The 57,671-nt window shown below is 38.4% G+C and carries 50 protein-coding genes and 2 tRNA genes (1 of these 52 running past the window's edge); 27 read left to right on the top strand and 25 right to left on the bottom strand.

Features of this window, described 5'->3' with window-relative positions; genetic code table 11:
* The 8 genes in view from ACT6XC_RS04415 to trpS are tightly spaced (at most 56 nt apart) and all read right to left on the bottom strand, a layout consistent with a single transcriptional unit that may run on beyond the window.
* Nucleotides 1–1,390: the 5' portion of a tetratricopeptide repeat protein gene (locus ACT6XC_RS04415; RefSeq protein WP_443740925.1), read on the bottom strand. It extends 707 nt beyond the left edge of the window; 1,390 of the gene's 2,097 nt are visible here — the first part of the coding sequence; its start codon is at nucleotides 1,388–1,390; the stop codon falls past the left edge of the window.
* A 38-nt stretch (nucleotides 1,391–1,428) separates the two neighbouring features.
* Nucleotides 1,429–2,253 carry a hemolysin family protein gene (locus ACT6XC_RS04410; protein ID WP_443740924.1) on the bottom strand — a complete coding sequence of 275 codons (825 nt, stop codon included), beginning with the start codon at nucleotides 2,251–2,253 and terminating at the stop codon, nucleotides 1,429–1,431.
* A gap of 56 nt (nucleotides 2,254–2,309) precedes the next feature.
* Nucleotides 2,310–2,786 (bottom strand): rRNA maturation RNase YbeY, encoded by a 477-nt coding sequence (ybeY, locus tag ACT6XC_RS04405; protein ID WP_443737323.1) that lies wholly within the window; start codon nucleotides 2,784–2,786, stop codon nucleotides 2,310–2,312.
* Entirely contained in the window at nucleotides 2,779–4,485 is a 1,707-nt protein-coding gene (locus ACT6XC_RS04400; RefSeq protein ID WP_443737324.1) for an HDIG domain-containing metalloprotein, read from the bottom strand. The genes ybeY and ACT6XC_RS04400 overlap by 8 nt, the downstream gene beginning before the upstream one ends.
* A complete protein-coding gene (locus tag ACT6XC_RS04395) occupies nucleotides 4,469–5,425 on the bottom strand; it encodes a PhoH family protein (protein WP_443740923.1) in 957 nt (318 codons plus the stop codon). Before ACT6XC_RS04395 ends, ACT6XC_RS04400 begins: the two co-directional genes overlap by 17 nt.
* 49 nt (nucleotides 5,426–5,474) lie before the next feature.
* A complete protein-coding gene (locus ACT6XC_RS04390) occupies nucleotides 5,475–8,705 on the bottom strand; it encodes a hypothetical protein (RefSeq protein WP_443740922.1) in 3,231 nt (1,076 codons plus the stop codon).
* Nucleotides 8,706–8,757: 52 nt separating this feature from the next.
* Nucleotides 8,758–11,640 (bottom strand): excinuclease ABC subunit UvrA, encoded by a 2,883-nt coding sequence (uvrA, locus tag ACT6XC_RS04385; RefSeq protein ID WP_443740946.1) that lies wholly within the window; start codon nucleotides 11,638–11,640, stop codon nucleotides 8,758–8,760.
* Between the two features lie 23 nt (nucleotides 11,641–11,663).
* Entirely contained in the window at nucleotides 11,664–12,686 is a 1,023-nt protein-coding gene (gene trpS / locus ACT6XC_RS04380; RefSeq protein WP_443737365.1) for a tryptophan--tRNA ligase, read from the bottom strand.
* A gap of 369 nt (nucleotides 12,687–13,055) precedes the next feature.
* Between trpS and ACT6XC_RS04375 the strand changes: the two genes are divergently transcribed.
* Nucleotides 13,056–14,465 carry a bifunctional folylpolyglutamate synthase/dihydrofolate synthase gene (locus tag ACT6XC_RS04375; protein ID WP_443740921.1) on the top strand — a complete coding sequence of 470 codons (1,410 nt, stop codon included), beginning with the start codon at nucleotides 13,056–13,058 and terminating at the stop codon, nucleotides 14,463–14,465.
* On the opposite strand, the gene alr is transcribed toward ACT6XC_RS04375, so the two are convergent.
* Nucleotides 14,399–15,568, bottom strand: coding sequence for an alanine racemase (gene alr, locus ACT6XC_RS04370; protein ID WP_443740920.1), 1,170 nt, complete (start codon nucleotides 15,566–15,568; stop codon nucleotides 14,399–14,401). The genes ACT6XC_RS04375 and alr overlap by 67 nt on opposite strands.
* A gap of 234 nt (nucleotides 15,569–15,802) precedes the next feature.
* Here alr and ACT6XC_RS04365 point away from each other — a divergent pair, with 234 nt between their 5' ends.
* Both ACT6XC_RS04365 and thrC read left to right on the top strand, forming a co-directional pair.
* A complete protein-coding gene (locus tag ACT6XC_RS04365; RefSeq protein WP_443737329.1) occupies nucleotides 15,803–16,822 on the top strand; it encodes a hypothetical protein in 1,020 nt (339 codons plus the stop codon).
* 23 nt (nucleotides 16,823–16,845) lie between these two features.
* Entirely contained in the window at nucleotides 16,846–18,264 is a 1,419-nt protein-coding gene (gene thrC, locus ACT6XC_RS04360; protein ID WP_443740919.1) for a threonine synthase, read from the top strand.
* A 45-nt stretch (nucleotides 18,265–18,309) separates the two neighbouring features.
* On the opposite strand, the gene ACT6XC_RS04355 is transcribed toward thrC, so the two are convergent.
* From ACT6XC_RS04355 to coaD, 7 genes are all read right to left on the bottom strand, one after another.
* Nucleotides 18,310–18,813: a deoxycytidylate deaminase gene (locus tag ACT6XC_RS04355; protein WP_443737331.1), complete on the bottom strand. Its 504-nt coding sequence runs from the start codon at nucleotides 18,811–18,813 to the stop codon at nucleotides 18,310–18,312.
* Nucleotides 18,814–18,822: 9 nt separating this feature from the next.
* Nucleotides 18,823–20,127, bottom strand: a complete 1,305-nt coding sequence (locus ACT6XC_RS04350; protein ID WP_443740918.1) for an NCS2 family permease — start codon at nucleotides 20,125–20,127, stop codon at nucleotides 18,823–18,825.
* A 353-nt stretch (nucleotides 20,128–20,480) separates the two neighbouring features.
* Nucleotides 20,481–20,553 (bottom strand) — tRNA-Gly (locus ACT6XC_RS04345).
* An 83-nt stretch (nucleotides 20,554–20,636) separates the two neighbouring features.
* Nucleotides 20,637–21,374 carry a ribonuclease III gene (gene rnc, locus ACT6XC_RS04340; protein WP_443737333.1) on the bottom strand — a complete coding sequence of 246 codons (738 nt, stop codon included), beginning with the start codon at nucleotides 21,372–21,374 and terminating at the stop codon, nucleotides 20,637–20,639.
* A gap of 83 nt (nucleotides 21,375–21,457) precedes the next feature.
* Entirely contained in the window at nucleotides 21,458–21,700 is a 243-nt protein-coding gene (acpP, locus tag ACT6XC_RS04335; protein ID WP_296023683.1) for an acyl carrier protein, read from the bottom strand.
* Between the two features lie 73 nt (nucleotides 21,701–21,773).
* Complete coding sequence (rpmF, locus tag ACT6XC_RS04330; RefSeq protein WP_078930023.1) at nucleotides 21,774–21,959, bottom strand: 50S ribosomal protein L32; 186 nt, start codon at nucleotides 21,957–21,959, stop codon at nucleotides 21,774–21,776.
* A gap of 160 nt (nucleotides 21,960–22,119) precedes the next feature.
* A complete protein-coding gene (gene coaD / locus ACT6XC_RS04325) occupies nucleotides 22,120–22,599 on the bottom strand; it encodes a pantetheine-phosphate adenylyltransferase (protein ID WP_078930022.1) in 480 nt (159 codons plus the stop codon).
* A 91-nt stretch (nucleotides 22,600–22,690) separates the two neighbouring features.
* On the opposite strand from coaD, the gene ACT6XC_RS04320 reads away from it, so the two are divergent.
* Together ACT6XC_RS04320 and ACT6XC_RS04315 are read left to right on the top strand one after the other, a co-directional pair.
* Nucleotides 22,691–23,242, top strand: a complete 552-nt coding sequence (locus ACT6XC_RS04320) for a hypothetical protein (RefSeq protein ID WP_443740917.1) — start codon at nucleotides 22,691–22,693, stop codon at nucleotides 23,240–23,242.
* A gap of 121 nt (nucleotides 23,243–23,363) precedes the next feature.
* A complete protein-coding gene (locus tag ACT6XC_RS04315) occupies nucleotides 23,364–24,086 on the top strand; it encodes a HEAT repeat domain-containing protein (RefSeq protein WP_443740916.1) in 723 nt (240 codons plus the stop codon).
* A 78-nt stretch (nucleotides 24,087–24,164) separates the two neighbouring features.
* Here ACT6XC_RS04315 and ACT6XC_RS04310 read toward each other — a convergent pair.
* Nucleotides 24,165–24,238 (bottom strand) — tRNA-Arg (locus ACT6XC_RS04310).
* Nucleotides 24,239–24,336: 98 nt separating this feature from the next.
* Between ACT6XC_RS04310 and ACT6XC_RS04305 the strand changes: the two genes are divergently transcribed.
* The 9 genes from ACT6XC_RS04305 to ACT6XC_RS04265 all read left to right on the top strand — a co-directional run bounded on the left by ACT6XC_RS04305 (nucleotide 24,337) and on the right by ACT6XC_RS04265 (nucleotide 33,296).
* Nucleotides 24,337–24,927, top strand: coding sequence for a Maf family protein (locus tag ACT6XC_RS04305; RefSeq protein ID WP_443737335.1), 591 nt, complete (start codon nucleotides 24,337–24,339; stop codon nucleotides 24,925–24,927).
* 149 nt (nucleotides 24,928–25,076) lie between these two features.
* Nucleotides 25,077–25,943: a 30S ribosomal protein S2 gene (rpsB, locus tag ACT6XC_RS04300; protein ID WP_078930018.1), complete on the top strand. Its 867-nt coding sequence runs from the start codon at nucleotides 25,077–25,079 to the stop codon at nucleotides 25,941–25,943.
* A 14-nt stretch (nucleotides 25,944–25,957) separates the two neighbouring features.
* Nucleotides 25,958–26,794: a translation elongation factor Ts gene (gene tsf, locus ACT6XC_RS04295; RefSeq protein ID WP_443737336.1), complete on the top strand. Its 837-nt coding sequence runs from the start codon at nucleotides 25,958–25,960 to the stop codon at nucleotides 26,792–26,794.
* Nucleotides 26,795–26,911: 117 nt separating this feature from the next.
* Nucleotides 26,912–27,454, top strand: coding sequence for a ribosome recycling factor (gene frr, locus ACT6XC_RS04290; protein ID WP_443737337.1), 543 nt, complete (start codon nucleotides 26,912–26,914; stop codon nucleotides 27,452–27,454).
* A gap of 21 nt (nucleotides 27,455–27,475) precedes the next feature.
* Complete coding sequence (locus tag ACT6XC_RS04285) at nucleotides 27,476–28,198, top strand: isoprenyl transferase (RefSeq protein ID WP_443737338.1); 723 nt, start codon at nucleotides 27,476–27,478, stop codon at nucleotides 28,196–28,198.
* A gap of 12 nt (nucleotides 28,199–28,210) precedes the next feature.
* Nucleotides 28,211–29,062 (top strand): phosphatidate cytidylyltransferase, encoded by an 852-nt coding sequence (locus tag ACT6XC_RS04280; protein ID WP_443740915.1) that lies wholly within the window; start codon nucleotides 28,211–28,213, stop codon nucleotides 29,060–29,062.
* 45 nt (nucleotides 29,063–29,107) lie between these two features.
* Nucleotides 29,108–30,217: a 1-deoxy-D-xylulose-5-phosphate reductoisomerase gene (dxr, locus tag ACT6XC_RS04275; RefSeq protein ID WP_443737340.1), complete on the top strand. Its 1,110-nt coding sequence runs from the start codon at nucleotides 29,108–29,110 to the stop codon at nucleotides 30,215–30,217.
* Nucleotides 30,218–30,220: 3 nt separating this feature from the next.
* Nucleotides 30,221–31,342 (top strand): M50 family metallopeptidase, encoded by a 1,122-nt coding sequence (locus ACT6XC_RS04270; RefSeq protein WP_443740914.1) that lies wholly within the window; start codon nucleotides 30,221–30,223, stop codon nucleotides 31,340–31,342.
* Nucleotides 31,343–31,358: 16 nt separating this feature from the next.
* Complete coding sequence (locus ACT6XC_RS04265) at nucleotides 31,359–33,296, top strand: hypothetical protein (protein ID WP_443737342.1); 1,938 nt, start codon at nucleotides 31,359–31,361, stop codon at nucleotides 33,294–33,296.
* 174 nt (nucleotides 33,297–33,470) lie between these two features.
* On the opposite strand, the gene glgA is transcribed toward ACT6XC_RS04265, so the two are convergent.
* Together glgA and ACT6XC_RS04255 are read right to left on the bottom strand one after the other, a co-directional pair.
* Nucleotides 33,471–34,955 carry a glycogen synthase GlgA gene (gene glgA / locus ACT6XC_RS04260; RefSeq protein WP_443740913.1) on the bottom strand — a complete coding sequence of 495 codons (1,485 nt, stop codon included), beginning with the start codon at nucleotides 34,953–34,955 and terminating at the stop codon, nucleotides 33,471–33,473.
* A gap of 11 nt (nucleotides 34,956–34,966) precedes the next feature.
* Entirely contained in the window at nucleotides 34,967–36,151 is a 1,185-nt protein-coding gene (locus ACT6XC_RS04255; RefSeq protein WP_443740912.1) for a pyridoxal phosphate-dependent aminotransferase, read from the bottom strand.
* A 120-nt stretch (nucleotides 36,152–36,271) separates the two neighbouring features.
* On the opposite strand from ACT6XC_RS04255, the gene ACT6XC_RS04250 reads away from it, so the two are divergent.
* From ACT6XC_RS04250 to ACT6XC_RS04190, 13 genes are all read left to right on the top strand, one after another.
* On the top strand, nucleotides 36,272–36,991 hold the full coding sequence (locus tag ACT6XC_RS04250) for a DUF6675 family protein (RefSeq protein ID WP_443740911.1): 720 nt from the start codon (nucleotides 36,272–36,274) through the stop codon (nucleotides 36,989–36,991).
* Between the two features lie 13 nt (nucleotides 36,992–37,004).
* Nucleotides 37,005–38,246: a class I SAM-dependent RNA methyltransferase gene (locus ACT6XC_RS04245; RefSeq protein WP_443737346.1), complete on the top strand. Its 1,242-nt coding sequence runs from the start codon at nucleotides 37,005–37,007 to the stop codon at nucleotides 38,244–38,246.
* A gap of 19 nt (nucleotides 38,247–38,265) precedes the next feature.
* On the top strand, nucleotides 38,266–40,026 hold the full coding sequence (locus tag ACT6XC_RS04240) for a hypothetical protein (protein WP_443740910.1): 1,761 nt from the start codon (nucleotides 38,266–38,268) through the stop codon (nucleotides 40,024–40,026).
* An 86-nt stretch (nucleotides 40,027–40,112) separates the two neighbouring features.
* A complete protein-coding gene (locus tag ACT6XC_RS04235; RefSeq protein WP_443740909.1) occupies nucleotides 40,113–41,711 on the top strand; it encodes a P83/100 family protein in 1,599 nt (532 codons plus the stop codon).
* Nucleotides 41,712–41,717: 6 nt separating this feature from the next.
* On the top strand, nucleotides 41,718–43,220 hold the full coding sequence (locus tag ACT6XC_RS04230) for an ankyrin repeat domain-containing protein (RefSeq protein ID WP_443740908.1): 1,503 nt from the start codon (nucleotides 41,718–41,720) through the stop codon (nucleotides 43,218–43,220).
* Between the two features lie 30 nt (nucleotides 43,221–43,250).
* The gene (rsmD, locus tag ACT6XC_RS04225; protein WP_443740907.1) at nucleotides 43,251–43,817 is read left to right on the top strand and encodes a 16S rRNA (guanine(966)-N(2))-methyltransferase RsmD; all 567 of its coding nucleotides are present in this window, start codon (nucleotides 43,251–43,253) and stop codon (nucleotides 43,815–43,817) included.
* A gap of 74 nt (nucleotides 43,818–43,891) precedes the next feature.
* On the top strand, nucleotides 43,892–44,242 hold the full coding sequence (locus ACT6XC_RS04220; protein WP_443737351.1) for a hypothetical protein: 351 nt from the start codon (nucleotides 43,892–43,894) through the stop codon (nucleotides 44,240–44,242).
* Nucleotides 44,243–44,295: 53 nt separating this feature from the next.
* Entirely contained in the window at nucleotides 44,296–45,435 is a 1,140-nt protein-coding gene (locus ACT6XC_RS04215; protein WP_443740906.1) for a tetratricopeptide repeat protein, read from the top strand.
* Between the two features lie 29 nt (nucleotides 45,436–45,464).
* On the top strand, nucleotides 45,465–46,544 hold the full coding sequence (gene rlmN, locus ACT6XC_RS04210; protein ID WP_443737353.1) for a 23S rRNA (adenine(2503)-C(2))-methyltransferase RlmN: 1,080 nt from the start codon (nucleotides 45,465–45,467) through the stop codon (nucleotides 46,542–46,544).
* Nucleotides 46,545–46,694: 150 nt separating this feature from the next.
* Nucleotides 46,695–46,895 carry a cation transporter gene (locus ACT6XC_RS04205; protein ID WP_443737354.1) on the top strand — a complete coding sequence of 67 codons (201 nt, stop codon included), beginning with the start codon at nucleotides 46,695–46,697 and terminating at the stop codon, nucleotides 46,893–46,895.
* A gap of 22 nt (nucleotides 46,896–46,917) precedes the next feature.
* Nucleotides 46,918–47,871, top strand: coding sequence for a D-2-hydroxyacid dehydrogenase (locus ACT6XC_RS04200; RefSeq protein ID WP_443740905.1), 954 nt, complete (start codon nucleotides 46,918–46,920; stop codon nucleotides 47,869–47,871).
* 75 nt (nucleotides 47,872–47,946) lie between these two features.
* A complete protein-coding gene (locus ACT6XC_RS04195) occupies nucleotides 47,947–49,233 on the top strand; it encodes a 3-isopropylmalate dehydratase large subunit (RefSeq protein ID WP_078929996.1) in 1,287 nt (428 codons plus the stop codon).
* Between the two features lie 50 nt (nucleotides 49,234–49,283).
* Nucleotides 49,284–49,817 carry a 3-isopropylmalate dehydratase small subunit gene (locus ACT6XC_RS04190; RefSeq protein WP_078929994.1) on the top strand — a complete coding sequence of 178 codons (534 nt, stop codon included), beginning with the start codon at nucleotides 49,284–49,286 and terminating at the stop codon, nucleotides 49,815–49,817.
* Between the two features lie 89 nt (nucleotides 49,818–49,906).
* Here the strand turns inward: ACT6XC_RS04190 and cmk are convergent, their stop codons facing one another.
* The 6 genes from cmk to ACT6XC_RS04160 all read right to left on the bottom strand — a co-directional run bounded on the left by cmk (nucleotide 49,907) and on the right by ACT6XC_RS04160 (nucleotide 57,602).
* A complete protein-coding gene (gene cmk / locus ACT6XC_RS04185; protein ID WP_443740904.1) occupies nucleotides 49,907–50,452 on the bottom strand; it encodes a (d)CMP kinase in 546 nt (181 codons plus the stop codon).
* A 43-nt stretch (nucleotides 50,453–50,495) separates the two neighbouring features.
* Nucleotides 50,496–51,365, bottom strand: a complete 870-nt coding sequence (locus tag ACT6XC_RS04180; protein ID WP_443740903.1) for a YicC/YloC family endoribonuclease — start codon at nucleotides 51,363–51,365, stop codon at nucleotides 50,496–50,498.
* 61 nt (nucleotides 51,366–51,426) lie between these two features.
* A complete protein-coding gene (murC, locus tag ACT6XC_RS04175) occupies nucleotides 51,427–52,929 on the bottom strand; it encodes a UDP-N-acetylmuramate--L-alanine ligase (RefSeq protein ID WP_443740902.1) in 1,503 nt (500 codons plus the stop codon).
* 123 nt (nucleotides 52,930–53,052) lie between these two features.
* A complete protein-coding gene (locus ACT6XC_RS04170; protein ID WP_443737360.1) occupies nucleotides 53,053–53,946 on the bottom strand; it encodes an SPFH domain-containing protein in 894 nt (297 codons plus the stop codon).
* Between the two features lie 13 nt (nucleotides 53,947–53,959).
* Nucleotides 53,960–54,406 (bottom strand): NfeD family protein, encoded by a 447-nt coding sequence (locus ACT6XC_RS04165; protein WP_443740901.1) that lies wholly within the window; start codon nucleotides 54,404–54,406, stop codon nucleotides 53,960–53,962.
* 64 nt (nucleotides 54,407–54,470) lie between these two features.
* Nucleotides 54,471–57,602 carry a type I restriction endonuclease subunit R gene (locus tag ACT6XC_RS04160; protein WP_443740900.1) on the bottom strand — a complete coding sequence of 1,044 codons (3,132 nt, stop codon included), beginning with the start codon at nucleotides 57,600–57,602 and terminating at the stop codon, nucleotides 54,471–54,473.
* Between the last annotated feature and the right edge of the window lie 69 nt (nucleotides 57,603–57,671).

The raw sequence follows: 57,671 nt of genomic DNA, 5'->3' as shown, positions 1-57,671 counted from the left end.
CACTTGCCATTTCAGCGGCAATTTCCTGAGAATCTGGATGCAAGAGAGCTGCATTTTGTTTTGTATAATAAAGTCCGATATTCCATCTGGTTTTATCAAGATAGAACGGCTCAACATTCCATTTTGCGCTCAGAGAATATTTCATAAGCGAAGAAAGAGCTTCGATTGTGTCATTTGTTTTTGTATAAGTATATTTTTCTTCGTCCGAAAGAGTTTTTTCGTCAATTTTTTCATTATTTTTTATAAATGAAAGCTGCTCCAGATAAAGTTCATTTTGACCGAGTTTGTAAATTTCTGCGGCAAATTCGCTTCTAGCAATTATGTTGTTCGGATCAATTTTTAAGGCACGCTGATATTCGTACCTTGCCTGCTCACCTTTGAAGAATTTTGCATATTCCCTTGCCTTTAAAATATGAAACTGCGCCCAGACTGAACGCCTTGAATCTTCAAGCGGCAAATTTTTATCAACAAGAAGTTCAAGCGCACTTCGCAGAATTTCATCTTCAGCCTCAATCGCAAGTGCCGTCGACAAGATTTCAAGCGCAGAATCAAAATTTTGCTGACGAGAAAACGAAAGTCCTTTTAAATACCAGGCTGTAATTGTATTCCGGTCTTTGTCGATAAGATAATCGCAAATGTCTATAACTTCATCATATTTTTTTTGTTCATAAAGAATCGAAGATAGAAGTATATAAGCTTGGTAAAAATCAGTCTTTAACTGAAGAGCAGAACGCGCTTTTTTTTCTGCTTCAGCAAAGTCGCCTTTTTTTGCCTTTAAGTACGCTGCAAAATAATAAACTTCACTTTCTGAAGGATGGCTTTTTAGAGCCTGTTGAATGTAATTTTCAGAAAGTTCATCTTTTCCCGTTTCCGCGGCAAGGAGCGCAAGTGAAAGAAGAGCTTTTCTGTTCGTTTTTTGACGTTTTAGCGCATCAAGATAAAATTTTCTAGCAGAATCAAAACTTCCGTTGTAAAGCTCAATTTCTGCAAGTCCAAAACGTGATTCGACATCGTTCGGATACTTATGCAAAATTTCCTTAAAAATTTTTTGCGCCTCGTCCAAACGGTGCAACGAGATAAGACACATTCCGCGCAAATTCAAAACATCGGTGCGGTCTTTTATGAATTTTTGAGCGCTGTCCAGATAATTAAGACAAAGTTCAAAATCATTAAGTTCGTAAGTCGCCTTCGCAAGCAAAAACCAAGCTTCTCCAAAAGAAGGGTTTTCCTGAAGCGCAAGCTGAAACTCTTCACTGGCCGAATACCAGTTTTCTTCCGCCTCAAATTCTTGACCGCGCTCATAATGTTTTAAGGCAGAAAGATTTTCAGCCTGCACAAAAAATGCGCAGTGAATAAAAAAAACTAAAATCAGTACAGTAATTTTTTTCATTTTCTCCCACCCAAAACAAAATCGAACAGTTTTTGACGTTATTCTTTTTTCGGCTCTTCTGATTCTGTTTTTTTTATAACTTTAATAAGGTTTACGCGATGACCTTCCATATCTTGAACGATGAATTCAAAACCACCCCAGTTAATTTTTTCGTATTTAACAGGAATTCTTCCAAAAAGATCGAGGACAAAACCTCCGAGAGTATCAAAATCTTCCGTCGGAAAGTTTGACTTTATGTTTTCGTTCAAATCTTCGAGATTGACTCTTGCATCACAAAGCCAGATTTGATTTCCGATTGCAAGAATATCTTCCCTTTCGTTGTCAAATTCGTCCTGGATGTCGCCAACAATTTCCTCAATAATGTCTTCCATGCAAACAACGCCACTCACACCGCCGTATTCGTCAACGGCAATTGCAATATGAATATGACGTCTTTTAAACTCACGCAAAAGTCCGTCGATTTTTTTTGATTCTGGAACAAAATATGCCTTTCTAAGCAACTTTTCAAGGTCAATTTCCTGATTTTTAGAAATTACGGCAAGCAAATCCTTTACATAGAGAATTCCTAGCACATTGTCGATTGATTCCGAATAAACAGGAAAACGCGAATGTCCGCTTTCCGCAATTTTTGCAAGAAGTTCTTCCTGAGGAGTATCAATCGAAAGAAAGTCGACATCAATCCGAGGAATCATAACTTCCTTTACAGACGTTTCTGACAAATCCTCGATTCCTTTAATCATATCTTTTTTTTCTTCGATTAAACTTAAATTATCCTGACTTTCGGACGCTTCATTGCCATTTTTTCCAGAAAAACTTGATTTTAAACCGTCGTCTTTTTTCTTTCCTAAACCAAAAATACTCATAAAATCCCTTTTTATTTTTTAGTGCGTCCTGAAATTTTTAGACGCGCTGTAAACGCTTAAATAAGTTCGACATCAGAAAAAGTTTTTAAAACTTCTTCCTGTTTTTTCAGCATCGGACTTTTTATTTCAAGGCCCTCGCCTACATGCTCGTCTCCGTGATCCATTCCATTTAAATGCAAGGTTCCGTGAATCAAAAGCCTTTTCAATTCTTCATTCTGAGTAACCTTAAAATATTCTGCATTTTTTGGCAATGTATCAAGCGAAATTATAATGTCGCCCGCACTAAACCACTTGATTCCGTCTTCGTCAGTGTATTCTTCACCATTTTCAAAGGAAAGAATGTCGGTTGGAGCATCGATTTCGCGGTAATTTTTATTCAATTCTTGAATAAATTCATCGTTGCAAAACAAAATTGAAAGTTCCTGACCGTCAAAACCAAGTCTTTTTAAAACTTCCTGTTCGTATTCTTCAATTTTGCAAAACCAGGCAGGCTCGCTAAGTCCGTCCTGCATAGAAACAAGAACTCTATTCATTTTTTTCCCCATCAGAATTAGTTTTTTCAGAAACAGTTTTTTCGGAAGCAGAAGAATCCGTTGAATCCTGATTTTGATACTTTATGCGTCCGTGATAATATGCCGCAAGAATCGAAACGAAAGTATTTTTTATTTTTGTCATTTCGCCATAAGTAAGAGCGCAGTCGTCCAACTGTTTTGCAGCAATTTTTGATTCAATCAACTGCTGAATAAATTTTTCAAGGCGCTGGGCCGTTGGTTTTTCCAAAGATTTGCAGGCTGCCTCAACAACATCGGCAAGCATGACTACAGCGCTTTCTTTCGTAGAAGGAAGTCTTCCGTCATAACGGAAATCAGCCTCGTTTGCGTTCGGATCCTTTTCTTTTGCTTTGTTGAAAAAATACGAAATTACAGAATTTCCATGATGTTCTGCAATAATATTTACAATCTGGGCAGGCAGATGCATTTGATGAGCCTTTTCAACGCTCTGGCGAAGATGGCTTTTTATAATCGAAACCGAAAGCGACGGGTTTAAATCCGTATGTTTGTTTTCGGAATCAATGTTATTTTCCGTAAAATATTCAGGATGCTCCATTTTTCCAATGTCGTGGTAAAGGGCCGCAACTCTCGCCAAAAGCGAATTTGCTCCGATTTCCTTGCAGGCGCTTTCCGCAAGCTGGCTTACCATTATGCTGTGCTGATAAGTTCCGCTGGCTGTAAGCAAAAGTTTTCTCAAAACTGGAGAATTCTGATCGCTCAAATCCATGAGCCTGAAAACCGAAGCCGTATTCATCACAACTTCAAGAGGTGTAAGAAGACCAAGCGCAAGAATACCAGAAATAAAACCGTTAAATGCAACTCCTGCAAGCGGAAATACGCAGTCAGAAAAATTATCATTAAAGATAACTTTTAATACGCAGATATAAATTACGTTCAGAAGCGCCACACCAATCGAAGAAAAAATCATGTCAATTCTGTTTTCGATCGTACGGAGAATTTTTACGATTGTAAGAGAAGATGCAAGTGTATACAAAAATGGAATCAATTCAAAACTGCAGGCACAGAGCACTCCAAAAGAAATCAATATCGAAAAATAAAGTCCAAAAATCTGTCCAAAAAGAATCGTAATCAAAGCAACGCACAATCCAGAAGGAATAATTACAGGAAGATTATAAATTCCCTGAAAAAGCGGAGCCTTGTCGCCAAAACAGGCAACGCCAAAAACAACTACAAAAAGCAGAGAGCCAAGAATAATTTCTTTAAGCTCAACTTTGCGTCCAAGGCAGACAGGAGAAAAAAGCAAAAAAGCCATTGCAGAAACTAGCATAAGAAACAGAATATTGTCCGCAAAAACCCTGTAATCGATATAAGACGGAGATGCCGCCATCTTTCGCAGTTTTAAATAATCCTCTTCCGCAATTGGAAAACCTTTTCTTATTACTTTTTCGCCTTCTTCGACCGCAATCGGAAACTGCTCATCGGCTGCAAGATTTGTTGTAGCAATGATTGTCTTGTCCGCAACCATTCCCGGTTCATACTCGTCAATCGAAAAAGAAGCAATAGTCTGCCGCGTGCTTGCATCAAAATAAACAATTACAGCAGAAGCCAAAAATGTAATTGAAAAAACAAGCAGAATCGCCCAATTTTTCTTTACATAGTTAAGTGCAGAATGAAATAAATCATAAAAAAAAGAATTTTTTCCGTTATTCGCTTTTGTCATTTTCATAAGCCTGTACAATTTTTTTAACAAGCGGTGAACGAACGACATCTCCGCCGTTAAGTTCAACCATGCTTATTTCTTCTATATTTTTTAGAATTTCAAGTGCCTGAACCAGACCAGATGGAATTCTTTTCGGAAGATCTATTTGAGTAATATCTCCCGTTATAAACACTTTTGAATTCTCTCCGGTTCGGGTAAGGAACATTTTCATCTGTTCACACGTCGTATTCTGCGCTTCGTCAAGAATTACGGCCGCATTGTTCAAGGTACGTCCGCGCATATAAGCCAAAGGCGCAACTTCAATTATACCATTTTCCTGAAATTTTTTCACCATTTCTGAAGGAATACAGGCACTCATAGAATCATAAAGAGGCCTTAAATAAGGATTTATTTTGTCCTGCATATCGCCCGGCAAAAAACCAAGACTTTCTCCAGCCTCGACAATCGGACGCACAAGAATAATTGAACTTATTTTATGGCTTAAAAGAAGACGCAGGCTTTCTGCAACGGCAAGAAAAGTTTTTCCACTTCCTGCAGGACCTGTCGCAAAAACCATATCATTTTTTCGGAACGAATGTATGAGTTTTGCCTGATTTTTTGTTTTAGGATAAATTTTTCTCGTGCTTCCAGGAATTGAAATTGAAAATTTCTGGGCATCAAAATTTTCAACTCCAGTATTCAGTACAGATTCGATCAGTTCGGAACCAGAAATACTGTTTTCAAGTCCATTTTCAGAAATTTCATCGCTAAGACGGTCGATTATGAACTTGAATTTCTGCTGAATTTCGGCAGAAGCCTCAGCAATTGAAAGTTCGTTTCCTTTTGTAAAAATGCTGACTCCAAGATGCTGTTCGATGAGCTTTAAATTGCTGTCATTTGTTCCACAAACCTGAGAAAGAATCTCTGGATCTGAAAGAACTATAGTAAATTCGTTTTCCAATTTGTTTATTCTATCACCTTTCTTAAAAAAAATCATCAAAAACTTGAATTTATTTTAAACTCCATTCTCCATACTCATCAAGAATTTCGGTCTTCATTCCTGACATTGGTCGCCAGCTTACGCTCAAAGAAAAATACGGACTAAAGTCGTAATGCGCCTGCTGACTAGAAGTTGCAGAAATATAGCGTGGTGAAATTTTAAATGAACAGTTCAAATCCCAATCATCAAGGTCGTGAGTTATCGACATAACAAGAGATTTTAGCTTAAAGGCGGAATTTTTTCGTTTTTCGTCGCTATCAAACCTGAACGAATCCACTAAATCATTCAAAACATTTCTTTCACCGTTATTTCCGTAATAATAGGCATAATCGGAATCAGAACAGAAATATCTGTAAATTACGTTGTTGCGGCTTTCAGAACTGAATGAAAAATCAAGAAACTCATTTATCTTGAAAGTAATCTTCGGTATAAAAACAAAATAACTGCTTGTCGGACGCACAAAATCATAGACAAAACTTGTAGAAAGTGACGGTGTCCAAGAAATTTTGTCAGTCCAATGCTTGAACGTTTTTGAAGGACTTGTATACGCAAAACTCAACGAATAAGGCTGGAATTTTTTGTCTGAAGTTGATTTCCAACCTTTTCGGCTTGTTATGTCTCCATTTGAATCATATTCAACGTCAAATTCATAAACGTTTGAATAACTCATTGTATATGCAAGTTGCGCGCCATAACCGCTCAACGAAAATTTAAAGGAATCGTGCTCCTCTTCTTCCCAATCGTAAACATAAGACTGAGAAAGATTCAATTTGCTATTAAAAAACTTAAATGAGAGCGACTGCGAAATATCGTTTTTTACCCAGGTGTCGTCAGTCGAACTTTTTTGCTTAATTCCTGTTCCGACAGAAAAAGTCGTGTACGGAAAATTAAGCGAAAAAATGCCTGTATAAGAATCAACTTGAGGCGGAAGAGTTGTCGTAAGCGAAAGCTGCTGTCCAAAATCTTCTTCTTTTGCCGCAAGGACAAGATTCAGATTATGAGTTGTTACACATTCTTCGTCGGTCAAATCCATCGTAAGATATTCCCATTCAGGATTGTTTACATCGTCGCTTATATATTTTGTCTGAATCATTTTTACAGTCGTGTTCCAGGTTAGGGCCGTATTTGAAAAATAATTCGTGTAATAAAAAGGCTTAAAAGTAAGCGCGTTTGTGTCCGTCAAATCAAGTTTTCTTGCATTGTAGTCGGCTTTTTTAATCGAAGCAATTGAAGATTCAGAATATCCTCCGTCCGAAGTGTCGTCGTTCAGATAAGGATGCTTTTGAAAAACTGGATTGAACGTAAAAGTATCCGCAAGCGAAAGAAAGCTATCTTTATAACCGAGATTGCTCGTCAAAGTCGCAGGAGCTTTTGCCTGAATATAAGTTGCCTGAACAGTCTGCCAATCAAAATCTTCAGGAGTCTTTAAATTTGAAGATGAATATGAAATTTGTGAAGTAAAATCTGGCGAAATACTGTAAGCGAGTTTGTAGGTAATTCCATTTAAACTGCGTACAGAGGCGTTCGATGTGACAATTGACGGAAGAACGGATTCATCAAAAAGAATATTTTCTTCAGGAACCTCATTTTCTTCAGGAACCTCATTTTCTTCAGGAACCTCATTTTCTTCAGAATCGAAACTTTCTTCTTTTTTGTCATCGAATTCAAGAGGTGGCAATAAAGAAAGCGAAACCGACTGTTTTTTTGAAGATGACGAAGCCTTCGGATACTGAAAAATCGTTCCAGAAATTCTTGCACCGATTTTAAAAGGCGTAATCTGACTCGGATAGTAAAAATAGCGTTCTGGAGTATAACTTGCCCAGGCCGAATCATCCTTGTATTCATCCCGGTCAATCAAGACCGCAGATTGGGAAGAAAAAACTATCGAAGAAGAAAAACTAGAAATTGAAAGAGTAGAAACAAAGGGCTTTATGAATTCTGGCAATTTAAAAGTATAAGAGCCGTTTAAATTCCAAGTAAAGGAAGAAACCGTAGTAACACTGTCTTCTTCCGAATCGTCAGTTGCAACACCAGACATAAGAAAGTCAATCCAGTCCATTGTTTCCGCACGATTATTAAAGTCGTAGTCAAAATACGGATCCGAATAAAGCGGCATTGAAAGAGTAAGGTTGAATGGAGAAGAAACCGAAAGCTTTAGGTTAAACTGATAACGGAACGGCAACGTATAGCCCATAAAATTTGAAGAATCCAGAACCTTATCTCCAAACTGGTTGTACGGAAGATAAACCGAATTGTTTTTAAAAATAGTATTGCTAAAACCAAGTTCTGTATTGAATTGAAGGTCCGAAAGTATCTTTGAAGGTTTTAACACAACGTCAGCGCCGACCATTGCGCCCAAATTTGCATAATAGTCCGCCATAATTTTTACGTGATTTGTAGTATCGCCTTTAAAATCCGCTTCAAGATTATGAAGCACAATTCCTTCGCGCACCTGCTCTTTCATTGAGTCGGTTTTCATAAAACTGAAAGGATTTATTTTATCATCATCGTCAGAATCCGAACTGTCATTTGTAGATTTTGCGTCCGCAGGTTTTCGGCCATAAAGATAAGTCGTTGTATTTATAAAATAACCTTCGCGGAATTTATAGCCCATCGCAGGATTAAAAATCAATTCGTCTTTCGGATAATAAAACGCAGGAAGATAGATCAAAGGCACACGACCAACATAAAGAAGCGCGCTAAAAAAGGCAAATTCTCCGCCTGGCAAAAGCCAAATTCTCCGCGCGCGGATTTTCCAGTGAGGATTTTCATCGTCGCAAAAAGTAAGTTCGCCGCCTTTAAAAGCAATTGTTCCTCCAGAATCCCTACCGAAAATTTCACTTGCAACAATCAAAGTAGAACCAGAAGGAAGATTTATAGCATCTGACGAAGTTTGAACTGCACGACCATTGTCAAAAATTCCTTCAAAAGTCGAAGTATTAAAAAGAAGACTGTTTGCAGTGATTTTTTCTCCACCAGCAGAAGACGAGCCACTCTGTTCAAGACCGACGTTTCCTTCCGCATAAAGCATTTCCGAAGAACGATTGTAATTTATTCTGTCAGCAGAAATTGTCGTTTTGTCATTTCCGCGGGAAACAGAAATTACGACATTTCCAGAAAGAATAATGCAATCGCCACCAGAAAGCTGATCTTTTTTGTACTCAGATTTTTCGGCAGATTCAATATTTATGACAGAAACCTGCTCTTCGGCCGAAACTTCTTTACAAAAAGCAAAAGACACAAGAGAAAAAATTAAAAATATTAAAAGCGTTTTTTTTCTCATTGCAAAACCGTCAGTTTTTGTGAGCCGTATTTAACGTTTCTTCGAGATATTTTCCTGTCCAGCTGCCAGTTTTTTTCCAGTTTGCAACAATGTGTTCAGGAGTTCCAAAGTCAACAATCTGACCACCGCCAGTTCCACCCTCAGGACCAAGATCAATAATCCAATCCGCCTGAGCAATTACGTCGAGATTGTGTTCAATCATAACGACAGAATTTCCCTTGTCCACAAGTTTTTGAATAACTTCCATCAAAACCTTTACATCTGCAAAATGAAGCCCTGTTGTAGGTTCGTCAAGAATGTAGAGAGTTTTTCCTGTTGAAGGACGGGCAAGTTCCGTTGCAAGCTTTACACGCTGAGCCTCTCCTCCAGAAAGAGTAAGCGCGCTCTGTCCAAGCTGAATGTAACCAAGTCCGACATTTTTAAGAGTTTCCAGTTTTCTTGAAATATGCGGAATCGCAGCAAAAAAATCAGCCGCTTCTTCAATCGTCATATTCAAAACATCAGAGATATTTTTTCCGTGATAGCGAACGTCCAAAGTCTCGCTATTAAAGCGCTGTCCATGACACACATCGCACTGAATAAAAACATCTGGCAAAAAGTTCATTTCGATAGTAAGAGTTCCTGCGCCTTGGCATTTTTCGCACCGCCCGCCTTTTACGTTAAAACTAAACCTGCCTGGAGTATAGCCCTTAGCCTTTGAATCAGGAAGTGTGCTAAAAAGTTCTCGAATCGCATCAAAAACTCCGACATAGGTTACAGGATTTGAACGCGGCGTTCTTCCAATCGGGCTTTGGTCGATATTTATGACCTTATCGATATTTTCAATTCCAAGAATTTCATCATGAAGCCCAGGCTTGTAACTTGTCTTCATCAATTTATTTGAAACAACAGGATAAAAAATGTCGCTCAAAAGCGTCGATTTTCCAGAACCGCTAACTCCTGTTATACAGGTAAAGGTTCCAAGAGGAATATCGACCGAAATATTTTTAAGATTGTGTTCGCGTGCACCTTTTATCGAAATAAAACTTCCGTTTCCTTCCCGTCTCTTTTCCGGCAACTGCATATAAAGTTTTCCGCTCAAATAACGTCCAGTAACGCTTTGTTCAACCTGCATCACCTGCTGCGGAGTTCCGCTTGCAATCACTTTTCCGCCATGAACTCCAGCTCCAGGACCTATATCAACAATCCAGTCGGCGGTACGCAAAGTCTGTTCATCGTGTTCAACGACAATTACCGTATTTTTTAAATCCCTAAGGTAATTAAGAGTATCGATAAGCCTCTGGTTGTCGCGCTGATGAAGTCCAATGCTCGGTTCGTCCAAAATATACATAACACCTGTAAGACCAGAGCCAATCTGAGTTGCAAGACGGATTCTCTGGGCTTCTCCGCCAGATAAAGTTCCTGCAGAACGGTCAAGTGTAAGATATTCAAGTCCGACGTTTTTCAAGAAATTTAAACGGGCATTTATTTCTTTTAAAAGCTGAACCGCAATTTTTTTCTCCGTTTCAGAAAGTTCAAGCTGCTTAAAAAACTCAATGCTATCCGCAACGCTCAGACTGCAAAGTTCGATTATATTCTTTCCGCCGACAGTAACGCCAAGAGCTTCTTTTCTAAGACGCATTCCATGGCAGGATGAACACTCGGAAACAGACATATAGTTTTCTTCAATCCGCACACGCTGGGATTCTCCCCAGGCTTCATTGTGCCGTCTTTTCATTTCCGAAAGAATTCCTATCCACGGACGGTTGTATTCTGAAAAGCCTTCTCCGCTCTGTTTTTTGTAAATCCAGCGAATATTTTTAGTCAAATCGCCATTCCACAAGCTGTCAAACTGTTCGCGGGTCAAATCTTTTATTGGAGTATCAAGACTCCAGCCGTTTTCTTTTGCAATCGCATAAAACATTGACTGATTCCATTCGCTCGACGGATTAAAAAACGGAAAAGCCCCCTGATTAAAGCTTAGAGAAGTATCTGGAAGTATTTTTTTTGAATCCCATTCCATTTTTTCACCAAGTCCAGTACATTCTGGACAGGCTCCAAAAGGATTGTTAAACGAAAAAAGCCTCGGCTGCAATTCTGGAATAGAAATACCACAGTCTGGGCAAGCATTTTTTTGAGAAAAAAACACTTCCTCTTCGTGCCAGCCTTTTTCGCTATTGTCATTTACGCGCCTTAAAACAACAAGAACTCCGTCGGAACTTTTTAGGGCAGTTTCAACAGATTCTGCAAGTCGCTTTCTCGATTCATTTTTCAATGCAATTCTGTCAACGACAATCTCAATCGTATGCTTTTTCTGTTTATCGAGTTTTATAGAATCGTCCAGTTCAACCATAAGCCCATCGATTCTTGCACGAACAAAACCTGATTTTTTTGCATCGTCAATGATTTTTTGATGTTCGCCTTTTTTTCCATGAATTACCGGAGCCAAAAGCGTAATTTTTGTTCCTTCGCCCCAGCCCATTATTGAATCGATAATCTGATCGTCCGACTGTTCCTTAATTTCTCTTCCGCAGACAGGACAATGAGCATGCCCGGTTCTTGCAAACAAAAGACGGTAATAGTCGTAAATTTCAGTAACTGTTCCAACTGTAGAGCGAGGATTATTGTGAGTCGTTTTCTGCTCGATAGAAATTGCAGGCGAAAGACCTTCAATCTGATCGACATCGGGTTTATCCATGCTCCCCAAAAACTGCCGGGCGTAAGAAGAAAGAGATTCCATGTATCGCCTCTGTCCTTCGGCAAAAAGCGTATCAAAAGCAAGCGACGATTTTCCAGAACCAGAAAGTCCCGAAATTACCACAAGTTTATTTCTCGGAATTTCTACACTTATATTTTTTAAATTATGAACACGGGCGCCGTGAATTACAATTTTTTCACCATCAACCCTATTTATGTTTTGCAATTAAATTTCCCTTATTAAATTTCCATATTCATTACGGAACGAACTTCTTCCAGAGTCTTTACCGCAATTTCGCGGGCCTGAACAACACCTTCCTTAAGAACGCTCCTAATATAGTCCATATTATTTTCGAGTTCGGCGCGTTTTGTGCGCAAAGGACGCAATTCTTCGTTCAAGGCTTCTGTCAGCACAGATTTCAGCATGCCGCCGCCACCGTCGCCAATTCTTTCGGCTATAGCCTCAGGGTCCTCACCAGTACAAAGAGAAATTATCTGCAAGAGGTTGGCAACTTCCGGACGGTTTACAGGATCGTAAGAAATATGGCGCTCCTGATCTGTTTTTGCTTTTTTTATGAGTTTTGCAGTTTCATCTTCGCTTGCACAAAGCATAATCGTATTTCCAAGCGATTTCGACATTTTTGCAGAACCATCAAGACCTTTTATCATTGGAGTTTTAGAAAGCAAGGCGTAAGGTTCCGGAAAAATCGGATTCTCCGGGCAAAATTTATTATTAAAACGTCTGGCGATAAGACGCGCAACTTCAAGATGAGGAAGCTGGTCTTTTCCTACAGGAACAACATTTCCCTTGCAAAAAAGAATATCAACCGCCTGATGCACAGGATACGTAAGCATTCCGGCATTCACCGACTTCATTCCGGATTTTTCAATCTCGTCCTTTACAGTTGGATTGCGGTCAAGTTCAGAACTAGAAACAAGTGTCAAAAAAGGAACCATAAGCTGATTTGCCTCAGGAACGTGGCTATGCGGATAAATACAGACATCTTTTCCAGGTTCAATTCCTGCAGCAAGATAATCAATTACAAGTTGCTTTGTATTCTGACTAATCTTGTCAAATGCATCATGATCCGTCAAAACCTGATAATCGGCAATCAAAATCATAGTCGGAACACCAAGCCTAGAAAGACGGACTCGATTTTTAAGCGAGCCAAAATAATGTCCGATATGAAGATTTCCAGTCGGACGGTCGCCTGTCAAAACACGGTATTTTTTCGGATTAACGGCAATATCTTTTTCAATCATTTCGGATTTTCTAACCGCTTCGGCAAGAATTTTATCTGCATTATTTTCAAGTTTTTCTTCAGTCTGCGACATTTTATTTTCCTGTAAAAATAAAAAAATTAAAGCAACATAAAAAGTTGCAACAAAATTATATAAAACTTCACTTTTTTCTTCAATTAAGAACCAAAAAATCAAGAATGAAGCACAGTTTACTTTCAAACCGGCTCTTACTATAAGTCCTCCTCGCTTCGCTCGTCCGGTCTTTCCGTGGCGATCCGGGCTAAGTTTTTCGCTCTAACAAAAAAAAACTACGCACGGACGTTACCCTAAACGGACTTATTTTCTTTCAAACACTTTTCTTAAACATTTGTTTTAATTAAAATCATTTCTATGACAAAAAACATTGCACCTTCTTCACCTTATCTTACCGATTTTGAAAACTGGCTCGATTCATTTTTGAATTTTGAAAAACTTCCGCAAAAAAATATGTTCTGGCTCGACACAATGGAATATTTTGCAAAACTCGCAGGCAACCCAGAACTCTCATATCCAACCTTTCACGTCGCAGGCTCAAAAGGAAAAGGCTCAACTTCAGCATTCATAGCTTCAATTCTCGAAGAAGCAGGCTTAAAAACAGGTCTTTACAGCTCTCCGCACATTATAAATTTTCTGGAAAGAATCACCCAAAATCAAAGTTTTCTAAGTCAAAAAAACTACGAAGACGCAGCAGAAGAGTTAAAATGTCTAATAAACTGCACAGATTCAAAAACATTCTTAAAAGACCGTCCGATCACCTGGTTTGAACTTGTCACACTCTATTCATTTCTATGCTTCAGAAAAGCAAAACTCGATGCGGCCGTTTTTGAAGTCGGACTCGGAGGAAGACTCGACGCAACAAACATCATAAAACCAAAAGTTTGCTGCATAGGACCAATCGAACTTGAGCACACCGAATATCTAGGCGATACGCTGGAAAAAATCGCAGCAGAAAAAGGCGGAATCATAAAAGAAAAAACTCCTGTCTTTATAGCACCACAAATTTCATCCGTAAAAGAAGTTTTTAAATCAATCGCAGCTCAAAAAGACGCAAAAATATTTTTTATCGACGAAATTTGCAAAATTAGTACACAAATTTATACATCGTCAGAAAAAATAAAGACAAAAGCTGTCATTTCATCTTCGTTTTTTTCCCGCCCATTAACCGCAGAACTAAAACTTGCAGGAGAATTTCAGGCTCAAAACGCAGCGCTGGCAGCCCTGGCGGTAAAAACAGCATTCCCGGAAATTTCAGAAGATATTATTGAAAAAGGCCTTTCAAAAACTTCACTTCCAGCCCGATTTGAACTTATAAAAAATCCTCAGAATTTCAGAGAAATTCCTTATCTTGTTCTGGACGGAGCGCACACTCCAAAAAGCATAAAATTAACTTTGGAAACTATAAAAAATGCAAATATAAAAATCGACGCCCTGCTTTTTGCCTGCGCGCAGGACAAGCACAGCAGGGAAATTGCAGAACTATTTTCGCAGAGCAAAGTTACGGATTCTAAAAATTTTCAAAAAATATTTTTAACGGTTCCAGGCAATGTAAAAAAATCAGACCTGTCAGAAGTCGAAAATTCGTTTGCTTCTGCAGGTCTTGCGTTTGATTCAGATTCAAATTACAAAAAACAAATCGAAAAAGTCCTTGATTTTTGCAAATCAAACAAGAAAACTTTGCTCATAACAGGCTCGTTTTATCTGGTTGCGGAGGTTACAAAAATTCTAGGCACACGTTTTGAAACTCCACAGGTAATCTCATAGCTGATTGTTCCAGTCATATCGGCAATTTCCTGGGCGCTCTGCAAAGCTCCGCTTTCTTCTGGTCCAAAAATTACGGCTTCGCAATAGCGCTCAACCTGGCTATCTTCACCAAGTTCAATCATACACTGATCCATGCAGATTCTTCCACAGACAGGATAATTTTTTCCACCAATTGCAACATAAAGCCTTTTATCATCTTCATTAAATCTACGGAAAAGTCCGTCCGCATAACCAATCGGAAGAACTCCAATCTTTGTCTTTTTAGAAGAAGTCCATCTTCTGCCGTACGAAACAGACCTGTCTTTTTCAAATTCACGGATTGCAACAACCTTCGTTACAAGTTCCATAACAGGTTTTAGGAATTTTTTTTCACCGAGTTTTTCAAAATATTTTTTATCAACCTGACCAGGATAATAGCCGTATGCAATAATTCCAGGACGGCACATATCAAGATGCATTTCTGGATGAGTCAGTGTAAGAGCCGAATTTGAACAGTGGCGGATTCCAGGATCAATTCCCTCTTTTTTTACGTTTTCGACCGCTTCCAAAAACAATTTGAACTGTTTTTCCGTATATTCAAAATTTTCAGCCTGGGTGCTGTCTGCGACAGAAAAGTGAGTGCATATTCCGCCCATTTTTAAAACGCCTGTTTCCGCGATTTTTTTAGCAATTTTTCCAGCATCTTTTGCAAGACAGCCGATTCTTCCCATTCCGGTATCAACCGCCAGATGAACGCAAAAGCTGTTTTTTTTGTATTTTTTCGCAGCTTCAGCAATAAAGCCAATGTATTCCTCATCAAAAACAAGAGGCGTAAGCTCATTTTTTACAACATCTTCCATTTCTTCTTTCTGGCACAAACTCAAAACAAGAATTCCGATTTTTATTCCTGCAAGCCGAAGCTCAACCCCCTCATCAACAGTTGCAACGGCAAGAAAATCCACTCCGCATTCAACGGCAGTTTTTGCGCATTCTACAGCGCCATGACCGTAGGCATCTGCCTTTACAGCAACGCACATTTTTGCATTTTTATTTATTTTTGAGCGGATGTATTCAAGGTTATATTTTAAATTTTCAAGGTAAATTCTAGCGAAAGTCGGTCTCATTCTTTATGCCCCATTTTTTATTTTACATTGTTAAAAGTGAATTCTCAGCATCACTGATTAAATGATAGGTTTTTGAAACTTTTTAAGCAATATTTTAAACTGATAAAACTTCTATAAATTTAAATTTTTTACAGCCTGTTTTTTATTGAGAAAAACTTAGTTTTAAGATAAAATTAAAAGTACGTTATTTTTCTATAAAAGAAATCTAACGGCAAAAAATTATCTGGAGAAATCATGAAAAAATCACTTTCTGTAACTTTAAGTATTGCGACATCAGTTGCTTTTTTTATAACATCCTGTGCATCAGCTCCAAAAGACCAGCCACAGCCGAAAATCGAGCAGGCTGAAGAAATTGAACGCCCAAAAACACCTCAAGTTCCTAGAAAACTCAATGTTGTAAACAGTTCAATTTCGGCACAAAAAGAAGAAACCGAAGAGTCAATATATGCAAAAAAAATTGAAGGACTCAGACTTTCAGTTGTTTCGAGTCCAAAAGAAACAACAAAGGGAAAGGCTTTTTCTTCGCCATTTGTTTTTAAGGCGGAAAAGGCGGATGGAACTCCAGTAGCCGGCCTTGAACTTTCAATAAGTTTTCCTGAAACAAAAATTAACGGTCAGCCGACATTTTCTCTGGCAAACCTTACGACAAACTCTTCAGGAACTGTAATTTTCGTACCTGCAACTCCGGCTTTTTCTTTTAACAGCAAAATAAGCGTTTATCCTTCCGGAGATGTTACAAACCCAGAAATTGCAAAACTTGCAGAAAAAGTTTCTGTAAGCGCGCCTTACAAAGTTAAGACAAATCTTTATGCAAGTGGCGGAACTGTCGCAATCGTAGACTTCAATGCTTCTGGAAAACCAATTTTAAGCAATTCAGTTTCTTCGTCAAATCTTCTTATGGCGCTTATGCGTTCAGGTTTTGTAAGAATCGGAAACGCTGATTTCTCAAATGCAATTTTGACCGACGACATTCCGACAATCTATAAAACTGCGGCAAATCTCATAGGTTCCAATTCTGCATATCTTATTTTTGGCAAAGTAAAATATCTTACGCCAATTGAAAAAAATGCTGACCAAAAATACACGCTCACGCTCGAAGGAAACCTTACCTGTCTTAATATGAAAACTGGCTCGATTTTATGCGAACTGCGTAGCACAGCTACGGTAACAGAAGACAAAGATTGGAACTGTCTTAATTCTGCAAGAAAACTTTTGGCAGAAAATCTGGCGCACGAAATAATTTACGGACTTTAATTTATAAAAGTGAGGATAAACAGATGATTTACACAGACACAAGAGACAAATCGATAAAAACAGATTTTAAAACCGCTGTAGTCGGTGGTATGAATGAAAAAACCGGAGGACTTTATATTCCGGTGGAATTTCCAAAACTTGATAAATCATTTTTAAATAAAAATCCGGAGCCAAACCTTCGCGATATTGCTTTTGAAATGGCAAAACCTTACGTTGAAGGAGAAATCCCAGAAAACGATCTCAAAAAACTCATAAACGATGCCTATCCTTTTCCAGCAAAGGTTTCAGGTCTCGACCCAAACTCATATGTCCTCGAACTTTTTCACGGCCCAACCTGCGCATTCAAAGACTTCGGAGCCCGTTTTATGGCACGTGTAATGTCATATTTCAACCGCAACGAAGACAAGCCTCTTCACATTCTCGTTGCAACATCTGGAGATACAGGTTCTGCTGTAGGAAGCGCCTTCCACAACGTTCCAGGGCTTGACGTTACAATTTTATATCCAGAAGGAAAAATTTCACCGCTTCAGGAAAAGCAACTTTCAACTTTTGACGGAAATGTCCGCGCTCTCAGAATAAAAGGCACTTTCGACGACTGCCAGAAACTTGTAAAAACAGCATTTACAGATAACGAGCTTCGCTCTTCACTTCGCCTCTCATCTGCAAATTCAATAAATATCAGCCGTCTTCTTCCTCAGAGTTTTTATTATATGTACGCTTCTCTCTACGTAAAAAACAGAGCATGGCAGTACAACAGAATTGAAGATCCTTCTATAATTATGGTTGTTCCGAGCGGAAACTTCGGAAACCTGACATCTGGACTTATCGCAAAAAAAATGGGTGCTCCAATCACAGGTTTTGTTGCAGCGACAAATACAAACCGTACAATTCCAGATTGGATTGCAACTGGAAACTACAATGCCCGTCCTTCGGTAGCAACATACGCAAATGCAATGGACGTCGGTGCTCCTAGCAACTACGAACGGATTTCAACAATGTACTCTCTTGACGATGTACGCCATTTATTTGCTTCTTATTGGCTTGATGACAGCGGAATCATAAACTCGATCAAAGACTGCTATGCAAAAACAGGCTACACCATCGATCCCCACGGAGCTGTCGGCTGGAAAGCATGGAGCGATATTAAAAACGGAGCCATGGCAGAACTTGCACAGGGCAAAAAACATGATTACACAAAACCTGGTCTTACACCAAATCTCCCAGATTGGGCAGATGATGTAATTTCTAAGAAAAACGCAATCGGTGTAGTTTTGGAAACAGCCCATCCTGCAAAATTCGGCTCAATCGTCGAAAAGGCAATCGGCTCAAAGCCAATAATTCCAGACAGACTTGAAAAAGTTATGCGCCTGGAAGACAAATCAATTCCAATGGAAAACAACTACAACCAATTCAAATCTTGGTTGCTTGAAAACTTAAAATAAAACAAAAAAGGCTAGTCTGAAAAACTTTCAAGCTAGCCTTTTTTATTACATATTTTCGTAAGTCTGAACATTATCTTCCAAATGTTCAATCGCTATTCCAGCTTCCTCAAGCATTTTAAGACTGTCGGCTTCATCATGGTAGTGTTTTTCACACACAACTCTTTTTATACCGCAGTTAATTAAAAGCATTGCACAGGTTCTACACGGAGTCATTTTACAGTAAACAGTACCGCCATCGATAGAAATTCCACGTTTAGCAGCCTGGCAGATTGCATTCTGCTCCGCATGAACGGTTCTTACACAATGCTGGCTGACAGTTCCATCACTGTGCAGCATTTTTTTTAGAAGATGACCTGCTTCATCGCAATGAGGAAGTCCCGCAGGACTTCCAACATATCCAGTAACAAGAATCTGATTATCTCTTGCAATCACGCAACCAGAACGTCCTCTGTCGCATGTCGCACGTTTTGCAATAGTTCTTGCAACTTCCATAAAATATTCGTCCCAGGTCGGGCGCAAATATTTTTCTTTATTTGATGATTCGTTCATACTAAAAAATTAGATAGCTTTTATTGCAAGAGCAAAAACAAATACGGCAGCAAGAATCCACGTAACAGGAGAAATTTCCTTTGCTTTTCTACCAGCAACTTTCGAAATTACATAAGCGATCATACCAAAGGCAATACCTTTAGAAATCGAATATCCGAAAGGCATTACAAGAATTGTTATAAAAGCAGGAATTCCGTCAGTTATTTCACTAAACTTGATTGAGGTTACAGACTGCATCATCAAAAATCCGACAAAAATCAAGGCAGGAGCCGTAGCACAAGAAGGAACAAGTGCAAAAAGCGGAGTGAACAACAAAGCCAAAACAAAGAAACCTGCAGTCACAACAGAAGAAAGACCTGTGCGAGCACCAGCAGCAACACCAGCAGAAGATTCAACATAAGAAGTTACAGTTGAAGTTCCAAGACAAGCACCAGCAACAGTACCAATCGCATCGGCAAGAAGAGCATTTTTTACATTAGGAATATTTCCGTTTTCGTCAATAAGTTTAGCCTGCTCAGCAACGCCCATCAAAGTTCCAATAGTATCAAAAATATCAGTAAAAAGGAAAGTAAAGAAAACTCCGAAGAATTTCAGCGTAAGGACATTTGAAAATTCAAATCTAAAAAGGAACGGAGCCTGAGGAACAGAAACAGGTTTAAAGTTTTCAGGAATAGTCGTAACACCAAAAGGAATTCCAACAACAGTTGTAGCAGCAATACCGATAAGAATTGCTCCAGGAACTTTTAGAATATAAAGCACAATCGTAATTACAAGACCGATAATCGCAACAATTGCAGAAATATGATCTTTGTCAAATGCGTTAAAACCGATAATTGTTCCGTTTGAAGAAGTTACGATTCCAGCGTTGTTAAGACCAATTAAAGCAATAAAAAGACCAATACCAACAGCAACAGCCTTCTTCATAGTAGAAGGAATAGAATTGATAATCGCCTCACGAACACCAAAGAACGAAAGAACGATAAACAAAACACCTTCAAGCAAAACAGCTGTAAGAGCAAACCATGGAGAACACCCCATCTGTCCGCAAACAGTATACGTAAAGAACGCATTAAGTCCCATGCCAGAAGCAAGAGCAACAGGCATATTAGCAAAAAAAGCCATAATCAGAGTTGCAATCGCAGCAGAAATCGCAGTTGCCGTAAAAACGCCTTCAAAACTCATTCCAGGGATAGAACCAAGCATTCCAGGATTAACTGCAAGAATGTAGGACATTGCAAGGAAAGTTGTAATACCACCGATAATTTCGCGGCTTACAGTTGAACCTTTCTCCTTGATTTTAAACAAAGTTTCCATAAAAAAACCTCCATGGAAAAAAAACATATCAAGAATTATATCATAGAATAAAAAACAGAAAAATAAAAAACGCAGGCTTTTAATAAAAAATTTATAAAAAAAAGAACGTCATCAGTCGTAAAAAAAACAATTTTCGTTCATGCAAGCATTTTTCCCAAAGACTGGCTGCTACGGATTCGCTTACGCTCATTGTCGCAAAGTGCGCCAACTAAAGTCCTTCGCATCCAGCGTAAGAAAAACTTTATGCAAAAAAAGCTTCTCAAGAATTTTTGTTTTCTTTCCAAAAGACTAGGTTAAAATAAAAAAAAAGGCTAAATCGTTGTAACACAAAGATTTAGCCTTAATAAATTTAGAGCGGTAGAAGGGAGTCGAACCCTCGTCATCAGCTTGGAAGGCTGAGATAATGAGCCGTTATATGACTACCGCACAACTTATGTATTTATAATACCAAGCATTGAAGTTTATGTCAATACTGTTTTTTAAAAATTTTTAAAAATTTTTAATTTTTTTTAATTTTTTTTGATTTTCTCCCACGCAAGCTTTGCGGCATTTTGCTCCGCAGCCTTTTTGCTTTTTCCACTGCACGGACCAAATTCTTCGTCTTTTAAACTTACCTTTACCCAAAAAGTCCTGTCATGGTCTGGACCTGTTTTTTTGACAAGTTCATAAACTGGGCATAACTTTGATTTTTTCTGGTAAAATTCCTGCAAAAGAGTTTTGTAATCTTTTTCACCCTTATTCTGTTGGACTTTTCGAATTTCCGGAACAATAAGATCAAGCACAAGTTCTTCCGCAACTTCAAAACCGCTGTCAAGATAATAAGCTCCGATTATTGCTTCAACACAATCCGCAAGAATAGCGTCCTTGTCGCGCCCTCCGCTCATCTCCTCGCCTTTTCCAAGAATAAGCATTTTGTTTATACCTATTCTTCTCGCAATCGGAGCAAGAGTTTTTTCAGAGACAACAACGCTCTTTATTTTAGAAAGATCTCCTTCTGGATTTTCAAACATATCTTCATATAAAAAAGTTGCGGTTGCCATACCAAGGACAGAATCTCCAAGAAATTCAAGTCTTTCATTATTTACGTGCCTGCTTGAAATGTTTTCGTTGGAAAAAGAACGGTGATGGAAGGCTAGATTTAAAAGTTCCAGATTATTGAATTTTATATTCAGGTTTTTACAAAACTCAGAAAGGGCTTTTTTTCTTTCTTCTGAAATATTTGAATTACGAATTTTTCTTTTAAACACAACAACCCCCATAAAAAAAATAAACACAGGCCGCTTAAGCAAACCTGTGTTCATTCGTTTTATAAAAAACTATAACTGAAAAATTATTTAGATTCTTTTTCAGCTTTGATGAAGTTGTATGCATCACGAACTGTTTCAAATTCGTTTGCTTTTTCATCAGGGATGCTAACGCCAAGTTCCTCTTCGATTGCATAAACCAATTCGTAAGTATCAAGGCTGTCTGCACCGAGATCACCACGGAATGAAGAATCCAAAGTGATTTTGCTTTCATCGATTTCCAGTTTTTCAGCGATAAGCTTCTGGATTTTGCTGAACAATTCGTCCATTTTTAATCTCCTGTGATTAATTAAGTTAAATTTTCAGAAACTGAAAATTTTCCGTATTGTTAATTCATCCAGACTACTTAACTTCTGGTTTAATTACCTGACGTCCACGGTAGAAACCGCACTTTGGACATACATGATGCTGCAAAACAAGGTTGCCACAGTTTGCACATTCAACCATCTGTGGTGCAACAAGATGCATATTAACACCACGGCGTCTGCGTGTTCGTGCTTTCGAAGTTTTCGCTCTAGGTACTGCCATTTATATAACCTCACTATATGTTTTGTTACTTGTATAACAGATTTAATGTTATATCAGTTCCTGTCTGAATGTCAATTGGATTATACCGGTATTTTTCCATTTGTCAATATTTTTTATGACAATATCACATTTTTTGTCATTTTAACATTCAAATTCTCTGTTATTTCCGGTATTTTTTCAAAACAGCCTCACAAACCACAGGAGGAACCATTCCGCTTATATCTCCGCCAAACTGGGCAAGTTCTTTTATCGAACTGGACTTTACGATTACGTACCTTGTCTCCGTCGGCATAAAAAGAGTTTCAATTTCAGGATTTAAATTGTGGTTTACAAGAGAAAGGTCAAACTCGTACGAAAAATCGTTTACATTTCTTATTCCACGAATAAGAACTTTTGCATCGATTTTTCTTGCATATTCAACGACAAGTCTGTCCCATTTATGAACTTCTACATTATGATAAGGCTCTGTCAAAGTTTTTAGCATCAAAACTCGCTCATCAGCAGTAAAAAGGCTATTTTTGCCAGGATTTTCAGAAACAAGAACATCGATTTTTTCAAAAAGTTTGCTTGCCCTTTCAATTACATTCAAATGTCCATAAGTCGGAGGATCAAAGCTCCCCGGAAAAACTGCAATATTCATGCTTTTCTTTTTATCACGTTTGACGCGAACAGACAAGTGATGTATATTCTTCTTTATGAGAACAAAAAAATATTTATCCAAGATAGCAATTTTGGCATTTCCTTTCATACTGGCAGGTTGCGGTTCAACTTCGGTACAACAGCAACAAGCAAAAGAAGAAAACAAGAATGTTATTGACGAAAAAAAAGAAATTCCAGTCGAAAAAGATGAATATCACAAGTCTGTTGGAAACCTTACTGTTTCAAAAGACACATTTGAATCAGATAAAGCAGAAATTCTCCGCACCATTGAGAGTTTAAAAACGATTATGTCAGATTTCGACTATCAGTCTTGGCTTTTGTATATAGACAACGAGTCAAAAGTTTATTGGTCAAAACCTGCAAATTTAAAAAAAGCCCAAGGCAAACTGCCTATAAAGGGGCTTCAGCTCAGAACCTTGCAGGATTATTTTAAATACGTATTCGTACCTTCAAGAGCTGGACGAAACATCTCAACAATACGCTATGAATCTGAAAATTACGTAAAGGCCGTTCAGATTACAAGCCTGGATTCTTCCGAAACTGAAGAAAAATACACAGTTTACTATTATTTCAATAAAATCGATGGTCATTGGCAGTTACACCTGCCAGAAATTGACGGATAACAGTTTCTGTCTTTTTTCAAAGAAAGAATAACTTTTATTGATTTTTGTAAATCATTCAACTATAATTTTAAAAGTTTTTATAAAAAGTGCCGATTACTAGAATAAGTCCAAGGGGGATCTAATGAAATCTATAAAATATGCAGCAGCTGCAATTCTTACTGCATTCGCTTTTACAGTTAGCGCACAGACAAGCGCAGACAACGAGTCAAACGTTGAAAGCGAATACCTCAGCAGCATCGAAGACGTTGTAATCACAGAACTTGCAACATCAGAAGAAAGAGACAACAAGCTTGTAGCCCTTCAATATCTTGAAAATGCAGTAAACGAAGGACGCACAACTCCTGATATGATGAAAGCTCTCGATGGTCTTGCAGGGGAAGGAATCGCAAGTCAGTCAAGAACAAACGGACGCCTTATGAACAACTTTCCAGACATCCGCGCAAAAGCCTGCGATATTCTTGCAAATGTTAAAACAGAAGAATCAAAAAATGCTCTTGTAAAAGTCGCTCTTGCAGACAACGAGCCTATGGTAATAACAGCCGCAATCCGTGCCCTTGGAGACATCGGAATCAACGACAACGATGAAGTTTCTGAAACAATCGCCTGGGCTCAGAAAAAAAATGCGGTTTTAAACCCGACTTCTTCATTGGCTCTCGAAGTTTTAATTGCCTATGAAAAAATTGCAGATTCAGTTCAGAACAAAGGTCCTATGATTCAGGCTGTAGGCCAGATTGCTACAAACTACCGCTATGTAACTCCAGTCCGCACCCGTGCCCATGAACTACTAAAGACTTTACAGGGTGTTCCTTCGTCATCAGACAAGAAAAATAACAACGCAAAATAACCAAGCAAAAAAAAAGAGAGGCCATCAAAGAAATTTGAAAAGCCTCTCTTTTTTTTTATTTAATTTTACCAATTTTTTTGAGGAATACGTGATTTGAACACGCAACCTTCGGCTCCGGAGGCCGACGCTCTATCCAGTTGAGCTAATCCCTCAGTCTTTTTTTGAAATACAAGAACAAAAGATATTGATTTCATTCAAAATTGTCAACAGAATAACTTGCACAACTCATTTATAAACCGGGAGGTATCTTATGCAGCCTATAATTTTAGCATCTTCTTCACCAAGACGACAGGAAATTTTAAAACTTATGAACATTCCTTATCAGGTCATAATTCCAAACTGCAAGGAAGAATATCCTGATGATATTGAAATTGAAAAAATTCCCGAATTTCTCGCCACAAGAAAAGTTGACGCAGTCATAAGGGCTGCCCCGGCAGGAATTGAATATCCATGGATTTTAGGAGCAGACACCGTAATTGTAAAAAACAAAAAAATTCTAGGAAAGCCGGAAAATCAAGAACAAGCCTTTGAATACTTAAAAAGTCTCCAAGGTTCTACACACAAAGTAATTACGGGAATTGCACTTTTTAACAGCGAACTGCACTACATGAGCAATCGCACTTCAATCACAAAAGTAACTTTTTCAAAGATGACCGACGAAGAAATTAAATGGTATATAAGCACAGGAGAATGGCACGGAGCAGCTGGAGGTTATAGAATTCAAGGGCTTGCAAGCTGTTTTATCTCTAAAATTGACGGTACAAACAGCGGTGTTATGGGATTGCCTGTCTTTGAACTTTATGATACACTAAAAGAACAGAATTATTCGATTTTCGAGTAATCTGCCGGGACTTGCGAACGGACCGTAGGTATTTATTCGCAGGCTCGTAAATCTTCCGGACGCATTATTATGCGCCTCGAGAAAAAGAGTTCGGTGGAAAAAAATCATCTAAAGCATGAATGATTTCTTTCCGGTGAAGGAGACACTTTATGGCAGTTGTAACCATGAAGAGTTTGCTTGAATCAGGTGTACATTTCGGTCACCAGGTTAAGCGTTGGGATCCACGCATGAAGAAATATATCTTCGCACAGCGCAATGGTATCCATATCATCGATTTGCAGAAAACAATCGGTGCAATCAAAGACAGCTACGAAGCTGTCCGCAAAGTTGTAACTTCAGGAAAGTCAGTTCTTTTCGTTGGTACAAAAAAACAGGCACAGCAGGCAGTTCAGAAAGAAGCAGAACGCTGTGGCATGTACTATGTAAACAACCGCTGGCTTGGTGGTATGCTTACAAACTTCTCTACAATCAAAAAGTCACTTCAGCGCCTCAAGAAAATCGAAAAGATGGAAGTAGACGGCACTTTTGACAATCTTACAAAAAAAGAAGTTGCAAATCTTCTCAAAGAAAAAGAAAAGCTTTCTAAAAACCTTGGTGGTATCAAAGAAATGAAAGAACTCCCAGGAATTCTTTTCATCATCGATACACACAAAGAACAGATTGCTGTTGCAGAAGCTCACCGTATGGGTATTCCTATCGTTGCAGTTGTTGATACAAACTGTAACCCAGAAGGAATCGACTACCCTATTCCAGGAAACGATGATGCAATCCGTGCAATTTCTCTCTTCACTTCTATCATTGCAAACGCAGTTGTAGAAGCAAACAACGAAGAAGGTCTTAAAATTATTGAAACTCTTAACGACGATGAAGAAATCGTTACAGACGCTTCAACAAAAAAAGACGATGAAGAAATCGCAGACTACAGCAACTACACTCCTACTGAACCAAAAGAAGAAGATGTTGCTGCTGACGATGATAGCGATGATGAAGATCTCGCTGAAAAATTTGACAAATAATCAGGGGAATACAAATGGCATCATTTACAGCTGCTGATGTAAAAGCTCTCCGCGAAGCAACAGGCGCAGGTATGTTGGACTGCAAAAAAGCTCTCCAGGATGCAAATGGAAGTGTTGCAGAAGCTGAGAAAATCTTGAAAGAAAAAGGTCTTGCTGCTATGGCAAAACGTTCTGACCGTGCAACTGGCGAAGGACGCATTGTCATCAAACAGGAAGGCAATAAAATTGCTATGGTTGAAGTTACTTGTGAAACTGACTTCGTAGCAAATAATGCTGATTTTGGCGCAACTGCTGACAAAGCTGCAGAAATCACACTTGCAGCAGGAACCGATGAAATCACAGCAGAACACAAAGCAATCATCGACACAATTGCTATCAAATTCCGCGAAAACATGGCTGTACGCCGTTCTGCTTTCGTTGAAGTTGGAGCAAATGCTGTTGTTGGAACTTATGTTCACTCAGACAAAAAAACAGGTGCAATTGTAGTTGTTGAAGGATCAACATCTGACGAAGTAAAAGCATTCGCAAAAGACTGCTGTCTTCACCTCGCAGCATTTACACCTACTTACATTACAAAAGATGAAGTTCCACAGAGTTATATCGACGAGCAGAAAGAAATTTTTGCTGCACAGATGGACGCTGATGAAAAAATGGCTTCAAAACCACAGAATGTAAAAGACGGCATTCTTAACGGAAAAATCAACAAGCTCCTTGCAGAAAGCTGTTTTGTTGACCAGCCTTTCGTAAAGGACGACAAAGTTACAGTTGCTAAGAAACTTGAAGAAGTTGGAAAGGCTGCTGGTGCAAAACTTTCATTTGGAAAGATTGTTCTTTTCGTTCTCGGTAAATAATTTTTACTGATTAAAAGCGGTTGGATTTTTTTCTAACCGCTTTTAGTTTTATCAACTAAAATATGGATTCGTGCCTGTTTGGCATGCCGCAACTGCGGTTTTATGGGAGAAATCACTATGGCATTTGACGCTAAAGCAAAAATGGAAAAAACGCTTGAAGGAATTAAAAACGAAATGAACACAATCCGCACGGGTCGTGCTTCTGCTACTATGTTTGACAAAGTTCGTGTAGATTATTACGGACAAAAATCACCGCTCAATCAGGTTGCTCAGATTTCAATTCCAGAAGCCCGCACTGTTGTAATTTCTCCATTTGATAAAAGTCTTATTACTGATATTGAAAAAGCAATTTTGGTTGCAGACCTTGGATTAAATCCTTCAAACGATGGAAAAGTAATCCGTATTTCAATTCCTGCATTGACTGCCGACCGCAGAAAAGAGCTGGTAAAACAGGCAAAATCAATGGCAGAAAACTACAAAACGACAATCCGCAATGTTCGTCGCGACGGAAACGATGATTTGAAAAAACAGCAGAAATCAGGAGAAATCACAGAAGATCAGCTAAAAAAAGAAACAGACGATCTTCAGAAACTCACTGACAAATATATTGCTGAAATTCAGACAGTCTGCGATGCAAAAGAAAAGGAAATTCTTGCTTAATTTTAGCAGATTACAATTCTGATGAATATTGAAGAAATAAAAGCCAGCGGACTTCCAGAACATGTTGCAATAATCATGGATGGAAACGGTCGCTGGGCAAAACAAAGAGGTTTAGCGCGCTCTCAAGGCCATAAAGAAGGCTTAAATTCTGCAAAGAGAATAGTAGCTCAAGCAGCCTCTTTGGGAATAAAATACATAACTTTATATACTTTCTCAACAGAAAACTGGAAGAGGACTCAGGAAGAAGTCGGTTATCTTATGACTCTCATAAAAGGGCATCTTCGTGCAGAATTCCAGTTTTATAAAGACAATGGTATTAAAATTGAACACATTGGCGATTTAAGCGGACTTCCAAAAGATGTTCAAAAAGAAATTCAAAACGCAAAAAAAGATACAGAACATTTTACAGGAACAACCTGTGTTCTAGCCATAAATTATGGCAGCCGAGATGAAATTGTCCGTGGAATAAAAAAACTTGTAGAAAATAACGTAAAACCGGAAGACATTACAGAAAAACTTGTTTCAGATTCGTTGGATATAAAAGGTCTGCCAGACGTTGATTTAATGATTAGAACTGGTGGTGAAAAAAGGCTCAGCAATTTTCTGCTTTGGCAATGTGCTTATGCAGAATTTATTTTTACAGACACGCTTTGGCCTGATTATACAGAAAATGAATTTATAGAAGATATAATCAAATTTCAAAAACGTAATAGAAGGTTTGGCGCAGTTCCAGACCAAAAGTAAACAGGGGAATTTATGAATCGTAAAGTCGTTTCTAGACTTGGAATTTTTTTTATAGGAGTGCCTCTTATAATCATGCTGATTCTTCTGAATCAGATGAACCACCTTGCAATCCACATTGTCGTGACAGCAGTTTCGGTTGTTGCCGCCTGCGAATTTTATCATATTCTTGACCATAATTTTAAATTACAGAACAAGTTGTTTGTAATAATTCTTGCAGGAGTTATAAATCTTGCAATGCTTTTGCGTGCAGTTTTTGAATTTGACGTTTCTTATGTTGATTTTGTGTTTGTGCTCGCAATTTTAATAAGTCTTGCAGTCGAAGTTATTTTGAACAAAACTTTTGAAAATTCAAACAGCCATATAATTACATCAATTTCGATTATTACGTACGCTGGATATTTGCTGACTTTTTTAACACGCATGACTTTTCTTAAAAATTCGCGCCCAGTTTTAATCATGTTTTTGACAATGGTATTTTTTTGCGACTCTTTGGCATGGTTTTTCGGTGTGCTTTTTGGAAAAAATAACAAAGGCTTTATAAAAGCAAGTCCAAATAAAAGCATTGCTGGCTTCTGCGGTGGAATTTTTGGTTCAATTTTGAGTGGAATTTTGAGCTGGGTCTTTTGGAAAGACATTTTTACAGGTTCTGTCGCAAGATTGATTCTTTTGGGCGCTTTAATTTCAATTACTTCGATTCTCGGAGATTTAGTTGAATCCGTTCTTAAACGTTCTGCCTCCTGCAAGGATTCAGGTTCAATAATTCCTGGTCGTGGAGGAATTCTCGATTCAATCGACAGCATCGTTTTTTCAGCTCCTGTATTCTACTTTACAATTACGCATATTTACCCTGCCCTTTTGCAATAAAAAGGACTTTTGTCTGCTTTTTCAGATAATTTTGAAGGAAGGAATATGAAAAAAATTCTCGTCTTAGGTTGCACAGGCTCAATCGGCACAAGCACTGTCGATATTTTAAAAAATCATAAAGATCGTTTTGCCTGTTGCGGTCTTACAGCAAACAAAAACAAAGAAAAGCTCGAAAAACTTGCAAGTTTTTTTGAATGTCCATATTCGCTAACAAGTGAAGAAGGAACAGAAGGAATAAAAAAACTAATAGAAAAAACAAAACCTGATATTGTCGTAAACGGAATTGCAGGAAGCGCTGGACTTGTTCCAAGTATTTTGGTTTTAGAAACTGGAATTGACCTTGCTCTTGCCAATAAAGAATCTGTTGTCATGGCAGGTCCTGTTATCTTTGAAATGGCAAAAAAAAGTGGCAGCAGAATTCTTCCAGTAGACAGCGAACACTCGGCGATTTTTACACTGCTTAACAATTGCGGCGGTTCTAAAAATGTAGAACAACTTATAATTACTGCAAGCGGTGGTCCTTTTAGAACCTGGCCCTCTGAAAAAATTGCAAATGCAACTCTAAAAGATGCGCTAAAACATCCGACTTGGAACATGGGAACAAAAATCACTGTTGATTCTGCAACGTTGGGAAACAAAGGGCTTGAAGTTATTGAAGCAAAACGGCTTTTTGGATTTGACACAATGAAAATAGAAGTAGTTGTTCATCCAGAAAGCATAATTCACTCTCTTGTAAGAACAAACGACGGAATTGTGTATGCCCAGTTAAGCGAACCAGATATGAAGCATCCTATTATCCAGGCCCTCGACTGGCCGGAAGTAAAGCATAATTTTATGAAACCTTTTGACCTTACAGACACAGCAACAGGTTCAAGAACCTTGACATTCGAAAAACCGAGAATGGACGATTTTCCTCTTTTAAAACTTGCATTTAAGGCGGCAGAAAAAGACAACTGTCATCCGATTGCTTTTAATGCGGCAAATGAAATAGCAGCCTGGGCATTTATTGACGAAAAAATCCGTTTTGAAAAAATTGCGCATATTGTCGAAAAAGTTATGGAAAATGAAGATGAATGGAACAGCCCTGTCCGCGACACAAAGGATATTTTTGAAGCGGACAGCCTGGCCCGTTCGATCGCAAAGAAACTGGTATAAAAAATGTTGTTAAAAATAGTTTATGGTCTGATAATTCTTGGAGTTATAGTTTTTCTGCATGAAAGCGGTCATTTTTTGGCTGCAATCTTGTGCGGAGTTAAGGTCGAAGCGTTTTCGATCGGAATGGGTCCTGTACTTTTACACAAAAAAATTAAAAACATAGACTGGAGAATCTCCCTTTTGCCTCTCGGTGGATATTGCTCGATGAAAGGCGAAAATGATTTTTCGAACGAGAATTCTTCTTGTGATTTTGTTGAATATGACAAAAATTCGCTTTACGGAGTTTCGCCCTTAAAACGTGCGGCAATCGCTTTTGCAGGGCCTTTGGCAAATCTTTTTCTGACTTTTTTTTCTTTTTTTATAGTTGCCCTTGTAGGTTTTACGTATTGGTCTGCTTCCAACAAAATTACCCTGGCAAATGAAGTTTATCCAGAAATTGTTTCTCCGGCAGCAGAAGCAGGGCTTTGCAGCGGAGATGAAATAATTCAAATTAATTCTGAAAAAATAAACGATTTTTCTGAACTTTACGAGTTTGTTGCAATTCATCCTGATGAGGATTTAAAAGTTAAAGTCTTGAGAAACGGAATTCAAATGGATTTTTTGGTTCATTCACAACTTGACAGACAAACAGGAGCAGGAAAAATCGGCGTAATAAGCGCACCTGAAACAAGTACAAAACGTGAAGCAAAACGCTATGGATTTTTTGGAGCGATTGTTCAAGGCGGAAAAGAAACCTGGAAAATTTTCAGGGCATCTTTGACAGGGATTGCAAGTCTTTTTAAAGGCGTAAAAATTACGCAGGCAGTGAGCGGACCTGCCTCAATTACTACTATGCTTGGAGAAACCGTAAAAGAAAGCTTTTCTGCAGGTTTTAGGACAGGCCTTTCTTCAGTTTTGAATTTCGTAGCCTTAATCAGCATTTCGCTTTTTATAATGAACCTTTTGCCAATTCCGGTTTTGGACGGAGGATTGATTTTTTTCTCGCTTATAGAAGCAATTTTCCGTATCCGTATTTCACCAAAAGTTCGTTATCGTGTACAATATATTGGACTTGCCTTTATTGCTTTTTTGTTCGTAATAGCAGTTATAGGCGATTTCAATTTTTTTATGAGAACTGCAAGATAAATCTAAGAGGATTTCGATGAAAATCAAAATAATTTGCGTTTCAATTTTATTCACTTTTTTTGCCGGAGCTTTGTTTTTTGCGCAAAGCCATGTTTCGACACAGGCACATGATTCTGCGGTTACAGGGCTTGCTGTCCTTGAAAATTCCGATAGTGAGCAAAATACTGTCTTTAGCGTCGGACAAGACGGTTTTATAATTAAATGGACAGAAGATTCTTTGGGTGAACACTATCAGGTTACAGACCTCGCAATAAAAATGGTTGCAAGAAGTCCGAACGGAAACGATATTGCAATTTACGAAACGGATGGCGCCGCAACAAATATGGTAAGCGTATGGAATTTTAAAACCCTTACAAGAAAATGCGCATTTACCTTCGGAACGCCAATCACTTCTCTTTCCTATTCTGCGAAAGGAACTTACGTTTTGTGCGGAACTGCAAGCGCAAAAGGAACTTACTTTTTAAATACGCAGAATAACACAATCACTTCAAAAAAATTAAAGGAAAGCACAGGGCCTGTAAGCATGGTTATAACCAGCAGTTCTGAAAATTCGGCAGTTGCATATTCTCCGACAGGTTCTTTAAGTTATTACAATATACGCAATGGCGAAAAAAAGGCGAAATTTTCTACAGAACCAGGTTTGAGCCAGGTCTGTATGTTCAACAACAATGTTTTTCTTGCAGGATACAAAGACGGAAGCATCTATGTAATTCAGGCAGTAACAGGAAAAACGCTTGCAAAATTTTCAGTTGCCGGAAAAGAGCCGGTTATTTTCAGTTCTAATAGCTATGAAAATCTTTATTACATTATAAATGAAAAAAGACAATTTAAAATGTACCTGATAAAAAATGACAGAAATAAAGATGTAATTGCTCCACAGCTTATCCGAACATTTACTGGCTTAAAAAACGATGAGTCTCTCGTCTGCGCAGATATTGCGGCTTCTGGAACGATATTTGCCGGAACAAACCAGGGAAACCTGTATAAATTCGACAACTCGATTGCAGAACGCGTGGATGTTCTTCAGTCTATGAGCGACAACATGTACAATGATATATACGATGTTGCCTCTGCTGGAGAAAATTTTTATTTTCTGACGCCTTCATCAATCGTCCTTTCTTCTTACGACAACGGCGCTGTAGACTTAAAGGGAACAAATCCAGGACATACGAATATAATTTCTTACAACGAAGCTGGAGTAATTCTTTGGACGAAAGATTCCAGAAAAACAGTACAGTTTTTTGACTTTACAACTGGGACGGCATCTGCAATCTTTACTCCGGAAAATAATCTAAAATCCTTAAAACTCTACGGAAATTATCTTTTGTCAATTGAAGGAAGTTCTACTGTAAACCGCTATTCAATAGAATCAAAGACAAAGGAAAACCTTTACAACGGGGCAGGAATTCAAGATGCGCTTCTTTATAACGAAACTGACCTTTACGTAGCAAAAACTTCTGCAACCACTCCGACAGTTCCTCTTTTATACGTAAACACAAAGACTAAAGAAACCGTTCCCCTTAATTTGAAAGGAAACGTAGCATACGCACTTTCTTTTGATCCTTCTGTTGCAAAACCTGAAATTTACGGAATTATAATCGGAACTGACTCGCAGAACAAACCTCTTACGTCTGTTTTTTCTTATAATCCGGAAACAAAATATTCAAAACATCTGCTTGAAGAACATTCTGAAGACCCGAATGCAATCTGTTACCTGTCTTATCCTGTTTTATACACAAACATGGGAAAATCAAGAATTCGCTCTTATAATTTAATGGCTAAGCGAAATTTCGAATACAAGCGTTCTGCTTCCCTGCCTGTAAAAATCGCAAAGAACAAAACAAGGCTTGTAGTTTTGAACAAAGACGGTTCTGTAAGCTGGTACAATCCTGATATGAATGCGGTTATTGCCGACTGGTATCTAACAATAAACGGCGAATGGTTTGAATTTTAATAAAAAAAGCCTCTCTGAATTAACTTCAGAAAGGCGCGAAAAACAAACTTTTATTGGAAGAAAAACCTAGCCTGGATCGTCGCGGAAAGACCACAGGAACCGGCAAAATACCGGTTCCGAGGACTTGCAGCAAGAGCCAGTCGCGGGAAGGAAACGCGCTCCCCCCAAAAACTTTTAAAGTTTTATTCCACAACCACGCAAAAGAGCTTCTTTGTAGACTTTTTCGTACTGACGACAACTTTTTGTCCACGTAAAGTCCTGTTCCATTGCGCGTTTTTGCATCTGTTTGATGTGGTCTTTTTTATTGTAATAAGCGTAAACAGCCCAGCCTACAGTGTCGTAAACTGCCTGCGGTGTAAGATTATCGAACATAAAGCCAGTTCCTTCAGCAGTCTGCTCGTTGTAATTCTGGACTGTATCTGCAAGACCGCCCGTACGACGAACAATTGGAAGAGTTCCGTAAAGTTCTGAGTAAAGCTGGTTGAGTCCGCAAGGCTCGTACTGACTTGGCATGAGGAAAAAGTCTGCCCCTGCTTCGATTAAATGACTGAGCTTTTCGTTATAACCAATTTTTGCACGGAAGTTTGGAAGTTTTTCCTGAAGTGAATTGATTTCGTCTTCTGCCCAGCGATCACCGCTTCCCAAAAGAACGACCTGAACGTCTACGGATTTACAAATTCCCCACAGACATCCGTAATTTGGCGCAAGAACTTCTGCGATTCCCTTCTGGCTTACAAGGCGACCAATCATAGCGATTACAGGAACATCTTCCCTTTCTGGAAGTCCAAAATACTGCTGCAGGGCTTTTTTACATTCGGCTTTTCCAGACATATCCTTTGAAGAAAAATTTGCAGGAAGAGCGGGATCTTTTTCAGGATTCCAGATTTCTGTATCTACTCCGTTTACAATTCCCTTTACAACATCGCTTCTGACACGCAACAAGCCGTCAAGCCCAAATCCGCCTTCTGGCGTCTGGATTTCGCGCGAATATGTCGGACTTACCGTCGTTACCATGTCGGCAGAAGAAATTCCAGCCTGCAAAAAGTTTATTGCGCCGTTTCGTTCAAATCCTGCTCCATAGTAAAGGTTCCAATCGATTCCTAAATCATTGAATTTGTCTTTTCCGTAAACACCCTGATAGCCCATATTATGAATCGTAAAGACAGAGGCTGTTTTTTTAAAGGCTTCTTGTGTACGGCAAACATGCTTTACAAGAACTGGAGCGAGAGCTGCTGACCAGTCGTGAGCATGAACAATATCTGGAAACCAGCCCAATTTGTTGCAAACCTGAAGAGCACCGTGACACAAAAGACTGAATCGATACGGGTTGTCAAAAAAATCAGGCTCGGACTTTGTTCCGTAAACCCCATCGCGTCCAAAACAGTTTTCGTGGTCTAGAAAATACACGCTTACTTTTTCAAAACCAGGAAGAGTTGTCGTATAGACGGCTGTCCATTCCTGACCTGTTCCGACTGGGACTCCGAGAGGTCCTTCGAGTTTTTGAAGTTTTTTTCGGTCGATTTTATAGTAGCGCGGCATTACGATTTTTACATCGTGGCCGAGTTTACTCAAACTGCCTGCAAGGGCCGAAACTGCGTCTGCAAGTCCGCCTGTCTTTGCAAAAGGAACAGCTTCTGCACTTACCATTAAGATTTTCATTTTCACATCTCCTATTTAGCTGCTGCGATAAAGGCTTTTTCTGAATTGACAATAGTTTTTTCGCTTACGCAATATGCAAGACGGAAATAGCCTTTTTTTCCAAAACCGTTTCCCGGAGCACTCAAAATAAAGAATTTTTTTAAATAATCGCAGAATGCACAATCGTCATCATTCCATCGGGAAGGAACTTTTACAAAAAGATAGAACGCTCCCTGAGGACGACAATATTCAAATCCAGCCTTGTCCAAAATTGCCATTAAAAGGTCGCGACGACGAGCATACGAAGAATAATCGACTTTTGCATTCCAGGATTTTGCAACAACTTTCTGAAAAAACGCAGGTGCATTTACACAACCTAAAGTGCGCAGGCAGAAAGTGCAGGCAGAAATAAACTCGTCAGAATCTTCACATTGTGGATTTACAGCAATATATCCGACTCTCTCGCCTGGAATCGAAAGGTCTTTCGCAAAACTTGAAACTACTACAGAATTTTCGTACTTTGGAAATACAGGAGGAACTTTTACGCCATCATAAACAATCGCACGATAAGGTTCATCGCAGATAAGATAAGGCATTCTTCCACAAGAATTTCCATGTTTTTTAAGCACAACCGAAAGTTCTTCAATATCGCTTTCTGAATAGATTTTTCCAGTCGGATTGTTCGGTGTATTGATTAAAACTGCCGCAGTTTTTGGAGAAAGCATTTTTTCTATTGCCTTAACATCAAGCGAAAAATCGGATTTTGTAGAAACTTCAACCAGTTTTCCGCCGAAATTTGCAACATAGTGCCTGTATTCCGCAAAAAAAGGAGCAGGAACAATCACTTCATCGCCAGAACTTAAAAGCGACTTAAAAACACAGTTGAGAGCGCTCGCCGCTCCTACCGTCATTACGATATTTTTTTCTTCGAGTTTTACTGTCTGTTCGCCACTTACTTTTTCTGCCATTGCAAGCCTTGCTTCAGGATAGCCAGAATTTGGCATATAACCGTGGCAACCGTGGGTTGTGTCTTTTGCAACTTCTAAAATTGCATCAACAACTTCTTTTGGAGGATCCAAATCAGGATTTCCGAGCGAAAAATCAAAAACGTTGTCATCTCCATACTCTTTTTTGAGAAGAATTCCTTCCTCAAACATTTTTCTGATTACAGAGGCGCCTTTTGAATTTATTATTTCTTTTATTTTTGGAGCTATCATAGTAAAGGCATTATAGCACAAAATACGAGATTTTTGTAACTTATTGAGAAAAATGAAGTTTTTTGTTATATTCGCAGATAGAACTATACACCGTAACTGCGATGATTTTATGGGAGCCTTATGAAAAAATCTTTTCTTTTTAGCACAATTTTTGCCTTAGCAGCCTTATTTTCTGTCCAGGCAGAAATTTTCAATTCAAAACTTTCTTCTGACGAAAAGCAAAAACTCGAAAACGGAGACGTTTTAATCCGAAATATAAAATCAATGAAAGACGTTTGCGTAAAAGAAAACGATTCTTCTTCAAGAATTTTGGCAACAATGAAAAAACTTGATCCGGCCTTTGTTGCAGAAGTAATTCAAATCCGTCCAGTCGAAGGAAACGAAAATTTAATTGAAGAAATAGATTCGACTTTGTGCAACATAGGTGATTACGTAGGAATTCCTTATTTTTCTGACAGGCAGCAAAAATGGTACGAACTGTATTCTTCTGCCGAAATAAAAAAAATAACCGAAGAAGAAAACGACAAACAAATTGACTGTATTTTAGAAATGTCGCTCTTCGGAAAATTCAACTCACAGATAAACGTAACAAAAGACGAAAATTTTTATTTTTATGAACTCAAGAACATGGAAAACCTTATTTACCACGAAAAATTTACCGCGGTAAAATCAAAAAAAATGGTTTCATGCATTACGGTTTTCCGCGACGGCGACAATTGGGTTCTTTATGCAATCGGCGGAGTTGACGTTCCAAAACTTTGGTTCTTAAAAGACAGAATCGAAACTTCGTTTATGAACAGAATTAAAACTTTCTGTAACTTTATTTTCTCAAAAATCTAATTGAGCTTAAACGATGGAAAAAATAACTGTAATTCCAGAAAAAATAGTCTTTGGCGGAAGTTGCCTTGCAAAAATAAACGGAAAAAACGTATTCATTCCGTATGCAATTCCCGGAGAAAAAATTGAAATTTCGATAAAAAAAAGTTTCCGTGATTATGACATTGCGGAAATTGAAAAAGTTGTGGAACCTTCAGTCCACCGTCAGCTGCCTTTTTGCCCGCTTTACGGAAAATGCGGTGGCTGCAACATGCAGCATATTGATATTGATTTTCAGCGCGAGCTGCGGAAACAAATGCTTGCAGACTGTTTTGAACGCGAGGGAATAAAGGTTCCAGAAATCGAAACAATCTCTGGAGAACCAGCAAATTACCGTTCAAGAATCCAGCTTACCGACGGCGGGCTCAACGAAAAGCAGTCAAACAATATTCTTAAGCTTGACTTCTGCCCGATTGCAACCGACGAAATAAATTCTTACCTTAAAAATGTAAGTCAAGAACAAAGACCTTTGGGCCGTGTTCATTTTTTTGGAGACAAAAGAATTGTTTCTTCTGCACAAAGTGAATACGATCATCTTGTAATTGCAGATGAAACAAAAAAAGAGCTCTGGGCTTCAAAACAAGTCGGAAAATCAAAGAAAACGGCAAAAAACAAAGTAAGGCAGCGTTTTGCAGGCACGCTGGCCGACACAAGAAACAATTGCACTGTCTGTATTTCAGGAAAACAAATTGAATTCGATGTACAGGGATTTTTTCAGTCGAATATGGACGTTCTCGAAAAAACAATAAAGGCTGTAACATTCAATATGGGCGGAGAGAATGTACTTGACATGTACTGCGGAGCTGGAACTTTTTCGGTTTTTCTTGCAGACATTTTTAAAAAGACAACCTTGGTCGAACACAACAGGGATGCGCTTGTCCACGCAGAAGTTAACATGGCGGGAAAAGAGCACGAAACTTACGGTTTGAGCGGAAGTCGCTGGGTCAAAGAAAACGCGCCAATGATTCTTGAAAAAAACGGACCTTTTGACGCAGTTGTAATCGATCCTCCGCGCTCAGGGATGGAAAAAGAAGTATGTTCTTGGCTTTGCAAAAACAAGACAGCCCAAATAAGAAGCATTTCCTGCGATCCGGCAACACAGGCACGCGACGCATCTTATTTGATAAAATCTGGCTATAAACTGACAAAACTCTATCTTCTTGACTTTTATCCGCAGACTTCCCACATAGAAAGCCTTGCCTATTTTGAGTTTGTTTAATCTTACTGATAAAATAAATATGAATAAAAAAAAGTTGTCAAAAAAAATAAGCGTTTTTCTTTTTCTGATGATATTTTTATCAGAAAAGTTTTTTTCGCAGGACGCGCTTTATCAGCCAGATTTGTCAACCTTGTCTCCGTCCTGGCAAACTGTTATTGGAGGCGAAATTGTTGCTCCTCCAGTCAAAACTTCTTACGGATTTGCCGCAATAACGGACGGCAGAATGATAAGCGCCTTTACCCAAAAAGGCGTAATTCTCTGGCAAAAAAGCATAAAAGGCAAAAGCGAAAGATTTTTTTCTTCATGGAACGATTTTTTAATTGCAGTTACGGATAAATCTGTCTTGAATTTTATAAATCCAGGCGGAACTATTCTTTGGAGCGTAGACTGCGGTTTTGAAATAACACAGGATCCCTTTGTTGGACGCGACGGAAGAATTTTTGTCCAGGGCAAAAAAAATATTGCCTGTTATGGATTAAAAGGAAGCCAGAAATGGAAACTTGAACTGAAGGAAAATGCTGTTTTTTCGACAAGCGAGCTTCCAGACGGAAGTCTTGTTTTCTTTTTTGAACAGACAGACGACGGAAAAACACACGGTTTTAGGCTCAGTCCGTTTGGAGAGGTTTTGGAAGAAATCACTTTTGCAGGCAAAATCACAGCAAAATCCTCCTGCTCCGACGGAATTTTAATGGCTTTTGAAGACGGCTCCGCAGGACTTTTTGCAGAAAATCAAAACAATTCTGTTTCAAAATGGGTTTTAAAAAGCGAAATTCAAAATTCACCAATAACAAAAATAATCTGCGGTCAAAAAACTTCCGCGCTTCTTTATAACAAAGGCACAGAATTAAAAATTAAAACCGTAGAAAATTCAACCGGCCGCCTTATTTCTGAATTTTCCGGCGGAATTATGAGCCTTTTTGATACAGTTTTTTTGTGCCCGACAGACAGAGGATTTTTTATAAGCAGCAGTTTTAAGGCAATCGAATTTGACGAAAACGGAAACATTTTTTTGGAAGCAAAACTGCCTTCTAAAGCAACCTGGAATTTCATCACCTATACAAGTTCAAACCAACTTTTTTTATGCATGAAAAACTGGGTTTTAAAAGCTTTTGTCATGTCCCAGAGCGTCGGAAACAAAAAAATCGTGAGCCAGACAAAAAAAACATACACAGTCCCTTCAAAAAATATTCAGAGTTTTGACGGAATAGTTTATTCTCCGGTTCCACTTTCGCGAATTGAAGAAATTCAGTCCGCATTCCAAAAAAAAGATTTTTTTCAAAAAGAAAAAACAATGACCGAAGAACTTCAGGAACTTTCACAATCCTATATTTCTGAGCTTTTTGAAAAAAACAGAAATCCACACGAAGACAAGTCGTTTTATTCAAACAATCCGATTTATACGCAGAAATTTCTAGAGGCAATGAGCTATAGCGAATCAGACACTTTTGTTTCTGATTTTGCAAATTTTCTTGAACTTGAGGAAGATCCTTTTTTGCTGGACATTTTGGTTCAAACTTCTGCAAATTCTGGTTACGACGAAAGAGGCCAGATTTTAAAAGCCTATGAAATCGTTATAGAAAAAAAACTTCAAAAAAAAGATGTAAAACTTGCAAAACTTCTGTGCGATTCAACTTATAAAATCGTCGCCTTTATGGGCAGGCCGGCTCTCTACCGCCAGGGAAAGCAGATTCTTTCAAATTTTATGACGGATCGTTTTGACAGACAGGTGCGAAGTTATGCAGGCGAAACTTTTACAAAAATTCTCAAACTTGAACTTTAACGCGTGAAAAATCATAATCTTTGTGATAAAATATTCAAAAATCTTTGGTCACTTTTTGAGATTTTTTTTATTTTTGGAGGAATTTTATGAAATTATCCAGGGGAATTTTTACAGCCGCTTTGGCTTTTGTATTTTGCGCAAACTCTTTTTCATTAGAAGTTGATGAAAAAGAACTTGAAACAGTTTCGACACAACCAGTTGTTTTTGAAAACTACAACGGTCCTCATTCTGTTATAAACTCTGCGGCAGAAATTGCAGGAATAGGAACTGACCTTGGAAAAATTATTGCAGACAATCCAGAAACTCCAAAAAATGCAGGCTCTTCGTTGCGTTACCAGATTATTCATGCTGTCAATCCAGAAGAAAAAGGAAAATTTGATGCAGATATTTTTGTAATCGGAAGCTCTTCTTCAATCGACCACATAAAAAATATAAGAAGAATAATCGCAGCCTATCTTTCAAAAGCCTATGGATATTCTTCCGATGACGCGCAGACAGTTGCAACCTTTGTAACGGTTTACAACGCAGTTTATCGCGGAAACACCGATTATTTTAATTTAAAATACAAAAAAATCGTGACAGACAATCTGACGGCAGAAAAAGCAGGTATTGCCCTCAACTACCGCGACTGGCCGGGAAAAACCCAGATTGTAATTCCTCTTGCCGACGTAAATGGCGGCTTAAGCACAGTTGACACTTCCGTAATTTCGGACAAGAAAGTCGTACAGTCTATGCAGGAAGACGAAGACAAGGGAGTCGATTCCAGAAAACAGATGGTAAACATCAAGGAACGAGAAGCCGACAAAGCACAGGAAAAAGCAAACGACGCCCAGAAAAAGGCGGTTGAAGAATCTTCAAAATTAAAAGAAGAGCAGAAAAAAGCAGAAACTGTAAAAACTGAAGCCCAGAATGCGCAAAAAGAAGCTGAACAGGCTCAGAAAAAGGCAGAAGAAAATCCAGAAGACAAACAGGCTCAGAAAGAAGCCGAAGAAAAGCGTCAGGAAGCAGAACAAAAACAGGAAGAAGCAGTTCAGCAGGAACAGAAAGTTCAGGAACAGTCAGAAAAAGCTCAGGAAGCAAAAAATGAAGCGGCCCAGGCTCAGGCCGCAGCAGACACAAAGCGCACAGAAGCACAGACAGAACGCACTTCAATTGCACAAGACCAGCAGACTATTGTCCGTGAACAGACAAAAAATCAAAATGCGACTGGCGTTTACGGCCTAAAATCAGTTGACGATCTTGGAATTCTTTCAACTCTCGTAAAAGTGAATGCAGAAACAGGAACCGTAATAAAAGAATCTCCGGTAACAGTTATCAGAAGCCGGACGATTTTTGAAACACAGTCTGGATACATTGCAATTGCAGGAACTTCAATCAGAAACGGAGCCGTAAAACTTGTTGTCCTTGACAAGGAAAATATGGAAATCGTAAAAGAAAGCAATGAAACTATCGCCGAAAATTCAGTTCTTGTGAGCGACGGCTCAAATTACTATTGTATAATTCAAGATGGAAAAAACTTTGTCACAGGAAAATTCAACGAAAATGCGGAAAATCTTTTAAAATCGCAGGTGAACGTAAAGCCTGCTACTCCGCTCACAATAACACAGAACGGAATTCTTGCAACATCAAGTTCAAATATTCCAGTTTTGCTTAATACAAAAGATCTTTCACAGATTAAAAATTAGGAAAAAATGAATTTTACTTTTAAGAAAAATTTTATCTTCTTCATTTTATTGACTTTTTCAGTTCTATCTGTTCAGGCAAGTGGAAAAAGAGACAAACTTTTTGAAACTGTCGAGACAGGAACTGAAAAAGAAATAAAATCTGCGCTCAAAAAAAATCCAGATTACGCAAATATAAAACGCGGAAAAGAAAAAGAAAGCCTTTTGATGAGCGCATTAAAAAAAGACCGCGAACTTTCTGTCATCAATATTCTGCTAAAATACGGAGCAGATCCAATGCAAAAAGATGCAGAAAAACGAAATTCGATAATGTATGCGGCAAAATATTCATCTTCTCCAGAAGTTTTAGAAAGACTTATTAAGGACAATTCGTTTTTTAATTTTTCCAGACGAAAAAAAATTCTAAAAACCGACAAACACGGGAAAAACGCTTTCGACTATGTGCAAGAAAATTCTTCGCCGAACGAAATGATTGAAGTTTTGAGAAAATTTATAAAAGAAAAAACTGAAAAACAAGAAAAAAGCGAACAGATTTTAGAAGAAGAGCAAAAAGAACAGGAAGAAGCTCAAATTCCCGAAAATATAAAAGCAGAAGAAAATGTCGTGGAAGATGAAAAAGCAGAAATAGAAAAAAAGACAGAAAATCCAAAACTGCCAGAAGAAAACGGCAGTACAGAAGACGTAAATCTGAATTCTATTTTGCAGAACGAAAACGAAGATGAATACGAAAATTTGACTTTTGCGTTGCAAAATGAAGATAAACCAATTTCTACAGAAAAATGGCCAGAATTTGAAAGAAAAATTGAAATTTCCCCATACGAAAAAACAAACCTTTTCGATTATGCGCTGGAAAATGACAGCAATGAAGTTCCGCAAAAAAGCACCCCTTCTATTTTAAGAAAGTTTATAGAAAACGCAGACGAAAGGGACAGCGAAGGCCGGACAAAACTTATGAACGCCTCAAAAAAAGGAGATTTGGGTCTTACCGAGGATTTAATTTTTTCAAAAGCGGATGTAAATGCAAAGGACAATGACGGCTGGACTGCGCTTATGTTTGCCTCAAGATTTTCTGAAAATGACAAGATTGTAGAAAAACTAATTGAAAATGGAGCCGAAATAAAGGCAAAAAATAATTACGGCGTAAGTTCACTAAAACTTGCATCAAGTTTTTCAAAAAATTCAAAAATCGTTTCGCAATTGCTTTCGGGATATGAGATTTCTGACAGCGAAGTTCGTTCATCTTTTATAAACGCAATAACCGAAGAATCACCATCTCAAATACTGGATGCTTTTTTTGAATATGGACTTCCGGTAAATTCTTTTTATGACGGAAAAACTCCTCTTATGTACGCGGCAGAATCCTGCAAAGATACAAAAATAATTCAATGGCTCTTGTCAAACGGGGCAAAAATAAATTACAAGACCGATTCGGGGCTTACAGCCCTTGATTTTGCAAAGAAAAATAAAAAATTAAAACGCGACTCCGTTTTCTGGAGTTTAGGAAATTTCTAAAAAAATATTTAAAACGATTTGGAGCAAACAATGAGAATTACCGGTGGTAAATTAAAAGGAAGAATAATAAAGTGTCCAGACGGAATAATCCGCCCGGCAATGGACAGAATGAGAGAATCTGTTTTTGCCGTTATTGGCGATTTAACAGGAAAAAGCTGGCTGGATTTGTTCAGCGGTTCTGGAACAATTGCAATTGAAGCCGTAAGCCGAGGAGCAACAGAAGTTCAACTTTGCGAAAAAGACAAAATCAAAATTAAGACGGTTTTGGACAATGTTTCCGTAACAGAAAAAGAATGCGGAGTAAAAATCGGCTGCCACTTTATGGCAGTAGAACTTTTTTTAAAGCGCTGCCACGATAAATTCGACTTTATATTTTTTGATCCGCCTTTTCCATACAAATTCCGAAAAGATTTAATAAAATCAGTAGATAAATATTCACTTTTAAATCCAAACGGAACTGTTTTAATCCACTACCCTGAAGAAGATCCTCTCCCAGAAAAAATCGGAAACCTAGTCCTTACAGACCAGCGCGTTTACGGACGCTCGCTCGTCAATTTTTACAAAAAGGCAGACACCAATCAAGAAGTTCAGCAATAACAGAAAAATAATTTCCTTGACTTTGATTTTTTTCGTGCTAGAATTTATTTAAGTTAAAATATAAAGGTAAAAAAGTGAACGCCACTTCAAAAAATGCTTTTCTCACGGCAGTTGAGTCAAATCGACTTTCTGATGGTTTTATAAAAGTTACAGATTCTCCATTAACTTCACTGTCTTCCGAACAGAAAGTCATATTGAACCGCAAGGGCAATGAGCTTTTTAACAATGGTAAAATTCAGGAAGCCGCAAGAATATTTATTACAACCGGCTATTCCGACGGACTTACCAGAGTTGGAGATTTATTGAGCAAAAAAAATCAATCGCTTAAAGCCTTGAAATTTTATATTTTAGCAAAAAACAAAAAAAAATGCGAAGCCCTTTACGCAAAAATCGCAAAGGTGATTTCGGTTCTTGAAAAAGAATAAAAAACGCGAAACCGCTGAATTTTAAAAATAGAATTGTACCAGGAGAGCGAAAAATGTCCGATGTAAAAAACGAAACTGTAATTGCAAATCAGTCAGAACAAAAAGAAGCAGAAAAAATTGCAGAAATTTCAAAAAAAGGTTACCAGCTTTTAAAGGAAGACAGGATTGAAGACGCAATTTCCGCATTCAATTCAATTTTGCAGATTGAAGATAACAATAATTACGCTCTTGTCGGACTTGGCGATTGTGAAAGAAAGCAAAATCACTTTAAAAATGCAGTCGATTTTTATTCAAAATGTCTTTCTGTCCACCCTGGAAACAACTACGCTCTTTTTGGACTTGCAGACTGTTATAAGGCTTTAAACAAGTATCATAAGGCAATTGAAATCTGGGAGCAATATCTCGTACACGATGACAGAAACATTACCGTCCTTACAAGGGTTGCCGACGCCTATAGAAAAATCCGCGACTTTAAAAAATCAAAAGAAATGTATCTTAAAGTTCTGGATATGGAAGACAAAAACGCCTATGCCCTTATTGGAATCGGACATCTTTATTACGATTTTAAGGAATATAAAGACGCGCTTTACTACTGGACAAAAATGCTTGAAATAAATGCAGACGCAGTTGATATTCGCGTCCTTACTTCAATCGGAAACTGCCACAGAAAGCTAAAGACATTCGACAAAGGAATTAAATACTTTGAGCGCGCATTGGAAATGGATCCGGACAATTTCTATGTTCTTTTTGGGCTTGCAGACTGTTACCGCGGAATGAACCAGCAGTACCGCTCAGTTGAATATTGGAACCGAATTCTAAAAAATGATCCTGACAATAAGGTAATTCTTACTCGAGCAGGAGATGCTTACAGAAATACAGGCGATTATAAAACGGCGGAAGAATACTATAACCGCGCAATGGAAATCGACTTTGACATTTACGCAGCCCTCGGACTTGCCCTAATCTGCAAAGGTGAAGGAAATTTCGACGAAGCAATTGAAAGGCTGAACAATTTAATCAAAAACGATCCAAAAAATTACCGTCTTTACATAGATCTCGCTGACTGTTATTTAAAAATAAATGACAAAAATAAGGCTGTTGAGGTTTTAAAGACTTTTCAAAAAACTGGAACCAAAAGCACTGCAATTTCGGAGTTGTTAGGCAAAATAATTGAAGGAAAGCCTTTAAATTAGTTGAAAAAAGCATTATTTTTCTAGGTAGAATGAACGAAAAAACAGCAGTTTCAGGTCTTTTGCCTGAAGAAATTTCAGAACAGTTAAATATTACTCCGGCTTTCCGCGGAAAACAGATTTTCGAGTGGATTGGAAAAGGCGTTGACAGTTTTGACGCAATGACAAATCTAAGCCAGGAACTTCGCAATTCACTTTCCCAAAAAGCAGTCCTCAGATGCTGCGAGGTTTCTAAAGTTTTAAAAGATCCAGATGGAACCATAAAACTTCAGATTACTTTGAACGACGGACTTGCGGTCGAAACAGTTTTGCTTACGGATAAAGAAAACCGAAAAACAGCCTGTGTAAGCTGTCAGGTCGGCTGTGCAATGAACTGCGCTTTCTGCCAGACAGGACACCTTGGACTTGCAAGAAGTTTGACAGCCTCAGAAATCGTTGAACAGTTTTTGTACCTTGAAAAATATGCAGGTCCGCTCGACAACATTGTCTTTATGGGAATGGGAGAACCCATGATGAATCTTCCGGCAGTCAGAAAGGCAATTTCCGTCTTAACAGATAAACGGGGACGAAACCTTTCAGGAAGAAGAATTACGCTCTCAACGTCTGGAGTAATAAAAGGAATTTATGATTTAGCGGACAACGGTCCTTTAATCAGACTCGCGGTTTCGCTCACAACGGCAGATCCTCTTCTTCGTGAGCAAATAATGCCGATTACCAAGACAAATTCTCTTGAAGAGCTCCGAAAAGCAATAGATTACTATGCAAAAAAAACAGGAAAACGCGTAACTCTAGAAGCCGCCCTTCTTCATGACACGAACACGAGCGCAGAATCGGCAGAAAATATGATCAATTTTGCAAAAGGAATAGACGTAAACATCAACCTTATTCCCTGGAATCCTGTCGAAACCTTGCCATTTACCGAGCCTTCAAACAATGAATGTCATCGTTTTGTCGAAAAGCTTGAAAAAGCAGGTCTAAACGTAACACTGCGCACAAGACGCGGACGGGAAATCGGAGGAGCCTGCGGTCAACTTGGAAAAACACTTTCTGATAAAATCGTGGAAGGAAAAAAACTTTCAGGAAGCAAAAAATACGGAAACGGAGAAGATTAACGAGCTGTTTATTCGGAAGTTTTTTTGTTTCCTAATATTTTTTGATATAAAAACAAAAGTTATTTGAATAACTTTCAATTATTGATATAATAAATGAGGTTTTTTTTTAAGATACTGAGATTTTTATAGTCTCGCAGGAGAAAATTTCTTATGCAGAAAAAAATATATGTTGTTGGAATGTTTGATGCTGATACCTGTGCAAAAGTAGAAGCGGCAGTAAAAGCTGTTGCAGGTGTAACAAGTTGCGTTGCAAATGCAGACAAATCACAAGTTCTTGTTGATTTTGAAGGTTCTGCAGAAGATGCAATAAACAGCGCTATTTCTTCTACAGGTGTTGAAGTAATCAATTAAAATTATTTTTTAAGGAAGTGTCATGCTTAAAGTTACGGTTTTAGACGGTTATGCAGCAAATCCAGGCGATTTGGATTGGAATATTTTTAAGGATATTGCAGAATTGACGGTTTATGACCGTACTCCACCAGAACTTGTTGTTGAAAGAATCGGAGATTCCGATGCGATTTTTTTAAACAAAGTAAACATCACTAAACAGATAATTGAACAGTGCCCAAAGTTAAAATACATTGGAGTTATGGCAACTGGATATAATGTTGTAGACACAAAAGCTGCAAGAGAAGCTGGAATTACAGTAACAAATATTCCTGCATATTCAACAGATTCTGTCGCACAGCATACATTCGCCCTGATTTTGAATTTTACTAATCAAGTTGAACAGCATTCACAATCCGTTCAAAACGGCGATTGGATAAAAAGCCCTGATTTTTGTTATTGGAAAAGTCCATTGACAGAACTCAAAGGCAAAACATTGGGAATTTTTGGCTTCGGCTCAATTGGACAAAAAGTCGCAGAAATTGCGCATGCCTTTGGAATGAATGTAATTATTCACGTTCATTCACCAAATTCTTTTACGGGAAACGAAAAAACTGTTTCTTTAGATGAACTTTTTGGACAGAGCGACTTTATCACCCTTCACGCGCCAATGACAGCCGAAACATCTCAGTTGATTAACAAAACTACTATTTCAAAAATGAAAAAAACTGCCGTCATAATAAATACAGCCCGCGGAGGTCTTGTAAACGAAAGTGATTTAAGACAGGCTCTCGACGAAGGTCAGATTGCCGGCTATGCAGCGGACGTAATCGGAACAGAACCAATGAAAAACGACTGTCCTCTCTATAAGGCAAAAAATTGCGTTTTGACTCCGCACATTGCCTGGGCGCCTTTGGAAGCAAGACAACGACTTTTTAAGATCGCTCTTGAAAATTTAAAGGCCTTTGCTGCCGGAAAAAGCATAAACGTTGTTAATTAGAATTCTTGTATTGTATTTTCCTTGCAAAAACGGTAAATTATTTAAAAATACTAAAGAATTTTAGAGGTACTAAAGATGGGAAAGACAATTGCTCAGAAGATTTTTGAATCGCATTTGGTAGATACTCCGTTTGAAGGAACTTATGTTTTAAAGCTTGACCGTGTATTCTGTCACGAAATTACAACTCCAATCGCAATAAATGATTTGGTAGAACGCGGCAAAGACAAGGTTTTTGACCCTACAAAAATCAAGGCCGTAATCGACCACGTAACTCCTGCAAAAGACAGCAAAACTGCAACTCAGGGAAAAATATTAAGAGATTGGGCCCGCCGTAACAATGTAAAAGACTTTTTTGACATTGGTGCCAACGGAGTTTGCCACGCAATCTTCCCTGAAAAAGGCTTTGTACGTCCAGGTTTTACAGTAATCATGGGCGACAGCCACACTTGTACGCACGGAGCGTTCGGTGCTTTTGCAGCCGGAGTTGGAACTACAGACCTTGAAGTTGGAATTTTGAAGGGCGTATGTTCATTCAAAGAGCCAAAAACAATCAAATTTGTACTTAACGGAAAACTCAAAGAAGGTGTTTACGCAAAAGACGTAATTCTTCATTTGATTGGAAAAATCGGCGTAAACGGCGCAACAAACTGCGTAGTTGAATTTACAGGTCCAATCGTAGACAACATGGGAATGGAAGAACGCATGACTCTCTGCAATATGGCTGTAGAAGCCGGCGGTACAAGCGGAATCTGCTTCCCTGATGAAAAAACAGTTGAATACCTTTGGGAATTCATCAAAGACGAATATAAAACTAAAGAAGATGCCATTGCCGATTATGCAAAATGGCGCGATGACGAAGATGCAGTTTACGAAAAAGTAATTACAGAAGACCTTTCTAATCTTGAGCCAGTATGTACAATCAACTACAAACCGGATCAGATTAAAAATATTTCTGAAATGAAAGGCACACGTGTTGATCAGGTATACATTGGCTCTTGCACAAACGGACGTATCTCTGACCTTCGCATTGCAGCAGGAGTATTAAAAGGTCACCATCTTGCAGACGGAGTACGCGGAATCGTTTCTCCTGCAACTCCAAAAATCTACAAAATGGCTGTAGCAGAAGGCTTGATTGACATCTTCCTTGAAGCAGGATTCTGTGTAACAAATCCTACCTGTGGCGCCTGTCTTGGCATGTCGAACGGAGTACTCGCTGAAGGTGAAGTTTGCGCTTCTACAACAAACCGCAACTTTAACGGACGCATGGGAAAAGGCGGAATGGTTCACCTTATGAGCCCGGCTTCTGCCGCTGCAACAGCAATCGCAGGAACAATCACAAATTCAGAAAATTACAAAGGATAAAATAAAAGGCAGAGGATAATTTTTATTCTCTGCCTAAATGGGAGAAAATTATGAAAGCATTCGGTGGACCGGTACTTTTTTTGGATCGTTCAGACATTAACACTGACGAAATCATTCCTGCAAAATATTTGACTGAAATTTCAAAACAGGCTTTGAAACCATACTGTCTTGAAGACCTTAAACTCGATGGATTCGATGCAAAACGCGATGTTCCAGGAAAAAAAGTAATAATTACCCGTGAAAACTTTGGTTGCGGTTCAAGCCGTGAACATGCGCCATGGGCTCTCGAGGTAAACGGAATCTATGCAGTAATTGCTCCGAATTTTGCAAGAATTTTCAGACAGAATATGTACAACTGCGGTCTTCTTGCTTTGGAAATGCCAAAACGCGAAATTGACGACATGTTCCGCACCTTTGCCGATAAAGAATGCGAATGTAAAATCGAACCGAAAGATGACGGCACCTGGAAAGTAAAACTTATCGCCGGCTCTCTTTCAAAAAGTTATCCTTTTAAACTTGAAGGTTTTGAAAAGGCTCTGATTGAAAATGAAGGCTGGATTGGCTACGCTGAATCAAAATACTAGTTTTACATTTTTATAAAAAAAGGCTGTCTTGGAAAACTTTTCTAAGACAGCCTTTTTGCTTTTAAAGATGTTTTACTGTAATAACGATTTTATTTTTCGATAAAACCGCGTTTTTCCAGCTCCTTTAGAATTAAATCCACAATCTGCTCTGGAGAATAATTTGCAGTGTCTATTATCAAGTCGGCAAAGTCGTATTTATTGTTGTCAATTTCGTAGAGTTTTTTATAGCGACGGCTGTCTTCGCTGTCACGCATTGCCGTAAAACGTGCAATTTCTGCAAGATCACCGCCTTCACGGTTAAAAACGCGCCCTGCCCTGGTTTCGTCGCTTGCATAAAGATAGACTTTTAAATCTGCGATTTTTAACATCCAGATTGCAAGGCGGCTTCCAAGAACGCAACTTTCTTTTTCGGCAAGTTCAACCTGATGAGTGTCTACATATTTGTCGTAAAAATCATCATTTTTTGCATTTTCGATTACCTGAGCAAGTGTAAGACCTTTTTCTGCGGCAAGTTGACGGAAAGTATAATTGATTAGTTTAATTCCAAGTTCTTGGCTCAAAAGAGTAGAAACCGTTGTATTTCCGCAACCAGATTTTCCGCTGATTGCAACGCGAAGTTCTTTTTTTAATTTCATTTTTTCTCCAGTTTTAGTTAAAAAATTTTCAAGCAAAGCAAAATTATTCTACATTTTTACTCTGTTCACGGATATTTTCAAGGGCATCTTTTGCATTTATAACCATCTCGCCTACTTCCGTAAACTGATTTTTTGAGCCGATTGTGTTTATTTCGCGGTTTGCTTCCTGACAGATAAAGTCAATGCGTTTTCCAGGAATTGGATTTTGCAAAAACTCATTGCGCATTGCAGAAAGATGGCTGTGAAGACGAATGATTTCCTCGTTGATCGTGTATTTTATCATCATTGAGGCAACTTCTGTCATAATCCGGTTTTGGTCTACGCTGTCGCCCAAAAGCTCGTTAAAGCGGGTTGTAATCTGTTCCCTAAACTTCTGTTCCATTTTTGGCTGCCATTCCTTAAAGAAAGAAGCGCACTTGTCGAGAATATCAAGTTTTTTTAGAAGATCTACTTTGAGGTTTTCGCCCTCGCGTTCACGGTCAGAGACAAACTGTTCAAAAACCTCGTTAAAAACAGGCTCGATTTTTGACCAATAAACTTCGGCATCATATTCATGAGTGATATTTAAAACTCCGTCCTGAGACACAATCAGAGAAAGAGGAATTGAAGCGGTCGGATAGCCAAGTGCTTCGCTTACTTTTGCGATTGCATCGCGATACATTAAAGCCGCGGCAGGGTCAGGATTTACCTTTGCAGTAGAATTCATATCTTTTACGCGAATTGTAAGGTCGATTTTTCCGCGCACGATTTTAGAAGAAACGATTTTGCGGATTTTTGATTCAAGAGGATTCAAGAACGAAGGCATATTCACATTCAAATCCAAAAAACGGTTGTTCACGGATTTTATTTCGACGCTTATTTGAGTATTTTCGACTATGGTTTCCTTAAAACCATATCCTGTCATGCTGTTCATAAATTTTTATCTCCATTTTATTGTTAAATTTCCACTGGTAAATTGCGCTAGATTAGAAATATCAGTTTTTTGTTTCAAGCATTTTTAGAACTTTTGTTCCAACCTGCCAGTTGTTTCCGGCGCCCATTGTTACAAAAATATATCCGTCAGGATAATCGCTTCCAGAAGGCTCGGAAAGCATTTTAACTGCGTTTTTTGCAGCCTCATCAAATTCGCCACAGTAAGTTACATCCTTATGATATTTTTTTGCATGTTCAGAAAGAATTTTGCCACTGACCTTTGCACAGGAAGAGTTTTCGCGGGCACTTGCATAAATTTTATTGATGATAACCTTGTCAGCACTTTCAAAACTGGAAGCAAATTCTTCGAGCAAAGCCGCCGTTCTTGTGTATGTGTGGCTCATAAAGTCAACGATAATCTTGTGTCCTTTATAAAAATTGCGAAAACCTTCGAGCGTCGTCTTGATTGCTGTCGGGTGATGTCCGTAATCGTCAATAAAAATAACTTCCTGTCCAAGAGGAGTTTTTGCACGTCCTACGATTTCGCTTCGTCTTCTTCCGCCGGTAAAACTTAAAAGGCCTTCTTTGATTTTTTCTTTGCAGAAAGACAAATCTTTTCCGTAAGTTTTTAGAAGTTCGCAGTTTAAGGCAATGGCAGCGACAGAATTGCGGACATTGTGCTTTCCAGGAACGCAGATTGCACATTCTCCGAGACACGCAACTTCAAAATATTGCTTTCCGCCTTCAACACGGCCGAATTTTAAGCGATAGTCGCCATCCGCATTCTCGCCGTAAGGAATCATTTTTATGTCAGGGCGTTTTTCAAAAGCGATTTTTGCAGTCTCCAACGCGCCGACGTCATCGGCGCAAAAAATCAATTGTCCGCCCTGAGGCAAAAGACAGATATAATCGACAAAAGCGCGCTGAATGTCTTTAAAAGTCGGATAATAATCCTGATGATCGCTTTCGACAGAAGTAAGAATAATTTTCTGCGGAAAAAAAGACATAAAGTGTCTTTGATATTCGCAGGTTTCCGCAATAAAAAAAGATTTTTTTAAGGGAGAGACTTCGGCAGAAACCGGACTTGTATAAGTGCAGCCTCCAAAAGACGAAATTATGCTTCCTGCAAGGACTGCGCCCGGAAAATCAAGTTCCTTAAAAATAGAGCCGCAAAGACCTGTCGTTGTAGTTTTTCCGTGAACTCCACAGACTCCGCACGAATAAGCATTCTTTGAAAACGCTCCCAGAGCCTGAGTATAAAGCAAAACAGGAATTCCGCGTTTTACGGCTTCTGCAAGGTCAGGATTGGTATCTGGATTATATGCAGAAGAGTAAATCACAAGCTGAACGCTGTCAGTAATATTTTGAGAACTAAAAGGCAGAGCCTTAATCTTTAGCTTGTCAAGGATTTCGTCAGTGTAAAAACGTTCAGAAACATCGCTTCCAGTAATTACAGCCCCGCGGGCATGTAAGATTTCGACAAGAGCAACAACACCAGTTCCTTTTATTCCGACACAATGAATATGAAAACCTTTCAAATTGGAAGGCAAAACAGAATCACACATTTTATTAAAAATTCCAAAAAAAATAAAATCAGCGGCAAAAGCAAAATGCCCAAGCCGACATAGTATTTTACTTCTTTTGACGAATTGCTTCAATTCACTGTGTCAAAATGTATAAAACTAGTCTTACTTTTCCGTGCCTTTTGCTATTTCAACAGCGCTTGTCAAAAAACCCGCAAGGCTCTGAATGTCAGATGGAATTATGATTTTTGAGGCTTTTCCGTCGGCGGCCTTTTCAAATGCCTCAAGAGAGCGAAGACGGATTGTGGCGTCATCAATATTCGCCTCACGCAACATTCTTAAGCCCTGGGCCTTTGCCTGCTGAACTTCAAGAATCGCCTCTGCCTCGCCTTTTGCCTTTTGAATCGCAGATTCTTTTTCTGCCTCCGCCTGAAGAATCATGGACTGTTTTTTACCTTCGGCAATGAGAATATCGGACTGCTTTTTTCCCTCGGCAATCAAAATCTGCTCACGTCTTTCACGTTCCGCCCTCATTTGCTTTTCCATGGCTTCGCGGATTGCCTGAGGCGGCTCAATGTTTTTTACTTCGACGCGGTTTACCTTTATGCCCCAAGGGTCTGTAGCTTCGTCAAGAATTGTGCGCATTTTTGTGTTTATTACGTCACGGCTTGTGAGCGTTTCGTCAAGTTCCAGTTCACCAATTATATTGCGCAAGGTTGTTGCAGTAAGGTTTTCGAGAGCGTTCATTGGATTTTCGACACCATAAGTATAAAGTTTTGGATCTGTTATCTGACAATAAACAACGGTATCAATCTGCATTGTAACATTATCTTTTGTAATTACAGGCTGAGGAGGAAAATCCCGCACATCTTCCTTTAAGGAAGCACGTTTTGCAATACGGTCAATGAGAGGAATTTTTAAATGAAGACCAACCTGCCACGTTTTTGAATACGCACCAAGACGCTCAATTACAAAAGCCTGCGACTGCGAAACAATTCTAATGTTCGCGATGATAAGAACTACGATTACGGCACAGATTCCAGAAATTACAAATATCATTTTTGACTCCCTGCTAAATTTTTTGCACGATTAAAGTATTACCTTCGATTGAAACAACTTTACATTCACTTGATTCAAAAACCTCAGAACCATCCGCGGTTTTTGCAGACCAGATTACTCCGTTTGCAACCTTTACTTCTCCTTTCTGAAATTTTAAAATCGGCTTTACCACAAGTACAGTCTGTCCTTCAAGAGCGTTGACATTGGTTTCAATTTTTTTACCAAGAAATTTCTTTACAACAAACGAACGCGTAAAAATTACAAGAACAAGCGTAATCCCAGTAAAAATAAGAACCTGCCACTGCAATGCAAGACCTGTGCGCGAAATAAAAATCATAGGAAAAGCCGCTAACGCAGCCCAGATTGTCGTAAGCGCAAGGGTTCCTGCTTCGATTAAAATGAGAATCAGCATAATGCCAAGCCAGATCCACGAAGAATAATCCGCAAAAAATTCACTCATAAAAAAATTATATCACGTTTTTTTAATGAAATAAAAAAAATTACATAAAATCTGTATTTTATTCTTAAACAGGTATTTCATAGCCACCTTTTAGAATAAAATCGCGAAGCAAGTTGTCTGCTTTCATCTTAACCTTAAACGGCAGTATTTTAGTTTTTTCCACCTTTTCAAAATATTTCTTTGCTTTTTCTTTATCGACTGTATTGCTAAGTTCTGCAAATCTGCCAAATTCATTGAGATTACTTTCATTTAATTTCAAACTCATAATATTTCTGAGTATTTCTTCATTCAGGCCTAACGCAGTTGCAATTTGATGGATCTGGGCATTTTTAGCCTTTGACAAATATTCATTGATATAATCTCTCAATGATTTGCCCTCTGTTACTACGACCTCGCCTCTTTGAATATCGTGCAGGAAAATATTAGCATACTTTTGCTCTTCCTGAGAAAGCGTTGCAAAAGTTTTATGCAGCTCAGTTTCCACTTGTTCTATCGCTTCCTGTGTCGTTCCATCGGCGTTAATCAATTTAATATACTTATCAAAACGAGAGTTCATATAATCAGAGTCGATTAAGCCGGTGTCAATTTCGGTAATGTAGCCAACAAGGTCATACGGAACATCACCGCCGTCTGTACCTTCGCTACCGCCGGACAATTCCTTGTATCTGAGAGCCAATATCAAATATGAGTTTTCGTCTATGGTTACATCAACGACTTCTCCTGTTGCTTCGTCAACATAAGAAGTAACGCCCCATTTAAAGCCTTGAATTTTCGCTGCTTCTAAATATTCGTTAAACTCATTAAAATCTTTTGCAAATTTTCTACAAACCGCAGTGTCGGCAGGCAATTTCTCAAAGTTTTCAATTCCTGCGTTATGGAATAAATCAGAAATGCTTTCGTAAAGACTATTCATTTGCTTTAAGTTTTCTACAAGATGCTGAACAAACAAGTCAAGAGGTTTGTCGCCTGAATACGCCTTTACAGCTTTGTTAATATTTCGCTCCATAGTGTGAGGCTTACGATAATATCGGATTGTACCGAATGGTTTATCCGGTCCAAACAAACGATTAGTACGAGAAAACGCTTGAATTATGTTTTCATACTGAAGAACCTTATCCATATACAAGGTGTTAATCCACTTTGAATCGAAGCCTGTAAGCATTTGGTCAACAACAATAAGTAAATCGATTTGTTTTTCAGGTTCGTTTGCAATTCTTTCATACGGTTTTTTATGTGCAAGCCGAGAGGCTATATCCTTTTTCATTTTAGCAAATGTAGGAATGGTAAAATCTTGGCTGTACTTTTTGTTGTAGTCGCTTATTATTTCCGCAAGTCCATCTTCCTTAAATTGAAAGCCTCCATTGTTGTCAATGCTCGGGTCAAATAAGGCTGTAACTTTCAGTTCTGGCTTCGTTTCTTTGAACAGTCTATAATAGTCGATTGCTTCCGGAATGCTGCTTGTAGCAAAAATAGCATGAAACTTGCTGTTATGACTTAAAGTTATCCAATTATCCAATATATCTTTTACGACCGTTTTTGTATGCTCTTCGCTCTTATATTGAACACTTGGTATATAATCCTCAATACCTTTTATATAGTCGCCTTTTTCGTCCTCATGGCCCGCCATTGCAACTTGGCTTGCATCCATATATTTATAATATACTTTGCTTTTAACAGGGTCGGAAATTGCTTCCTCAACGGTTTGTGCCTTTGCTTTTTCTAAGGCAACAACCTTGCGAACATCCTTATCCTTAAAGGTTAATACTTTATACGGGTCGAATCCAAGTACGTTCTTATCTCTAATACCGTCGGCAATACTGTATTTATGCAGTTCGTTTCCAAAAACAGTAGTCGTTGTGTTCTTTTTCTTTTGATTTTCTTTTTTAATCGGTGTGCCTGTAAAGCCAAAGAACATCGCATTAGGGAATGTGTTTTTAATAGTAATCAGCATATCACCAAAAGTAGAACGATGTGCCTCATCAACAATAAACACGATACGCTTATCGCTTATAAGTTCAATATCACGAGCGTTCAATCCGCCTGCTTCTTCTTTAATATTGCTCATCTTTTGAATAGAAGTTACAATCAAAGTGTCGGCAGGGTTTGAACTCTTTAATTTTGTTATTAAATCATTTGTGTTTTCGGTTGCTTGAACAGACTCGTTTTCGTCAGCAAAACCACGATACTCTTTAAGAGATTGCGTACCAAGTTCAATTCTATCCGTAAGGAATATAACTTTGTCGGCATCTTTTGAACTTGCAATTAACTGTGCCGACTTAAAACTTGTCATAGTCTTGCCCGAACCGGTAGTATGCCAAACATAACCGCCGAGTTGATTGTTGCCTTCCCATTTAGCCTTTGCAACCTTATCAGAAATAGCACTTGCCGCAAAATATTGGTAACTACGCATTACTTTCAATACACCGTCGGAGTCATCAGCAACAGTATAGAAGCCTATAAGCTGATGTGCCATAGGTATAGACAAAAGAGTGGAAGCAACTTTATCCCATTCGTTTATAGGTTCATTATTGAAATCAGCCCAATGGAAATAATAATCCGGATTGAACTTGCCGTCCGGACCAGGATTTGCAAAGTAAACAGCCTCGTTTGGTTCCATTGCAACAAAAATCTGAACCAAAGAGAATAAACCGCTGAATATTCCTTCGTGTGAATACTTCTCAATTTGATTGCAAGCTTGACTTACAGGGATGCCGCTTTTTTTCAACTCAATATGTATTACCGGCATACCGTTAATAAGTAACATTAAGTCTCCACGACGGTCATTCAACAGCTTTGATTTTGTAGGGAATTTAGGTTGTTGAACTATTTGGTATCTACTTTGACCTGCTGCAATTTCACGGCGGTCGTAAATTTTCAAGCTGATTTCTTTACCAAAGTGCAACTTATCCTCAGGATTATCTCTGACAATAGATACACTTTTTCCGTTAATAAAGCCGTTTAACTTTAACGGTGTTCTTAGAGCTTCGATTTGCTCTAAGATTTGCTGCATTTCGCTTTCTGTCAGAGGATAATCGTTCAATCTGTCAATATCTCTATTGTTTTCAAAGAGTATATTTGCCCAGTTTTGTAATAAATCTTTTTCAGAATAGTTTTTAAGAACTTCTTTTTCCCATCCTTTTTCGGACAGTATTTTAATCAGAGCTTCCTCAAATTCTGACTCTTTATTAAAAACCATTGCGTTTCCCTCCTAACTGTCAAACAAACATATTTTCAAGGCACGATTTTTTGAGATTTTTCAGTTTTT

The sequence above is a fragment of the Treponema berlinense genome (assembly GCF_052273165.1).
GTDB lineage: Bacteria > Spirochaetota > Spirochaetia > Treponematales > Treponemataceae > Treponema_D > Treponema_D berlinense_A.
Note: the sequence above shows the minus strand (reverse complement) of the source record. Positions and strands in the feature narration are given on the sequence as shown.

What these genes read in the sequence shown, in the direction of transcription:
- ACT6XC_RS04410 (WP_443740924.1), bottom strand. Translation starts at nt 2,253, where the DNA reads ATGAGTATTTTTGGTTTAGGAAAGAAAAAAGACGACGGTTTAAAATCA.
- ybeY (WP_443737323.1), bottom strand. Translation starts at nt 2,786, where the DNA reads ATGAATAGAGTTCTTGTTTCTATGCAGGACGGACTTAGCGAGCCTGCC.
- ACT6XC_RS04400 (WP_443737324.1), bottom strand. Translation starts at nt 4,485, where the DNA reads ATGACAAAAGCGAATAACGGAAAAAATTCTTTTTTTTATGATTTATTT.
- trpS (WP_443737365.1), bottom strand. Translation starts at nt 12,686, where the DNA reads ATGATTGAAAAAGATATTGCCGTTAATCCGAAAAAATACCGTGTTTTG.
- ACT6XC_RS04375 (WP_443740921.1), top strand. Translation starts at nt 13,056, where the DNA reads ATGACAAAAAACATTGCACCTTCTTCACCTTATCTTACCGATTTTGAA.
- alr (WP_443740920.1), bottom strand. Translation starts at nt 15,568, where the DNA reads ATGAGACCGACTTTCGCTAGAATTTACCTTGAAAATTTAAAATATAAC.
- ACT6XC_RS04365 (WP_443737329.1), top strand. Translation starts at nt 15,803, where the DNA reads ATGAAAAAATCACTTTCTGTAACTTTAAGTATTGCGACATCAGTTGCT.
- thrC (WP_443740919.1), top strand. Translation starts at nt 16,846, where the DNA reads ATGATTTACACAGACACAAGAGACAAATCGATAAAAACAGATTTTAAA.
- ACT6XC_RS04355 (WP_443737331.1), bottom strand. Translation starts at nt 18,813, where the DNA reads ATGAACGAATCATCAAATAAAGAAAAATATTTGCGCCCGACCTGGGAC.
- ACT6XC_RS04350 (WP_443740918.1), bottom strand. Translation starts at nt 20,127, where the DNA reads ATGGAAACTTTGTTTAAAATCAAGGAGAAAGGTTCAACTGTAAGCCGC.
- acpP (WP_296023683.1), bottom strand. Translation starts at nt 21,700, where the DNA reads ATGGACGAATTGTTCAGCAAAATCCAGAAGCTTATCGCTGAAAAACTG.
- rpmF (WP_078930023.1), bottom strand. Translation starts at nt 21,959, where the DNA reads ATGGCAGTACCTAGAGCGAAAACTTCGAAAGCACGAACACGCAGACGC.
- coaD (WP_078930022.1), bottom strand. Translation starts at nt 22,599, where the DNA reads ATGAATATTGCAGTTTTTCCGGGGAGCTTTGATCCTCCGACTTATGGA.
- ACT6XC_RS04315 (WP_443740916.1), top strand. Translation starts at nt 23,364, where the DNA reads ATGAAATCTATAAAATATGCAGCAGCTGCAATTCTTACTGCATTCGCT.
- ACT6XC_RS04305 (WP_443737335.1), top strand. Translation starts at nt 24,337, where the DNA reads ATGCAGCCTATAATTTTAGCATCTTCTTCACCAAGACGACAGGAAATT.
- rpsB (WP_078930018.1), top strand. Translation starts at nt 25,077, where the DNA reads ATGGCAGTTGTAACCATGAAGAGTTTGCTTGAATCAGGTGTACATTTC.
- tsf (WP_443737336.1), top strand. Translation starts at nt 25,958, where the DNA reads ATGGCATCATTTACAGCTGCTGATGTAAAAGCTCTCCGCGAAGCAACA.
- frr (WP_443737337.1), top strand. Translation starts at nt 26,912, where the DNA reads ATGGCATTTGACGCTAAAGCAAAAATGGAAAAAACGCTTGAAGGAATT.
- ACT6XC_RS04285 (WP_443737338.1), top strand. Translation starts at nt 27,476, where the DNA reads ATGAATATTGAAGAAATAAAAGCCAGCGGACTTCCAGAACATGTTGCA.
- ACT6XC_RS04280 (WP_443740915.1), top strand. Translation starts at nt 28,211, where the DNA reads ATGAATCGTAAAGTCGTTTCTAGACTTGGAATTTTTTTTATAGGAGTG.
- dxr (WP_443737340.1), top strand. Translation starts at nt 29,108, where the DNA reads ATGAAAAAAATTCTCGTCTTAGGTTGCACAGGCTCAATCGGCACAAGC.
- ACT6XC_RS04270 (WP_443740914.1), top strand. Translation starts at nt 30,221, where the DNA reads ATGTTGTTAAAAATAGTTTATGGTCTGATAATTCTTGGAGTTATAGTT.
- ACT6XC_RS04265 (WP_443737342.1), top strand. Translation starts at nt 31,359, where the DNA reads ATGAAAATCAAAATAATTTGCGTTTCAATTTTATTCACTTTTTTTGCC.
- glgA (WP_443740913.1), bottom strand. Translation starts at nt 34,955, where the DNA reads ATGAAAATCTTAATGGTAAGTGCAGAAGCTGTTCCTTTTGCAAAGACA.
- ACT6XC_RS04255 (WP_443740912.1), bottom strand. Translation starts at nt 36,151, where the DNA reads ATGATAGCTCCAAAAATAAAAGAAATAATAAATTCAAAAGGCGCCTCT.
- ACT6XC_RS04250 (WP_443740911.1), top strand. Translation starts at nt 36,272, where the DNA reads ATGAAAAAATCTTTTCTTTTTAGCACAATTTTTGCCTTAGCAGCCTTA.
- ACT6XC_RS04245 (WP_443737346.1), top strand. Translation starts at nt 37,005, where the DNA reads ATGGAAAAAATAACTGTAATTCCAGAAAAAATAGTCTTTGGCGGAAGT.
- ACT6XC_RS04240 (WP_443740910.1), top strand. Translation starts at nt 38,266, where the DNA reads ATGAATAAAAAAAAGTTGTCAAAAAAAATAAGCGTTTTTCTTTTTCTG.
- ACT6XC_RS04235 (WP_443740909.1), top strand. Translation starts at nt 40,113, where the DNA reads ATGAAATTATCCAGGGGAATTTTTACAGCCGCTTTGGCTTTTGTATTT.
- ACT6XC_RS04230 (WP_443740908.1), top strand. Translation starts at nt 41,718, where the DNA reads ATGAATTTTACTTTTAAGAAAAATTTTATCTTCTTCATTTTATTGACT.
- rsmD (WP_443740907.1), top strand. Translation starts at nt 43,251, where the DNA reads ATGAGAATTACCGGTGGTAAATTAAAAGGAAGAATAATAAAGTGTCCA.
- ACT6XC_RS04215 (WP_443740906.1), top strand. Translation starts at nt 44,296, where the DNA reads ATGTCCGATGTAAAAAACGAAACTGTAATTGCAAATCAGTCAGAACAA.
- rlmN (WP_443737353.1), top strand. Translation starts at nt 45,465, where the DNA reads ATGAACGAAAAAACAGCAGTTTCAGGTCTTTTGCCTGAAGAAATTTCA.
- ACT6XC_RS04205 (WP_443737354.1), top strand. Translation starts at nt 46,695, where the DNA reads ATGCAGAAAAAAATATATGTTGTTGGAATGTTTGATGCTGATACCTGT.
- ACT6XC_RS04200 (WP_443740905.1), top strand. Translation starts at nt 46,918, where the DNA reads ATGCTTAAAGTTACGGTTTTAGACGGTTATGCAGCAAATCCAGGCGAT.
- ACT6XC_RS04195 (WP_078929996.1), top strand. Translation starts at nt 47,947, where the DNA reads ATGGGAAAGACAATTGCTCAGAAGATTTTTGAATCGCATTTGGTAGAT.
- ACT6XC_RS04190 (WP_078929994.1), top strand. Translation starts at nt 49,284, where the DNA reads ATGAAAGCATTCGGTGGACCGGTACTTTTTTTGGATCGTTCAGACATT.
- cmk (WP_443740904.1), bottom strand. Translation starts at nt 50,452, where the DNA reads ATGAAATTAAAAAAAGAACTTCGCGTTGCAATCAGCGGAAAATCTGGT.
- ACT6XC_RS04180 (WP_443740903.1), bottom strand. Translation starts at nt 51,365, where the DNA reads ATGAACAGCATGACAGGATATGGTTTTAAGGAAACCATAGTCGAAAAT.
- murC (WP_443740902.1), bottom strand. Translation starts at nt 52,929, where the DNA reads ATGTGTGATTCTGTTTTGCCTTCCAATTTGAAAGGTTTTCATATTCAT.
- ACT6XC_RS04170 (WP_443737360.1), bottom strand. Translation starts at nt 53,946, where the DNA reads ATGATATTTGTAATTTCTGGAATCTGTGCCGTAATCGTAGTTCTTATC.
- ACT6XC_RS04165 (WP_443740901.1), bottom strand. Translation starts at nt 54,406, where the DNA reads ATGAGTGAATTTTTTGCGGATTATTCTTCGTGGATCTGGCTTGGCATT.
- ACT6XC_RS04160 (WP_443740900.1), bottom strand. Translation starts at nt 57,602, where the DNA reads ATGGTTTTTAATAAAGAGTCAGAATTTGAGGAAGCTCTGATTAAAATA.